36 protein-coding genes (1 of these 36 only partly in view) are annotated in these 45,272 nt (G+C 43.4%); 26 read left to right on the plus strand and 10 right to left on the minus strand.

The window, feature by feature from the left end; translation table 11 throughout:
* Positions 1–629, plus strand: the end of a protein-coding gene (locus I3257_RS05095; RefSeq protein ID WP_238049025.1) for a carboxy terminal-processing peptidase. 1,582 nt of this gene lie to the left of the window's left edge; the window shows 629 of its 2,211 coding nt (coding positions 1,583–2,211); its start codon lies off the left edge, out of view; its stop codon occupies positions 627–629.
* 552 nt (positions 630–1,181) lie between these two features.
* Here I3257_RS05095 and I3257_RS05100 read toward each other — a convergent pair.
* Positions 1,182–1,667: a peptidylprolyl isomerase gene (locus I3257_RS05100; RefSeq protein ID WP_045443514.1), complete on the minus strand. Its 486-nt coding sequence runs from the start codon at positions 1,665–1,667 to the stop codon at positions 1,182–1,184.
* A gap of 333 nt (positions 1,668–2,000) precedes the next feature.
* Here I3257_RS05100 and I3257_RS05105 point away from each other — a divergent pair, with 333 nt between their 5' ends.
* Positions 2,001–3,965 (plus strand): M61 family peptidase, encoded by a 1,965-nt coding sequence (locus I3257_RS05105; protein ID WP_238049026.1) that lies wholly within the window; start codon positions 2,001–2,003, stop codon positions 3,963–3,965.
* A 216-nt stretch (positions 3,966–4,181) separates the two neighbouring features.
* Here I3257_RS05105 and I3257_RS05110 read toward each other — a convergent pair whose 3' ends face one another.
* Both I3257_RS05110 and I3257_RS05115 read right to left on the minus strand, forming a co-directional pair.
* Positions 4,182–5,003, minus strand: coding sequence for a DUF305 domain-containing protein (locus I3257_RS05110; RefSeq protein WP_238049027.1), 822 nt, complete (start codon positions 5,001–5,003; stop codon positions 4,182–4,184).
* A 264-nt stretch (positions 5,004–5,267) separates the two neighbouring features.
* Positions 5,268–5,894, minus strand: coding sequence for a pseudouridine synthase (locus I3257_RS05115; protein ID WP_238049028.1), 627 nt, complete (start codon positions 5,892–5,894; stop codon positions 5,268–5,270).
* Between the two features lie 500 nt (positions 5,895–6,394).
* Here I3257_RS05115 and icd point away from each other — a divergent pair, with 500 nt between their 5' ends.
* Positions 6,395–7,654: an NADP-dependent isocitrate dehydrogenase gene (icd, locus tag I3257_RS05120; protein ID WP_055123470.1), complete on the plus strand. Its 1,260-nt coding sequence runs from the start codon at positions 6,395–6,397 to the stop codon at positions 7,652–7,654.
* Positions 7,655–7,979: 325 nt separating this feature from the next.
* Here the strand turns inward: icd and I3257_RS05125 are convergent, their stop codons facing one another.
* A complete protein-coding gene (locus I3257_RS05125; RefSeq protein WP_109592386.1) occupies positions 7,980–10,199 on the minus strand; it encodes an NADP-dependent isocitrate dehydrogenase in 2,220 nt (739 codons plus the stop codon).
* Between the two features lie 734 nt (positions 10,200–10,933).
* Between I3257_RS05125 and I3257_RS05130 the strand changes: the two genes are divergently transcribed.
* The 4 genes from I3257_RS05130 (at position 10,934) to I3257_RS05145 (ending at position 16,204) form a co-directional block, all read left to right on the plus strand.
* On the plus strand, positions 10,934–12,304 hold the full coding sequence (locus I3257_RS05130; protein ID WP_238049029.1) for a GNAT family N-acetyltransferase: 1,371 nt from the start codon (positions 10,934–10,936) through the stop codon (positions 12,302–12,304).
* A 65-nt stretch (positions 12,305–12,369) separates the two neighbouring features.
* On the plus strand, positions 12,370–12,873 hold the full coding sequence (locus tag I3257_RS05135; protein ID WP_238049030.1) for a chorismate lyase: 504 nt from the start codon (positions 12,370–12,372) through the stop codon (positions 12,871–12,873).
* A 458-nt stretch (positions 12,874–13,331) separates the two neighbouring features.
* Positions 13,332–14,588: a serine hydroxymethyltransferase gene (gene glyA / locus I3257_RS05140; protein WP_055123466.1), complete on the plus strand. Its 1,257-nt coding sequence runs from the start codon at positions 13,332–13,334 to the stop codon at positions 14,586–14,588.
* 233 nt (positions 14,589–14,821) lie between these two features.
* Positions 14,822–16,204: a hypothetical protein gene (locus I3257_RS05145; RefSeq protein ID WP_238049031.1), complete on the plus strand. Its 1,383-nt coding sequence runs from the start codon at positions 14,822–14,824 to the stop codon at positions 16,202–16,204.
* Positions 16,205–16,359: 155 nt separating this feature from the next.
* Here I3257_RS05145 and I3257_RS05150 read toward each other — a convergent pair whose 3' ends face one another.
* From I3257_RS05150 to I3257_RS05170, 5 genes are all read right to left on the minus strand, one after another.
* Positions 16,360–16,608 carry a DUF2164 domain-containing protein gene (locus I3257_RS05150; RefSeq protein WP_238049032.1) on the minus strand — a complete coding sequence of 83 codons (249 nt, stop codon included), beginning with the start codon at positions 16,606–16,608 and terminating at the stop codon, positions 16,360–16,362.
* Positions 16,609–16,749: 141 nt separating this feature from the next.
* Positions 16,750–18,024, minus strand: a complete 1,275-nt coding sequence (gltS, locus tag I3257_RS05155) for a sodium/glutamate symporter (protein WP_045453577.1) — start codon at positions 18,022–18,024, stop codon at positions 16,750–16,752.
* 96 nt (positions 18,025–18,120) lie between these two features.
* A complete protein-coding gene (locus I3257_RS05160) occupies positions 18,121–18,483 on the minus strand; it encodes a barstar family protein (RefSeq protein WP_238049033.1) in 363 nt (120 codons plus the stop codon).
* Position 18,484: 1 nt separating this feature from the next.
* Positions 18,485–19,255 carry a ribonuclease domain-containing protein gene (locus tag I3257_RS05165; protein WP_238049034.1) on the minus strand — a complete coding sequence of 257 codons (771 nt, stop codon included), beginning with the start codon at positions 19,253–19,255 and terminating at the stop codon, positions 18,485–18,487.
* A 181-nt stretch (positions 19,256–19,436) separates the two neighbouring features.
* Entirely contained in the window at positions 19,437–20,738 is a 1,302-nt protein-coding gene (locus tag I3257_RS05170; RefSeq protein WP_238049035.1) for a glutamate-5-semialdehyde dehydrogenase, read from the minus strand.
* Between the two features lie 448 nt (positions 20,739–21,186).
* Between I3257_RS05170 and I3257_RS05175 the strand changes: the two genes are divergently transcribed.
* The 10 genes from I3257_RS05175 (at position 21,187) to I3257_RS05220 (ending at position 32,763) form a co-directional block, all read left to right on the plus strand.
* A complete protein-coding gene (locus tag I3257_RS05175; protein WP_238049036.1) occupies positions 21,187–21,507 on the plus strand; it encodes a hypothetical protein in 321 nt (106 codons plus the stop codon).
* 383 nt (positions 21,508–21,890) lie between these two features.
* Positions 21,891–22,688: an ATP-binding cassette domain-containing protein gene (locus I3257_RS05180; RefSeq protein ID WP_045443533.1), complete on the plus strand. Its 798-nt coding sequence runs from the start codon at positions 21,891–21,893 to the stop codon at positions 22,686–22,688.
* A gap of 311 nt (positions 22,689–22,999) precedes the next feature.
* Positions 23,000–23,800: a transporter substrate-binding domain-containing protein gene (locus I3257_RS05185; protein WP_173936682.1), complete on the plus strand. Its 801-nt coding sequence runs from the start codon at positions 23,000–23,002 to the stop codon at positions 23,798–23,800.
* A 32-nt stretch (positions 23,801–23,832) separates the two neighbouring features.
* Complete coding sequence (locus I3257_RS05190; RefSeq protein ID WP_238049037.1) at positions 23,833–24,753, plus strand: transporter substrate-binding domain-containing protein; 921 nt, start codon at positions 23,833–23,835, stop codon at positions 24,751–24,753.
* 102 nt (positions 24,754–24,855) lie between these two features.
* The gene (locus I3257_RS05195) at positions 24,856–25,767 is read left to right on the plus strand and encodes an ABC transporter substrate-binding protein (protein WP_238049038.1); all 912 of its coding nucleotides are present in this window, start codon (positions 24,856–24,858) and stop codon (positions 25,765–25,767) included.
* A gap of 457 nt (positions 25,768–26,224) precedes the next feature.
* Positions 26,225–26,959 (plus strand): ABC transporter permease, encoded by a 735-nt coding sequence (locus tag I3257_RS05200; RefSeq protein ID WP_045453595.1) that lies wholly within the window; start codon positions 26,225–26,227, stop codon positions 26,957–26,959.
* Between the two features lie 12 nt (positions 26,960–26,971).
* The gene (locus I3257_RS05205) at positions 26,972–27,697 is read left to right on the plus strand and encodes an ABC transporter permease (RefSeq protein ID WP_045443544.1); all 726 of its coding nucleotides are present in this window, start codon (positions 26,972–26,974) and stop codon (positions 27,695–27,697) included.
* A 272-nt stretch (positions 27,698–27,969) separates the two neighbouring features.
* Positions 27,970–28,614, plus strand: coding sequence for a fumarylacetoacetate hydrolase family protein (locus I3257_RS05210; RefSeq protein ID WP_238049049.1), 645 nt, complete (start codon positions 27,970–27,972; stop codon positions 28,612–28,614).
* A gap of 249 nt (positions 28,615–28,863) precedes the next feature.
* Positions 28,864–31,065, plus strand: a complete 2,202-nt coding sequence (locus I3257_RS05215) for a PhoX family phosphatase (protein ID WP_238049039.1) — start codon at positions 28,864–28,866, stop codon at positions 31,063–31,065.
* A 228-nt stretch (positions 31,066–31,293) separates the two neighbouring features.
* Entirely contained in the window at positions 31,294–32,763 is a 1,470-nt protein-coding gene (locus I3257_RS05220; RefSeq protein WP_238049040.1) for a GPI inositol-deacylase, read from the plus strand.
* A gap of 116 nt (positions 32,764–32,879) precedes the next feature.
* Here I3257_RS05220 and I3257_RS05225 read toward each other — a convergent pair whose 3' ends face one another.
* Complete coding sequence (locus I3257_RS05225; RefSeq protein ID WP_193216829.1) at positions 32,880–33,860, minus strand: Hsp33 family molecular chaperone HslO; 981 nt, start codon at positions 33,858–33,860, stop codon at positions 32,880–32,882.
* Between the two features lie 324 nt (positions 33,861–34,184).
* Between I3257_RS05225 and I3257_RS05230 the strand changes: the two genes are divergently transcribed.
* The 9 genes from I3257_RS05230 to I3257_RS05270 all read left to right on the plus strand — a co-directional run.
* The gene (locus I3257_RS05230) at positions 34,185–35,171 is read left to right on the plus strand and encodes a glutamate/aspartate ABC transporter substrate-binding protein (RefSeq protein WP_045453598.1); all 987 of its coding nucleotides are present in this window, start codon (positions 34,185–34,187) and stop codon (positions 35,169–35,171) included.
* A 96-nt stretch (positions 35,172–35,267) separates the two neighbouring features.
* The gene (locus I3257_RS05235) at positions 35,268–36,014 is read left to right on the plus strand and encodes an amino acid ABC transporter permease (protein WP_055123453.1); all 747 of its coding nucleotides are present in this window, start codon (positions 35,268–35,270) and stop codon (positions 36,012–36,014) included.
* Entirely contained in the window at positions 36,011–36,682 is a 672-nt protein-coding gene (locus tag I3257_RS05240; RefSeq protein WP_238049041.1) for an ABC transporter permease subunit, read from the plus strand. Before I3257_RS05235 ends, I3257_RS05240 begins: the two co-directional genes overlap by 4 nt.
* 182 nt (positions 36,683–36,864) lie before the next feature.
* Positions 36,865–37,596 (plus strand): amino acid ABC transporter ATP-binding protein, encoded by a 732-nt coding sequence (locus I3257_RS05245; protein WP_045443837.1) that lies wholly within the window; start codon positions 36,865–36,867, stop codon positions 37,594–37,596.
* Between the two features lie 357 nt (positions 37,597–37,953).
* A complete protein-coding gene (locus tag I3257_RS05250; RefSeq protein ID WP_238049042.1) occupies positions 37,954–38,553 on the plus strand; it encodes a DJ-1/PfpI family protein in 600 nt (199 codons plus the stop codon).
* Between the two features lie 194 nt (positions 38,554–38,747).
* On the plus strand, positions 38,748–39,971 hold the full coding sequence (locus I3257_RS05255; RefSeq protein ID WP_238049043.1) for an FAD-dependent oxidoreductase: 1,224 nt from the start codon (positions 38,748–38,750) through the stop codon (positions 39,969–39,971).
* Positions 39,972–40,271: 300 nt separating this feature from the next.
* Complete coding sequence (locus I3257_RS05260; RefSeq protein ID WP_238049044.1) at positions 40,272–42,059, plus strand: AMP-binding protein; 1,788 nt, start codon at positions 40,272–40,274, stop codon at positions 42,057–42,059.
* Positions 42,060–42,336: 277 nt separating this feature from the next.
* Positions 42,337–44,112 (plus strand): AMP-binding protein, encoded by a 1,776-nt coding sequence (locus I3257_RS05265; RefSeq protein ID WP_238049045.1) that lies wholly within the window; start codon positions 42,337–42,339, stop codon positions 44,110–44,112.
* A 135-nt stretch (positions 44,113–44,247) separates the two neighbouring features.
* Positions 44,248–45,272: carboxyl transferase domain-containing protein (locus tag I3257_RS05270; protein ID WP_275950084.1), on the plus strand; the 1,025-nt coding region annotated here is incomplete at its 3' end.

Raw genomic sequence — 45,272 nt, forward strand, 5'->3', positions numbered from 1 at the left:
GTAAAGGTTCAGCGCAGATTCAACTCGATAATTTGGCATTGGGTTCAGCCACTTTAACACAGCGCAAATTCTATCGCATCACTGGTGGTAGTACGCAGAATAAAGGTGTGGTACCTGATGTAGAGTTGGTCAATATCTACGATGATGCCACTTTTGGTGAACGTGCGCAGAAAAAAGCGTTACCTTGGGATACCATCAAAACGGCGCCTTACAAGCCTGAAGGTAAGTTCACTGATACGACGCTAGCGACACTTAACCAGCAGTCTAAAATTCGTCAAGAGCAAAACCCACAGTTTGTTTATCTCTCAGCGCTAAACAACATTCGTGATATGGAAGATGAGAAAAAACCAATTCCACTTGATATCAATAGCCGCCGCGCTAAGATGCAGTTGATTGAAAAGCGTTCATTAGAAGCTGAAAACAAACGTCTTATTGCAACGGGTGAGCGCCCTTATGCCAATTGGAACACCTATCAAGCAGCAATGGATGCAAAATTTGAAGAACGCAGTCGCATGAAAGCCAAGGAGCGCCCAGAGCTACCTGAAGACGAAGCCTTCATCAATGAAGCTGCCTATATTATGCTAAGCGCTGAACCTAAAGCATTGTTAAGCCCTGAAGAGAAGCTATAAACGGTCAGTATTGTCAGCCAAAAAGGCTGTGATTAAAATCCATGTAAGCATATGCTTACATGGATTGACGTTTATACCTCTTACTAACCATGAGGCAATCTGCGATTATAACTGTACGGCACGATTGAACGAAAAGGTTCATTGATACTAGGGATTGGTATCTCAAAGGTCGCATCAGGGATAGGTGGTTTGCTGATTAAGGATGATAAGGCTAGATGCCTGTCAGTTATAGGATACTCCGGGATTAGGTATCATATAACGATAACATGGATGGTTAGTGATAAAAGCCGCATAACGCTTGTCGTTATGCGGCTTTGTTACGTCTGGACATTAGTAATTTTTATGGTAGATTTTTTAGAGAGATATTGCTCAAGTTTAATATCACTGTAGACGTGAATAGCGCTCAGCTTATAGATAAGTATATTAATATTGAACTTATCATAGAATAAGCATAAAAAAGGCCAGTAACCTTATCAGCCACTGACCTTTTTTGACCAAATGGCAATCTTAATAAAGACTACCATTTAACATCTCACTATACTCTAGAAGAGATTAGTGCTCAACGCCACCAGCGCCATGGACATGACCATGGTTTAGTTCATCTTCAGTCGCTGCACGCACTTCTTGGATTTCAACATCAAACGTCAAACGCTTACCAGCCAATGGATGGTTTGCATCAACGGTCACTTCTTTGTCATTTACTTCAGTAACGGTAACTAGCATTACTTGTCCGCCAGCTTCTGACTGAAACTGCATACCCGGCTGGATATCTTCAACGCCTTGGAAGTTATCACGTGGTACATGTTGCACCGCTTGCTCTTGATATTCGCCGTAGCCATCAGCAGGTTCAACAACAGCATTAACTTGTTCGCCAGCAGATTTACCTTCTAGCTGTTGCTCAAGGCCTGGAATGATGTTGCTGTGGCCATGCAAGTACGCAAGTGGTTGACCTTCTGGTGATTGGTCAAGAATGTTGCCTTCGTCGTCTTTTAGTGTGTAATTGAATTTGACGGCAGTGTCTTTTGCAATAATAGTCATAAGTTATCCTAAATATATCTATGTAAAAAATTAAATACGGTTGCAATAAACCTAAAAAATCCAATCAGCAAGCCAAATAGCCACGTCATTAGTCAATTATCATCAGTTTATTAAAGTAACTTTAGCAGTTAGCATCTTTAATTGAGATGGCTCATATAACTTTCAAGGTAAAAACAATAAAAAATGCTATTTTATACTGATAAATGGCATTTTTTATGAAAATAAACACAGTTTTTTGTGGTTTTAAGACCGTAAATGGATATTCGGGGTTTGCCAGTTGCGTTTTTGGACAATGGCTTTTACCATAATGATATAAATAAGGATAAAAAAACAATGACTTCATTTGCCAATGATTCACGCAATCAGCTATCAGATGCCAATACAATCAGCGATCACCATAAAGCTAATATCAATTATCGACTCAATTTCGAGCGGTTTTCTGAGCACTTGGTTGATGTGTCGCTCCATTTTACGGCAGTAAATGATGTGCCTCAACTTTGGTTGCCAGCGTGGATACCAGGCAGTTATCTGATGCGTGAGTTTGCGCGCAACATTACCGCGGTGCATTATCAGGTGTTAGACAGCCAAATCATGGATGACGATACTCACGAGACTTATCGCGCGCACAAAATAGATAAAAACACGTGGCAATTACCAAAAGCCAAGGCAGGGCAAGCCATCAGTGTCCATTATGAAGTGTACTGCTATGATTTATCGGTACGTACTGCCTATGTCGATCAGCAACGTTTGTATGGGAATTTTACCTCACTGGCATTGGCTGTAGAGGGGCAGGAGCATCGAGCTGTACAAGTCAGTTTAGCAGTGCCAGCAGCATTTTTAGCAGGTAAAGACGAGAGTCGGCTGCTATTGGCATGTGGGTTAGAGTCTACGCATCTACGTCTTGATGGGCAGCATAGCTATGGACTACAAGCAGGCAGTTATCACGACCTTATTGATTACCCGTTTGAGATTGCAGAACAAGATAAGTTTGACTTTATTATTCAAGACAGTACGCATCAGACGCTACATCATCGCTTTTATCTCTCAGGTAAGCACAGCGCCAATATGGGCAGGCTACAGCAGGATGTCACTCAGATATGTCAGTGCTATTTAGATTGGTTGGGTGATGCGCCATTTAATGATTATACGTTTATGACCTTTGCCAGTGGTCAGGATTATGGTGGACTTGAGCATATCAATTCGACCAGTCTCATTACGCCGCGCCGAGACTTACCAACTCTTGATGAGCCAAAAATACCAAGCACCGATTATCAGCGATTTTTGGGCTTATGCAGCCATGAGTATTTTCATTCGTGGTGGGTCAAAACGGTACGCCCAGATGTTATGTTGGATGTCGATTTGCGCCGCGAGGCATTTACACCACTGCTATGGGTATTTGAGGGATTTACTTCGTATATCGATGATTTTATGTTACAAGCGTCAGGTGTGATTGACAAAACAAGCTATCTCAAGCTATTGGCGGAACAAATTAATCGCTACTATCAAACCGATGGGCGTGCGTATCAAAGTGTTGCCGAGTCGAGCTTTGATGCGTGGATTAAGTTATACCGTAATGACGAAAATACGGGTAATGCAGGTATCAGCTACTACAACAAAGGGGCACTGGTTGCATTATGTTTGGATTTGACGCTACTCCAAAAGAGTGCTGATCGCTATCGTCTGTTTGATGTGGTCAAGGCTTTTTATACTCAGGCCAAGCAAAACGATAACAAACGTGTCGGCATTAGCAGTGCTGATATGGGTGCAGTCATTGGACAGTTTATGCCATTAGCAGATTGGGAGGATTTTGAGCATCGTTATGTCAACGGTGTTGAAGAGTTGCCAATTGAAGCGCTGCTGGCGGCAAACGATATTAGCATGCATAGTAATAGCAAAGAGACGGCTGACAAGCATATGCCTTGGGGCATACGCTGTACTGAAACACCTGCTGGACTCAAGGTTAATCGCGTGACACGTGCTAGTGTCGCTGCTAGAGCGGGTATTTCAGCGAACGATGTCATTGTGGCGCTTGACGGTATCAAAGCTGATAGTAAACAATTGGCGTTGCTAAGTAATGTGGAGCGCGACATTGAGTGTCACCTGTTTCGCCGTGATGAGTTGATGCGTATTAATGTGCTGCCTAAGGCGGCTGATGAAGCCATCGACAAAGCATCTCCGCATAAAGTGAGCTTGCACTTGGCAAAAGCAAATCAATCGTCAGGAGTCAGTGATAATTCTTCTCCAGTCGATGCAGGCTGGCAAGCATGGCTTAATGCTATAGAGCGTTATCAAAGTTAAATACATTGCTAAATGTATTAATGTGAATGTATTTGTTCTCACTATTCTGTCCAATAATTGGTTAAAAGTAAAAGCCCCTGCCAAATAATATTATTTGGCAGGGGCAGGGGCAGGGGCAGGGGCAGGGGCAGGGGCAGGGGCTTTGTGTAGTGACTGGCAGTCTTTTTCAAGCGTGCTAAAAATTAACAGCTAAGTCAGCGTTTAGTAATTCAGCACCTAAGAAGCAGATTGCTCAGATTGCTGATGATTATCCGCTTCACTTGTGCCCTGTATCTCTTTAGTATTTTTATCGGTACTAGCATTAGCATCTGCAATCCATTGTTGCATATGCTCAATCTCAGTCTGCTGACCATCGATGATATCTTGTGCCAATTGACGCATCTCTTCGTCAGTACCATATTTCAGCTGAATGTTTGCCATCTCTACCGCGCCAATGTGATGCGGCAGCATACCACGTGCAAATGCCATGTCAGGCACAGGATCGGCGATACCCAATACCATCTCGCCATTTAAGACATCCATGCTTCTGGCATACGCTTGCTGCATCGCTTCAGTATTGGGTTTAGGTTTGGCTGTATCAGGGTGGCTAGCAAGCCATTTATTCAAAATATCGATTTCAACTTGCTGAGTGGCGATAATCTCTTGTGCCAATTGACGCATCTCTTCGTCAGTACCATATTTCAGCTGAATTTTTGCCATTTCTACGGCACCGCGGTGGTGGCCAAGCATCGCTTTAGCAAAGGCTGTATCAGGATCGTTATAACCCATACCGATCATCATCTCATCATGCATTCTAGTCATCGACCTTGTATAGTCTCTGAGTATGTCGGTCATTTGGCTCTCGTCTGCGCTGTTTTCGCCAGCTACTAGGTCGTTATCAGCGTCGACGTCATTTGGAGCATCAACGATATCAGTCACAGGTGGGGTCGCTGCATTAGGATCTGTGTCATCGTTGTCTTTTGTCGGCTGACAGGCGCTCATTATAAGCGCTGTAGAAACGCTAGTGGCCAACAAGATCCAACGACGAGAAGCAAACATAACATATCCCTATAATAAAAAATCAAATGATAAGTGGATGAGACTTATGATACCTAAATAATGGTGTTCTGAAGCTTAGCAGATAAACCTTGCTCGTTCGAGACGCGATGTTTAGCAAGTCGTAATTGGTTTTAATGGATATCAAAGCCAATGACTAAGACGTATTCTTATCTAAAAAACTGATATAAATGAGGATATGTCTTAATAAGCAGATGCCAGTCACGAGCGATCAGCAATGAGATACCAGTAGATTGATAGTAACAATTAATTAAGAATGCCTAATTGCTGACAGCGTTCGCTAGTGAGATGAATGCGCACAAACTCACCAACGGCTAAATCACCCAATTCAAACCCTGCCACCGACCAACGTATCAAACGCAGACAAGGCAGTCCAACCTGCGCTGTCATACGTCTGACTTGGCGATTCTTACCTTCATAAATCGTCAGCATGAGCCATGAAGTCGGTACATTCTTACGCTCACGAATAGGCGGCTCACGTTGCCATAAATCAATGGGTAAGTTTGTCTCTTCTACCATGAGAGCCGTCGCCGGTAGTGTCTTGCCATCTTTTAAATGTACGCCAGAGGCAAGCTCATTTAACTGTGCTGGCGTTGCTGTGCCTTCAACTTGAACCAAGTAAGTTTTGCCCTGCTTATGACGATTTTTTGCAAAATTAGCAGCAGAAGGTGGCTGGGTAATGGCTTTATTGACTCGACCATCATTCGTTAAAATCAGCAAGCCCTCTGAGGTGGCATCAAGCCTACCAGCAATCCGTAAAGACTTATCGGTAAAATACTGTGATAGGGTGGTGTGATCATTGTTGCTGTCATCACGAAATTGACTTTGCACCCCATAAGGTTTGTTGAATAAAATCAGACTAGAGGTCGACATGTTTTGGGATTTCCTAAATTTGAATCATTATTTTGTGCGTATTTTGAGGTTAGAGCGTGTCCTCAATTTACGATTTTTAAAACGAGGACACACCCTAATAAAACGTTATTTTTTTAAATCAACGCTATAAGCTGCAAATTTGTTGATTTTATATAAAGTATCTTTGTTATTTTGCGCGTTATTATAACAGTCTGTGTGGATGCTATTTTACTAAAGGGATTTTTACAGTATCGTTAAGTCAATAAATCGTTAAGTCAATAAATGATTATTCAGTGCATCGCTATTTCACTTATTCATTTTTTAAACCATTTATCAGCATATCGCAACTTACCTATTGCTCAGACCTATTGCTCAGACCTATTGCTCAGACCTATTGCTCAAGGTTTTTAGTTTGGCTAACCCGCATTTAAAGCGTTATAAATAATCACAATAGAGTGGCTAGCATAACAGAGTGCTAAGGATGCTTGCGATATCTAACATACAACCAAGGAGTTTTATCCATGTCTTATGAGAAGGTTATCGTCCCAAGAGACGGCGAAAAAATTACCGTAAATGCTGATCTGTCGCTAAATGTACCCAATCATCCTATCATCCCGTTCGTTGAAGGGGATGGTATCGGGATCGATATCACGCCGGTCATGATAAAAGTGGTCAATGCGGCCGTGGAGAAAGCTTATCATGGCAAACAGTCCATCATTTGGATGGAGGCTTATCTTGGCGAAAAAGCCGCTAAAATATACGATGGTGACTATCTGCCAAGCGAGACGCTAGAGATTTTAAAAGACTATGTTATCAGTATCAAAGGTCCATTGACCACGCCAGTTGGCGGTGGTTTTCGCTCATTGAACGTAGCGGTACGTCAAGAGCTTGACCTCTATGTGTGTCAGCGCCCAGTTCGTTGGTTTGAAGGTGTACCAAGTCCTGTTCAACATCCTGAGCTGACAGATATGGTCATTTTCCGTGAAAACTCAGAAGATATCTATGCAGGTATCGAATGGAAAGCGGGCAGTGAGGATGCTAAGAAAATCATCAAATTCTTAAAAGAAGAGATGGGCGTTACGAAGATCCGCTTCGATGATGATTGCGGTATCGGCATCAAGCCAGTATCCAAAGAAGGCTCGCAGCGTCTGGTGCGTAAAGCCATTCAACATGCTATCGATAATGATTTGCCCAGTGTGACTTTAGTGCACAAAGGCAATATTATGAAGTATACCGAAGGCGCATTTAAGGAATGGGGCTATGAGCTGGCCGCAGAACGCTTTGATGCAGAATTATTAGATGGTGGTCCTTGGATGACAATGAAAAATCCAAAAACAGGCAATGATATTATTATCAAGGATGTTATTGCTGATGCCTTTTTGCAGCAAATCTTGATGCGTCCGGCGGATTATTCAGTCGTTGCGACGCTAAATTTAAACGGTGATTATATCTCAGATGCCCTAGCAGCCGAGGTGGGCGGTATTGGTATCGCACCGGGCGCTAACAAAGGCGGCGCAATTGCGGTTTATGAGGCAACTCATGGCACAGCACCTAAATACGCGGGTCAGAATAAAGTAAATCCTGGCTCATTGATTTTATCAGCTGAGATGATGTTACGAGACATGGGCTGGACAGAAGCCGCTGATCTCATTATCAGTGGTATCCAAGGTGCTATCGCTAACAAAACAGTCACTTATGACTTTGAGCGCCTCATGCCAGATGCTATCTTACTCAGTACTTCTGAGTTTGGTAAAGCGGTTATCAAGCACATGGATGTTTAAAAAGTATATAGAGCTGAGTCAGCTGTTATCAGAATTTTATAGTATTGATAAAAGTATCAATATTCACAAAAGTATTGATAAACATATCAATGTTAAAAAGCCACCTACAGTTATGTAGGTGGCTTTTTTATTAGCAGTTTTTTGCTGTTTATAAGTGATATTTTAAAAGTAACGTTTTAAACGTACTGTCTTATGTTCAAGCATAAAAAACACCGCTTAAGTCTGAGACCTAAGCGGTGTTTTTATTTTGCCTAACTGGGTTCAAAAGTCTTTATAAGTAAAGAAAATTAAGCCCAATTGTTTGCTGTATTAGCACATGACTCAATTACAATGAGGCGATTGCTGCATTGAATAACGTGCTTGGACGCATCGCTTGTTCAGCCAATGCTTCGTCTGCCAAGTAGTAACCTTTCAGGTCCACAGGCTTGCCTTGAGCTTCATTTAGCTCCTTGACGATAGCAGCTTCGTTGCTCTCAAGTTTTTCTGCCAGCGGTGCAAATTTTGCTTTAAGATCAGCATCTTTATCTTGTGCCGCAAGCTCTTGTGCCCAGTACATCGCCAGATAGAAATGACTACCACGATTATCGATTTCACCTGTTTTACGTGAAGGACCTTTGTTGTTTAACAACAGTTTTTCTGTCGCCGTATCTAGCGTATCCGCCAAGATTTGCGCTTTAGCATTGTTATCGTGACTGGCCAAATGCTCCAAAGACACGGTCAAGGCTAAGAACTCACCCAATGAATCCCAACGTAAATGGTTTTCCTCTAACAACTGTTGAACGTGCTTAGGTGCAGAACCACCAGCGCCCGTTTCAAACAAACCGCCGCCTTTCATGAGTGGTACGACTGACAGCATTTTTGCACTTGTGCCAAGCTCTAGGATTGGGAACAAGTCAGTCAAGTAATCACGTAAAATATTACCGGTCGCAGAGATAGTATCCAGACCACGGGCAACGCGCTCTAGCGTATAACGCATCGCACGAACCTGTGACATGATTTCAATATGCAGGCCTGTAGTATCATGATCTTTTAAGTAAGTTTGAACTTTTTTGATCAGCTCGTTTTCGTGCGGACGGTAAGGGTCTAGCCAAAAGATAACTGGTGTATCTGATTCGCGGGCACGGCGTACCGCAAGTTTTACCCAATCTTGGATAGGCTCATCTTTAACCTGACACATGCGCCAAATATCGCCGTTTTCAACCTGCTGCTCAAGCAATACCTCATCAGTATCTTCATCGACAATACGAGCCAATCCTGAACCACTCGCCTCAAAAGTCTTGTCATGCGAGCCATACTCTTCGGCTTTTTGCGCCATCAAACCAACGTTAGGAACCGTACCCATCGTCGTTGGATCAAAATTGCCATGCCATTTACAGAAGTTAATCATTTCTTGATAGATACGAGCAAAAGTAGACTCAGGCATGACCGCCTTACAGTCATACATTTTGCCATCAGCGCCCCACATTTTACCGCCTGAACGAATCATCGCTGGCATAGAAGCATCAACAATCACATCACTTGGTGAATGGAAGTTGGTGATGCCTTTTGATGAATCAACCATCGCTAGGCGTGGACGATGCACTTGGCAAGCATGTAAATCGCGTTCGATTTCTTCACGCTTACTGGCTGGTAGCTCAGCGATTTTTTCGTACAAACTTGCCATGCCGTTATTGACGTTGATACCTAGCTCGTCAAAGAAAGCGCCATGCTTATTAAATGCATCTTTATAATAAGTTTTGACCGCATGACCAAACACGATAGGATGCGATACTTTCATCATAGTGGCTTTTACGTGCAGTGAAAACAAGATACCAGCTTCACGGCAATCTTCCATTTCGCGCTCATAAAACTCAAGTAATGATTTTTTGCTCATAAACATCAAGTCGATGACTTCTTTATCCAGCAAGGCAATGCCTGTTTTGAAGACATGAATAGTGCCATCTTCAGCGACACGTTCCATACGTACGCTACGTGCTTTATCCAAAGTGATAGATTGCTCACCAGCATAGAAATCGCCACTGTGCATGTGCGACACGTGGGTCTGTGACCATTGCTTCCATTCACCCATAGAGTGTGGATGCTTGCGTGCATAGTTTTTAACCGCTTTTGGTGCACGGCGATCTGAGTTGCCTTCACGTAATACTGGGTTGACAGAACTGCCCAAGCTTTTGCCGTAACGCTTACGGATCTCTTCTTCTTCTTCTGTCTTAGGATCATCTGGAAAATCAGGAATAGCGTAGCCTTTGCTTTGCAATTCTTTGATACAAGCTTTTAGCTGTCCAACAGAAGCACTGATATTAGGTAGTTTAATGATATTGGTGTCTGGATCTTGAGTCAGACGACCCAGCTCAGCCAGATTATCAGGAACGCGCTGCTCTTCCGTTAAGTACTCTGGGAACTCAGCTAACACACGGGCAGCAACAGAGATATCACTGGTTTCAACTTCGATGCCTGCTGTTTGAGTAAAAGCTTTTACAATTGGCAAAAATGATAAGGTTGCTAGCGCTGGTGCTTCGTCAGTTTTTGTATAAATAATTTTAGACATTAGTTGGGCATTCCTTTTAGTTGTAATTAATAATAAGGCTCAAATATAAGTTAATAATTCCATACAGCTCTGATGTAATAATGGATCATGCAACGATACTAAATAATGTGTCGCGAGCTTTTTGTACACAGTTTCTTGGAGACCATCGAGTCTGCTTAGAATTTTTCTTCGTTAAGCGGCAGTTTGACTGTCTTGTCTGAACGACCTGCTCATATGAATGACTTAAAAATAGAGTGCGGACGCTACATCATAGTTAACTGATTATAAATCTGATACGATGTCAATATCGCATAATGAACTAAGTGTAGTGTTTTCGGTTGTTTCTAATATGTCTTAATTACATTAAGCTGTTAAGAGCCTTATTCTACCAGTCATCGATAAAAATTTCATCCTTTCTATACAAACACTGCCTGCTAATATTCGTCATAAAACGATGAATAATACAATCACTATTCAAAAAACTGCCAGTCATATCATAGATATGAGTCGTGACTAAGTGATTCTTACTCTTCTGTCAGAAATGAGCTGACAAACCAAATCATCTATGTTTTTAGAGATGACTGTATTGGGATAGCTTTTATTATCGAGAGTGCATTGTTATCTATTTTATCCATAATATCTGAAAATGATGAGAGCATAATTGTGACAGAGTTTGAGTAGAATTTTGCTAGGCTAGTCATATACGAAACAAGGTATAAAAAACTACGCCCATATAAAAATAAATAGTGAGTATTATGAGTTTACAATATGCATTACTCAATGACAGTAGCTGGCAGAGTCAAACAGACTGGCAAACCCCCGATACCCCTTTTATGTCGTTTGCTTTTTGGCAAGCGTTAGCTGACACTGGCGCGATTGGTGAGCAGGCAGGCTGGTTGCCGATATTTGTGTTGGTACATCGTGTCGCAGATAGTCAAAGCGACAGCTCGATAGACCACGCTGATCATAGTGAAAACCATAGCGAAAACCATTCTGCGATTAACGAAGCTGCGCAAACAGTCACGCATCCTGTGGCAGTGTTGCCAGTATTCCTAAAAGGTCATCATCGTGGCGAATTTGTGTTTGACCATTCATGGGCAGAAGCCTACGCGCGTTATGGGGTGGATTATTATCCAAGGCTGGTTACTAGCGTGCCCTATACACCGATTACGGGTCAGCGGCTTTGGTTGGCAACAGGCGAGACGTTAACCTCCGATATTATAAAGACAGCTATCGCAGGCGTCGATGATATTGCTCAGCAAGTAGGCGCCTCAAGCTGGCATGGATTATTCATTACGCCTGAGCTGGCAAAGATTGCGACGGCATCTATGCCTACTGATATTGATATAGCGCATTTGCTCGCCGCTCAAGATAATGGTTTAGAATCAACCGCAATTGACGTGCCGATACTGGAACGTCAAGGCTGTCAGTTCTTATGGCAAAATAAAGACTTGCTACAAGACTGCCAACCGTTTGCTGATTTTGAAGCATTCTTAGCGACGCTAAAAGCCAAAAAGCGCAAAACCATCCGCGCTGAGCGTCGTAAGGTCGCCGAGCAAGGCATCATCTGCCAACGTAAATGCGGTGATGCTATTACTGACGAGGACTGGAAAGCCTTTTATCATTGTTATGTGATGACCTATGCAGTACGTGGACAACAGCCTTATTTGACGATAGATTTTTTTATGGCACTGGCAGCGACTATGTCTGAGCACTTAATGCTCGCACAAGCGTTAGATGCCTCTGGAGAAATTATCGCCAGTAGCTTGTTTTTATACGATAATCACCATAGCGAAAATGCCACTCTTTATGGTCGCTATTGGGGAGCACTGGGTGAGTACGACAGCTTACACTTTGAGCTGTGTTATTATCAAGGTATTGAGTTTGCCATCGAGCAAGGGCTTAAGTATTTTGATCCGGGTACGCAAGGGGAGCATAAGCTGGTTCGTGGTTTTATTCCAACGACGACACACTCTATCCACCGTATTTATGACCCACGTTTTGTGCCAGCTATCGCCAATTTTTGCGCCCAAGACCGTGAGCATATGGCGCAGTATCGTCAGCAAGCGTTTGAGGCATTGCCCTTTAATGCGGATAATATGCCAGCCTTTGATACCAATCAATAGGCTTTGCTTAATACGCCTAACGCTCGCTTTCTTTTTTATTATTATGTCACTATTAGCCGTTAACTATGCCCAGTACTCCTTTTATTTGTCCTACCCATTTGTCTCCTCCTAGTGAGCTACTCTCGTGGCTCAATGTCGCAGGCTCTCTCACGGCGGTGTTGGAGGTGAAAGCAGGGCAGCCCTTGCGCGTGGAGCGTAGCTTTGAGGGCTACCGATTGCTGTCATTGGCACAAAAAAAACAATTGAATGTCACAGGTGCCATGCTGAATCGTCCCATGCTAGCATGGGTGCGTGAAGCGCAACTATATGGCAATGACGCGCGCCCGTGGGTGGCCGCGCAAAGTATCTTTCCGTTACCCAGTCTCAAAGGTCACGCCCGCCGTCTACAGCAGCTCAAAGGCACACCCATCGGTTATGTGTTATTTAAACGCAGTCGAACCTTACCCAATCAGCGTTTTATCCAGCAGACTGCTGAAGGTTGGCAACGGCAAACACGTTATGATTGGTATGGTCGCCAGCTGCTGATCAGCGAAACTTTCTTGCCAGCATTTGTCACTACTGACAGTTAAATATCCGTTAAGTAGCCAGTCAATAGATAAATATTGCTACTACTCTGCTGACCAACAACAGGCTAGAAGCAATATGATAGCGGTAAACCATTTATTTTATTGGCTATTTATCTGCGTTATATCACCATTTAATTCACTCAGCTTACAGTGAGGTTTTTTTGCGCTCACCGCACAAATTTTCATGTTACACTTAATGTTTAGCGATGATTTTGATGCCAGCGCGTATCGAGTTTATTGCCGAATTGGACAAGTTAATGACAGGCCTATTGCCTCTGCTTACTCCTACTTATCTTTGCTAATAGACTCAATTCACAATAATGGTCATACCATAAAACTGAGCGTAAAAGTACCGCTGGTACTTTGAGCGATGTTGACACAGTAATTGTTTTATTGTGGGCAGCCTATAAGCTTCTTTTCAACGACATTTTTCAATGACAGTCACTACCTAGGACATCACTATGTTTAAAGATATTTCTATCAAAGATTTTGATCCAGTACTTGCTGAAGCGATGGCTGCAGAAAGCGTTCGTCAAGAAAACCATATCGAATTGATTGCGTCTGAAAACTACTGCTCGCAAGCAGTGATGGAAGCGCAAGGCACAGATCTAACCAACAAATACGCTGAAGGCTATCCTGGCAAGCGTTACTATGGTGGTTGTGAGCATGTAGACGTTGTAGAGCAATTGGCGATTGATCGTGCAAAAGAGTTGTTCGGTGCTGAGTACGTCAACGTCCAGCCACATTCTGGTAGCCAAGCAAACTCTGCCGTATTTTTAGCGTTACTTGAAGCAAATGACACCGTACTAGGCATGAGCTTAGACGCAGGTGGTCACTTGACTCACGGCGCACACATTAACTTTTCAGGTCTGAACTACAATGCCGTACAGTACGGCTTGGTCGAAGGCACTGGTCTTATCGATTATGACCAAGTTGAAAGTTTGGCAAAAGAGCATAAGCCTAAAATGATTATTGCTGGTTTTTCAGCGTATTCACAGGTAGTCGATTGGGCACGTTTCCGTGAAATCGCTGATGAAGTTGGTGCTTATTTGCTAGTAGATATGGCGCACGTTGCTGGTCTAGTTGCTGGTGGTGTTTATCCAAACCCAGTACCGTTCGCTGATGTGGTTACAACGACCACGCACAAAACCCTACGTGGCCCACGTTCAGGTATGATTTTGGCGCGTGATGAAGTACTTGCTAAAAAGCTCAATTCTGCCGTATTCCCAGGTAACCAAGGCGGTCCGTTGATGCATGTCATCGCGGCAAAAGCGGTTTGCTTTAAAGAAGCGTTAGAAGATAATTTTTCTACTTATCAGCAGCAAGTGGTTAAAAACGCTAAAGCGATGGCAAAAGTGGTTCAAGACCGCGGCTATGAAATCATCTCTGGCGGTACTGAAAACCATCTCATGCTGATCAGCCTCGTTAAGCAAGAAATGACGGGTAAAGAGGCGGACAAATGGCTTGGCGATGCGCATATTACTGTGAATAAAAACGCCGTACCAAATGATCCAAAATCTCCGTTCGTGACGTCTGGTATCCGTATCGGTACGCCAGCAATCACTACTCGCGGCTTCAACGAAGCGCAAGCAGGTGATTTGGCAGGTTGGATTTGTGATGTACTAGATAGTCGCGGTGATGAAGCCGTCGCTACTGAAGTACGCGGTAAAGTAGAAGCGATCTGCAAAGAGTTACCAGTTTACGAAAAAAATCAGTAAGTCTTAACTGACTCTTTTTGAGAGCTGTATAACAAAAACCGCTTAGCTTTTGCTAGGCGGTTTTTTATTCAAAAAATATTTTGACTTTTTTATTTTAATAGTATTTAATGAATTACCTTTTGGATGAAAGGTTCACTACTGGATAGTAGTATTTTAAATTCTCGGATGAGGATTGGCCAAAGAAGTTAATATTATTACCCAATCCTCTCCTAATTCTATTTAGGAGATATAAATTGTTAAAAAACTCAAACCCTATCATCAAACTTTCTAGTTTTAGTCATACTGATACCTCGAAGTCTGAATATGTAGATTCAGTTAGAGGATTCATTAAAGCTAGTGATCTTCCAAGAATATCAAATGTTCTTAAAATTGATTCTAACCCTAGAAAACCAAGAGAAAGTAAAGTAACTAAAGACATCATTGCTTCTTTAGAAGAAAGCCCGCAAATATTCCACTTAATGACAAAAGGTTTATTAATTTCATGTTCTAAATGTGAAGTTCTAGATCGTGGTCGTATACGGATAGAGTCCTATGACAATCAGTATGCACAATCTGGAATATTAGATGGTGGCCATAACACATTTGCAATTCTCAAATTTATTCTGCAAACACTAAATTTTGATGTTCAGAAATTGAGAGAGTGGGATGATGTTATTAAAATATGGAGAGATAATCTTGATCAAATAGTCTCAATGACTGGCGATACAAGTGATGAATTAATTGTAAAAGCATTAGACTTTTTAATACCTATCGAGTTCATATATCCGAAGAAAGGCGATGATAAAGATTCTTTAAATGGATGGGGTATAACGCACAGCAATATTACTCATGCTCGTAACAACAATGTTGAGTTAGTACAGGCTGCAAAGGATAATCATCAAGGATATTATGACTACCTAAAGGCTGTATTACCGCAAAGTGTTTCAAAGGCAATACAGTGGAAAACTAATGATGAAGGTAATATTCGGGTAGCAGATGTTTTAGCATTGACATTAATACCTTTGAGTGTTTTGCCATCTAGCATTGTTGGAACTAATTTGGAAAGTAATCTTTCTAAAATTTATAACAGTAAATCTTATTGTGTAGATACTTTCAAAGATATTTTAGATCAGCATGGTGAAAGAATCGGAAGTAATAAGTTTGAATTGAAAAATGCTTCTATTGAAAGCGCCTTAAATTTAATGCCAGAAATTTTAGAGCTTTATGATTTAATTTATTCAGAGTTCCCAACAGCATATAACACTAATGAAGGTAGTTTTGGTCGTATGGAAGTGGTAAAAAAATATGATCCGAAAAAAGCTGAAAATGGGAATGCTAAGTATTTAAATAAACAACCTAAAACTAAGTATTTTGGTCTTGATTGTGACTATAATTATGCTGATGGTTTAATAATTCCGCTTGTAGTAGCATTAAGAAAATTAATTGAATTTGATGAGCATAATGAAACTTTAAAATGGCGAGTAAAAAATCCTATTCAATTTATTAAAAATAATTTAGGTGATATTACTAAGATTTATGGCTTAGTTATCAAAATGTCTGATTATAATCCTCAGCGTATAGGTAAAACATCTAATAGTTACGATCTAGCTGCTACTGCTATAAAGAGTAAGCTGTAACTAAATTTTAAATGCTATTAAAAAAACCGCTTAGCGTTTGCTAGGCGGTTTTTTTGTGATTAAAATTGGTAGTAGTTTTTGAGATTTGGGTTGAGCTTATGTTTTAATCTAGCTTTCATTTTTTGTAAAATGACAATGTTTTGACGCAACACAAACTAATCTTTCTTCAGCGCATGACTGTATTCTAATATGCCCATAAACCTCTCATATAACCAAGGCTCAGCATCATCGATGGCTTGGTTATATATTTTAGAGCCGATCAAGTCCACCATAAAATCGAATAAGAACTTGGCAGGCAAATTACCGATATCCAAATCAAACTCTTCGCTCATATAATCTCTCAAATTATCTAACAGCGCTTCTTCCTCTTCCTTCGATAACTTGATAAGTTTGTCTTTACTCATATCATTCTCTCAATACTAGGTAATGATCTAGCTTAGTTCAATCATATCTTTATAGGAAGGTTGAATAACCAATAAAAAGGCTGGGTTACGATAGCGTAGCCCAGCCTTATTCAGGTTAATTTGACTTTATTGCTTATAAAATTACATAAACGGCAGTTTAGTAAATATCTGCAAGATCGTCGCGTTGACGATATCGACAAAGAATGCACCAACCATTGGCACAATCAAAAACGCCTTAGGCGAAGGCAGATAGCGATCCGTGACCGCCTGCATATTGGCAATCGCCGTTGGCGTCGCACCCATACCGAAACCACAATGTCCAGCTGACAAGACCGCTGCATCATAGTCTTTACCCATCACCTTAAAGGTTATGAAATAGACATAAACAACCATAATGACCGTCTGTACCAGTAAGATAATCAACACAGGCCCTGCCAAATCAGTCAGCTGCCATAGCTTCAATGACAGCAGCGCCATGGCTAAGAACAGACTCAAAGAAGCGTTACCAAATACGTCGATAGAGCGATCAAACATATCAAAATTAAAGATAGTGGTTAAGACATTACGAATAATCACACCACCTGCCAACGCCCAAACGAAGGTAGGTAGCTCAAACCACGTGCCTTGCGCAACAAGCGTCATGACATCGGCGAAAGCCAACGCTGCGGCAAACAATGCCAATGTTTCGATAGTAGATGAGGCGGTGATAAAGCGCATGCTATCAGGTCTTTCGAAAATTTCTTTATTGCTACTCGCCGAATCTTCATCATGTTTGGTGCTATAAAGCGACTGCGCGCCAGCGACTTTTTCGATGTCACTAGGATTGGGATTGGCGGGTGTTGGTTTTAACCCCAGCTTTTGAATCAGGCGACGGGCAACAGGACCACCAATGATACCACCAGCGACTAAGCCATAGGTAGCAACGGCGATACCAAGTGTCGTTGCACCGACCACACCATAATCTTGCTCCAAGGTGATACCCCAAGCACCTGCCGTACCGTGACCACCAGTCAGGGCGATAGAACCTGTCACTAATCCAAGTAGTGGATCAAGTCCCAATGCGCTTGCCATGGCCACACCAACGACATCTTGCAAGACGATAAAAACGGACACAACGATGGTAAAAATCAACAATGGCGTACCACCAGCTTTGAGTCTACTAAAATCAGCACTCAAACCAATAGAGGCAAAGAACATCAGCATGGTAGCCGTCTGTAATCCTTGATGAAAGTTAAAACTATATCCCCAAATGATATTTAGAATATAGACCACTATTGCCGCGACCAAACCACCAGCAACAGGCTCTGGAATGTTAAAATCTTCTAAGAATTTAATTTTCTTGACCAAAAAGCGCCCAAGCAGCAGCACTAGAGTGGCTAGTATCAGCGTGTAATAGCCGTTTAGGGTAATTTCCATATATTAATCCTTTCTATAAAAATAAATTAACCTGAATTCGGGATAAATATGGTTTTATCTCGAATTCAGGTTTGTGTGGTGATTGGCGACTAGGCATCATTCCACGGACGGCATAATAACCCATAATTGCGGCTTGCCAAAATCTCTGTAGGCATCTTCAATGATGCTTTTGAAAACATTAAAATCTTCGGTGTTTATTTTTTTCACCGCTGTTAGATCCAGCATCAGGTGAGTCACTTCGCTGTCCGTTAAACAGTCCCATGCGCTATCCCAGTTATGTGAAAAATAGCTGGGAAAATCACAGGCATTGGCTAAGTTTGTTAATAATGTGGTTTTATTAAGTATCTCGTTTATAGGTATGTTAACAGTCTGAGCGGGCATGCTAGCATTTAGTGCTGTAGTTTTTTGGTTAATATCTTGGTCAAAACCCAGATTAATATAGTGGATGGCTTTACTCATATTATTTTACGTCCAGTCTGCGAAAGCTGTCATAGTGATCAACGGTTAAGTAATATACGGTCGGTGGATGACCACCTGTGACGATACGCCGTGCACCGCGATGTGACACGCCAGGGGTAGGCACGGTATATTCGCGGTAGTAGCCTTGTGACTGCGTGGGCAATACTCCCTCACGATTATAAAATGTCGTGCCATCTTTATGAGGATAAGGAAAAGGCCCGCCTCGTTGAATAAGGGCAATGGTATTGTCTATCTGAGCATCGCCCGTGACGCCGCTTGTCTTTGCTGGCTGGGTCTCGGATGAGGTTTGTGATACCGCTGTTAGGTCAATACTATCGGTCAAAAACCCAGACGACAAATCACCAAAAAAATAAACAGCAACGGCAATAAGGGCAATCAAACTAAATAGGGTAGAGCCGAAGCTTCTCTTGTTTTGATTGCCACGCTGACTATGGCGATTGTCACGGGTAGTGTGTCGCGGGTTTTTGTTATTATCAGTAGGGTTGTTTCGGCTGCCAGTATTTGAATAGTGATTGGTTATATTTGAGTCTGGAGTGGCTAAAATACTCAATTCGTTGGAAGTGACTTCAGTGGCTCGTAGTTGGTTTTTATCATTACGCTCACTATTAAAATAGACGCTTTGACCAACGGTTATCGGCTGTGATAATCGCACTTTACTCACATGGAAAAACACGTCTTCACTTTGGTTGTCTACATCGATAAAGCCATAGCCTTTATCTGAATTCCAGTGCTTGATTTTACCACTCTGCATAAGCCCACTTTCCTATCGCCTGTTTTATTATCGTGCCGCATGATTTCTACCATATACATGGTTTTAATACCGCATATATAACATATTTGACACTACTAAAAAACGCCAGCAATTGAGCTGGCGTTTTTTTGTGGATTATACGTTAAATGAGAGAGTGGATGATAGGCTAAGCGATAAGACGTTAGGCGCGAGTCTCACCATGACCATACACGATCCATTTTTGTGAGGTGAGACCTTCAAGTCCTACTGGACCACGAGCATGGATTTTATCGGTCGAGATGCCAATCTCGGCACCCAATCCATACTCAAAACCATCGGCAAAACGGCTAGAGGCGTTAATCATGACGCTCGCTGAGTCGACTTCACGGATGAAACGTTGCGACTTGGTATAGTTGTCGGTAATGATAACGTCGGTATGATGGCTGCCATGAGTGTTGATGTGTTCGATGGCTTCGTCAATACCTGACAATACTTTTACCGCTAAGATAGGCGCTAAATATTCGGTATCCCAATCCTCAGCAGTGGCCGCAGACAGATGTCCAGCAAGCTTAGCATTGTCATTTAAGATGGCTTGCGACTTGTCATCAAGGCGCAATTGCATCGCATCATCAGCGGCGATGATGGCTTCGGCAATCTTAGGTAATAGCTCACCCGCGACTGATTCGTCGATCAATAGCGTCTCCATGGTATTACACGTACCGTAGCGATGGGTTTTTGCATTGACGCTGACCTTGATGGCGATTTCGGCATCCGCATCACTATCGATAAAGGTATGGCAGTTGCCATCTAAATGCTTAATAACAGGAACGCGAGCATCGCGGCTGATACGCTCAATCAATCCTTTGCCACCGCGTGGGACAATGACATCGACATAATCTGTCATGGTGATCAGCTCGCCGACAGCAGCACGATCTGTCGTTTGTAATACTTGCACACTGTGCTCAGACAGCCCGACTTTTTGTAGTCCTTCCAAGATACACTTGGCAATCGCTTGATTGGATTCAAACGCTTCAGAGCCGCCGCGTAAGATAATAGCGTTACCTGATTTTAGCGCCAATGAAGCCGCTTCTAAGGTCACGTTAGGGCGCGACTCATAAATCATACCGACCACGCCGAGCGGCACCCGCATTTTACCCAAATGAATCCCTGATGGCTGATAGGTCATGTCAGTGACTTCGCCGATAGGGTCTGGTAATGAGGCGACATCTTTTAACCCTTGGAGCATGCCGTCAAAGCGGGCATCATTTAGCTCTAAGCGATCCAGTAAGGCTGCCTCTAAATCGTTGCTCTGTCCATTATCCATATCGATTTTATTGGCGGCCAAAATATCTGATTTGGCCTCTTTTAACACATCATGAATCGCCATTAATGCTGAGTTTTTGTCACCAGTGTTTGCCGCAGCCAGCACACGAGAAGCCGCTCGTGCTTGCTTGCCGACAGCTTGCATATACGCAGTAACGTCTGTGGTATTCGATTGACTCATAAATTATTTTCCTTATGTTATAAATGTTTTAAGCAAATGAAAGCGCCCAAAAAGGCGAAAATGTGGCAAAAGGTGATTTTGATACCTGTGAGGTATTATGCTATTTAACATAGAGGAGATTGAGGCGATAGTAAAGATGATTTTGTGAACAGTGCCTGCTTTACATAGCGTTTATGAGCATAGTCGTCGCGTCATTTTACTGACTTTACCATTACTGAGTCCTTGCCACTTCATGATACAAACATCATTTCAGAGAAAGCAAAAACGCAAACTTTCGGTTACGTGGTTTTAACAGAACTGCGTTGTAACTACTAAGGTAGCTAGCATTAATCATACGTATAGTAGAGCTTAACGGTGCATCAAAAAGCAATTAAAGGGCAGACATTCATGTACGAATGGTTGCTCGTCAAATACAATTCAATAAATGAAATAATGATGGAGAATAAAAATGGCTATTAGAAGTGACACTATCGACAACACCACGCGTAAAAGCTTGCTGACAGTTGGTTTGGTTGCCGCGACATTGACATTGGGCGCTTGCGGTAAGAAAGAAGAAGCGCCTATGGAAACTGCTCCAGCCGTTGATGCACAAACAGCAGTAGAGGATGAAGCTACTGGTGTTGCTAGCGCCGATGGCGATGATATTGCAGTTGCTAGCGCCGATGATGGCATGGCAGTGGGTAGTAATGATGATGTGGCGGTGGCAACAGCAGATGACGCCGAAGTGCTGGACGGCACTGAGAGCGAAGAACATGTCTCAACGTATTAAATCGCTACTTTGATTAACTGGTTATCATTAGTTGATGATATAAGCGAATAAAACTAGATAATCAGATAAAACTACGCCCAGTACACGAAAGTGATAAAATAAGGCTCAGCGCTGTAAATACAGTCTGGGCTTTTTTGTGTTAGCTATTTAGTGTCTTATTAATATTTATTTACCACTGATTGAGCATCTGGTTCAATACAGGATTTGCCTTTTTGCTGTGTAATAAGAGACAATATGACATTTTTTCTATTTGTGTCACGAATCATAGCCTTATCACAATAATGCTATGATTGATGCTGATACTATTTATGCTGCCTATGCCGCTATTTTTTATTTATTTTTATTCGTGTTTTCACTCATATTTATTGGAAGTCTGCTGAACCATGCTTGATATTGCAAAAGATCCGACTCGGCCTATCGCCTTAGATTTACAAGACGTCCATAAAAGCTATGGCTCATTGGCAGTGCTAAAAGGAGTGTCCCTTACCGCATATGACGGTGATGTCATCTCTATTTTGGGCTCATCAGGCTCAGGTAAATCTACCTTGCTGCGCTGCATTAATTTGCTTGAAAAGCCCAATCAAGGTCGTATTATTATCGGTAATGATGAGCTGATGCTCAAGCCTGCCAAGTCAGGTGAGCTGCAAGCGGTCGATATTAAGCAATTGGAAAACTTGCGCGCGCGCGTGGGTTTTGTCTTCCAAAACTTTAACTTGTGGCCGCACAAAACGATTTTGCAAAACATCATCGAAGGACCAACGCAGGTTTTAAAGATTAAAAAAGATCAAGCCATTAGCGATGCTGAAAAACTGCTCGATAAAGTCGGTTTGCTTGATAAAAAAGACGCCTATCCAGCGAATTTATCTGGTGGTCAGCGTCAGCGTGTGGCAATTGCCCGTGCGCTTGCCATGCAGCCACAAGTGCTGCTATTCGATGAGCCAACCTCAGCCTTAGATCCTGAGCTGGTCAATGAAGTGCTCGCCGTCATGCGTGAGTTGGCAGAAGAGGGGCGTACTATGCTTATCGTCACCCATGAGATGCGTTTTGCGAGAGAAGTATCAAGCAAAGTGGTGTTCTTGCATCAAGGCGTGATTGAAGAGATTGGCACGCCCGAGCAAGTTTTTGATAATCCTACCTCTGAGCGTGTCAAAGACTTTATGGCATCGCATCGTCAGAACTAGCCTCGTATTTAGTATCCGTTTTATATGCAAAAATGGGGTAGTAATATTCTTACCACCCTATCGTCATTTTATTTTAAGCATAAAATTACTGCTTAGTAAGCAGCGTTGACCGTTTATTACTCGTTAATAACAGTCGGTATGTAAAACGTTTGTTTTTGATATTTTACTCAGGTATTATCAAAAGGTTTACAGGTGGTCGATAATGACGGCTGCTTGTGTATTCTGCTATCTATATTGCTTGTCTGGCAGGGACGTCAGAGAACAAAATATCAGAACCCTACATTAAAAACCCATCAGAATTTAAGGAATGTATGATGTCGAATTCTCGCCTATTGTGGTCATCGATGACCGTTACCGCCGCATTGATGCTGAGCGCCTGTAGTCAACCGGCTAATGAAACTACTGATAGCAACACTGACGCCACTGCAGCAGAAACGGCTGGCAAGACCATTCGTATCGCGACTGAAGGTGCTTACCCTCCTTTTAACTACACCAATGCTGATGGCAGCTTGGCAGGCTACGATATTGACGTTGCCAATGCCTTATGTAAACAGATGCAAGCCAAATGTGAAATCGTCGCTCAAGATTGGGATGGTATTATTCCGGGTCTTTTAGCACAAAAATATGATGCAGTGATTGCGGGTATGTCTATTACACCTGAGCGTCAAGAAAAAGTCGACTTTACCGAGCCTTACTTTGCCAATACGATGGTTTGGCTGACCGATACCAAAGGCAGTTTTGATCCTATGGCGATCAAAAATTTGACACTTGGTGGTCAACGTTCAACCACGCCTGGCGCTTATTTACAAGATAACTATGAAGGCAAAGACGGCAATACTGTGCAGTTGTATGACAATTATGACAATGCTTATCTGGATCTAAAGTCTGGTCGTAGCGATGCAGTATTGGCGGAAAAAGTCTCTGCCAAATCATGGTTGGCAGACAACCCTGAAGGCTTTGGTATCGTTGGTGACGAAATTGACAATGACGACAATATTGCCATTGCTGTTCGTAAAGGTGACGCACTCAGAGACGACTTTAATAAAGCACTCAGCGAAATCCGTAGTAACGGTGAGCTGGCACGTCTTGAGCAAGCGAACTTTGGTCAATAATCTTCTGATTGAAAAATGAAGGAATAGCAAACATGACAATATCAATATTAAAAACCAAGGCGTTTTGGCTTGCGCCATTAAGTGCCGCGATGCTTATGCTGGCTGGTTGTAATAATAGCGCCACGCCTGAAGATGGTGCGGCAGCTGACACCACAGCCGATGCACCTATGAACATAAAAATTGCCACCGAATCAAGCTATAAGCCGTTCAGTTATACCGATGCTGATGGCAAGTTAATTGGTTATGAGATTGAGCTGGTCGACGCTCTGTGTGCACAAATGAAAGCAAAATGTGAAGTCATCTCACAAGATTGGGATGGTCTCATTCCTGGTCTAAATGCCCAAAAATTCGATGCAATTATCGCAGGTATGTCGATCACGCCTGAGCGTAAAGAAGTGGTTGAATTCACTGACCCGTACTTTCACACCGGCATTATCTTAATTGGTAAAAAAGGTGATGACATTCGCGTCGATGCATTAAAAGGTCAGCCCATTGCCTCACAGCGCTCAACCGTCGCTTCACAGTACTTGCAGGATGAACATGCAGATGCTGATATCAAGCTTTATGATACCCAAGACAATGCATATCTGGATCTGACTTCAGGTCGCGTACGGGCAATGATGTCCGATAAAGTCACTGGCATCGATTGGCTAAAAACGGATGCTGGTAAAGACTATGAAGTGAAAGGACAAGAAATCAGCACCGACGAAGATGCCATGGGTATCGCACTTCGTAAAGGCGATCCATTGGTCGCTAAGTTCAATAAAGCGTTGGCTGAATTAAAAGAAAACGGTACTTATGACCAAATCACAGGCAGCTATTTTGGCACCAGCTCTACCGCTGCTGCGCAAAAAGCCGTGGCAACCACCGACGACGTAAAAGAAGTGATGGTGGTTGAAGGTGATGATGCTGTTGAAGTGAAAGAAGAATCAGCTGAAGCGGCGACTAACTAATATCATAGCTCATCTCTGTGCTCGGCTGATATGGCTGTCACGTATGACGATATTCACTCATAGAGATGAGTGTTATTTTACTCACAAACCCCAAGGATGATCATGAACAACCATTTTGACCAACACCGTGCAATCACGAACGCATCCGTTATCAATGGCATCAAGGCGCGACGTTTTTCAGCGCCCTTGCTTGCGATGGCGGCGCTTTTAACCTTAGCAGGGTGTAGCAATGGTCAAAATGATGCAAATAATGATGTCAGCCCAGACGCCGCTGAGACCGCAGCGACGGGTGATGTGTTACGTATTGGTACCGAAGGCGCTTATGCCCCCTTCAACTATACCAATGCGGATGGCACCCTTGGTGGTTTTGATGTTGATATTGCCAACGCTATCTGTGCCGATATGAAGGTAACGTGTGAAATCACGGCGCAAGATTGGGACGGTATCATCCCGGGTCTAAAAGCGGGTAAGTATGATGCGATTGTGGCCGCTATGTCGGTGACGCCTGAGCGTGAGCAACAAGTCAGCTTTACAGAGCCGTACTTTAGCAATACCTTGGTGTTTTTGGCAAAAAAAGACAGCAGCTTCGATCCCAGTAATAGCGATGATATCAATGCGCATTCTATTGCCGCTCAGCGCTCGACCATTTCTTCGCAGTGGTTAGAAAAGGTTTATCCAAATGCTGACATGAAGCTTTATGACACGCTAAGTAATGCGTTTTTGGATTTGGGCTCGAATCGTGTTGATGCGATGGTGTCTGATAAGCTGCCAGCGCTAGAATGGCTTGGCTCCACCTCAGGCAGTCAGTATGCGCTCAAAGGTCAAGAGATTGACATCAATGATAATTTTGCCATCGCGGTGCGCCCAGGCGATGCATTGCAAGCAAAAATTAATAAGTCATTGGTCAATATTAAAGCGGATGGCACTTACGATAAAATCAATCAAAAATATTTTGCGATTCCAGCGTCAAGCTCAACGGTCACTACTGAGCCGACAGAAAAACCTGCTGAATAAGTCTTCAAATACATTTAGCACTGTTGCATCGTAACCGTGAGAGTAGTGATTTTCATAGGTTAATTTGAATTCCATTCCATAGGAAGGGTATTGCTTCAATAGCGATATCCTTTTTTTGTTTTTTATAAAAAATAGTTCGGTCTTGTGATATTGACTGTTCGGTTTGTAAAAATATGACTAATCTAATGTGTTTTTAAGAAGATAAGCGTCTATTTAAGCACTGCTTTTACGTGTGAGTATTAACATAGCTGGCAGCGAATATGATAAAATCAGCGCTCATTTCTACTGTGTCAATTTCCGCCGCAATAATCGTATTGATTTGACGTCGATCTATGACGCAAAGCACCAAGGTCTATTTGGTATAAAATACGCTTATCAGCAGCGCTCAGCGATTGATGCTGATTCTTTTAACTCATATTTTGCAAATTGCTAATATAAAGAGACTGAGTGGATAATTGTGTTTGATTTACAAGGATTTGGCGCGCTACTACTGAGCGGCGCTACCGTCACTATCAAGCTTGCCATGACCAGTTTAGTCATCGGCATGGCTTTAGGGCTGCTCGGTGCCACAGCTAAGCTGTCCAACGTCTGGCTGCTGCGTAAAATTGCGACTGTATATACAGCGACAATGCGCGGTATTCCAGAGTTGCTATTGGTACTGTTTATCTATTACGGTGGCTCTATGCTGCTGATGACGATTCTCAAAAAATTCGGCTATAACGAATATGTTGAGATCAGTGCCTTTTGGGGCGGCGTGATGGCGTTATCTATCGCGTTTGGCGCTTATGCGACTGAAATTTTTCGCATGTCGATCCAAGAGATTCCGATAGGGCAGAAGGAGGCGGCGCAAGCGATTGGTATGCGTCCTTTTCAGACGTTTTATCGCATTACCTTGCCACAAGTTTGGCAGATTGCGTTACCAGGATTGGGCAATTTGTTTTTGGTGTTGCTCAAAGATACCGCATTGGTATCGGTCGTGGGTCTCAAAGACATTATGTATCAGGCATCACGTGCCGCCCAATCAACGCAGCAGCCATTTACTTTTTATATGGCAGCGGCGATTATTTATCTGGGTTTAACCATGTTGATTACTGGTTTTATGATGTGGCTCGAATGGCGCGCCAATCCAGCGGCACGCTACGCTAAAAAGCTGAGCCGTCAGTCAACCCACCGTCAATCGACCATAGGATAGAGGAGAGATACTATGGATTGGAATTGGCAGGTTATTTTTGATAGTATTCCTGATTTATTAAACGGGGCAGTATTGACCGTACAGCTGGTGGTTATCTCAGGTATTATCGGTCTATTTTTTGGTTTGGTTTTAGCCCAGTTGCGCTTGTCAAAAAACTGGCTGGTACAGATACTACCCTTTTCTTATATCTTTTTCTTCCGTGGCACGCCGCTGCTGGTACAGATATTTTTGATTTATTATGGTCTAGGACAGTTTGAGGCTATACGGAATTCGTTCTTATGGGAACCTGTGCTCAGTCAAGCGTATTGGTGTGCCATCATTGCCTTTACCATGAATACCAGTGCTTATTTGGCAGAGATCATTCGCGGTGCGATTCAGACCATTCCTGTTGGTGAGCTCGAAGCAGCTGACGCTATCGGTATGTCGAAATGGCAGAAGCTTACGCGTATTACCTTACCCCGTGCCTTTGGCATTGTCATTCCAGCCTACAGCAATGAAGTGATCTTTATGCTAAAAGGCAGTGCGCTAGCGTCAACCATCGCTTTGATGGATATCACGGGTGTCGCTCGAACCATTAGTGCGCGAACTTATACCTTAATGGAGCTGTTCTTCGCTGCTGGTATTATTTACCTTTTATTATCATGGGTGATTTTGTTTAGCTTTAGGTTGTTTGAAAAAAGAATGAACCGCCACACAAGCTATGTACCGCCTGATGTAATGACCAACACCATACCTTAATGGTTTGGCTCAAAATAATGCTAAAAAATCAATGAAATAGCGGGTTAACATCTTAATATTAACCCGCTATTATTTTGTTTAACTGCGATTTATCTCATTTTTATGACTATTTTTAAAATGAAGATAAGCCCTAGAAAAATAACGACAGATAGTGCAGTATGTATGACCAAACTATCAATAATCTGCTGTGAGTGCCTAGTATGAGCCAATCACCCCATATGTCTTTAATCAATGCGATTGCTGTCAGCGTCAATGATGACGCGAGCATCGCAATGGTTAACGATAGCGTACGTGCATCCATCGGCAAGGTGGTCTGTGTCGGCCGTAACTATGCGGAACACGCCCGCGAGCTTGGCAATGAGATACCAAAATCACCCATCTTATTTATGAAACCAGCATCGTCAGTGGTCAGTGTGCGTCATGATATCGTCCGTCCCAATCCAGCGATATATGGTGAGACCCATTATGAAGCTGAGCTGTGTGTGCAATTAGCAGCAGACTTATCGGCAGCCACGCTTGAACAAGCACAGCAAGCGATAGGTGGCGTGACCTTGGGGCTGGATTTGACCTTACGTGACTTGCAAAGTAAGCTCAAAGAAAAAGGTCATCCATGGGAGCGTGCTAAGTGTTTCGATGGTGCCTGTGTGCTTGCTGATTGGATTGATCCGCAAGCGTTTGGTGATTTTAGCCATGTCGAATATCAGCTTTATATCAATAATGAGCTGAAGCAAGATGGTGATAGTGCCTTGATGCTATTTCCAGTTTATGAATTACTGGCAGAGATTAGCCATGCCTTTAGCTTACAAGCAGGTGATGTGATTATGACTGGAACGCCGAGCGGCGTTGGCATATTACAAGCAGGCGATGCGTTAAAATTGAAGCTCGGTGCCCATGAATGGCAGGCGCAGGTTCAATAAGTTTTTATAGCAGTACTATTTTATCAGTCGTCAAATGCAGCGACGCTATCATCAAATCCCAAGTTAACGCTTGGGATTTTTTCGTTTTATGAGGTGCTCACAAAGTGCTGTCATGAGAATGTCATCTATGTTTCAACGTTCTGTCATAAACTCTCGGTAGACTTAGGCGTAATTCGTATTTTTGTGGTGATAATTGTAAAGCCGCGACCAACTCTCCGCCAATCCAGCCTAACAGCAAGGTGACTGATAATGACATTATTGAATAATAAACAACCACTTGCCCATGAAGTCGTTGAAGATTCTAATCCGACTGACAATATCGATTTTCAAACCATTATTAGTCGTCGTTTAAATCGTCGTAGTATCCTAAAAGGTGGCACAGGATTGACGGCGGCGGCTTTTTTTGGGGCGCTACCTTTGGTTGGCTGTAGCGATGATGATGACAGCAGTCCTATCAAGAATACTGATAATAACGCGGCTATCCCTGCACAGGGCGATCTCAAACGTCCCGAAACTTTGAAGTTTACGGCAGTGGCGCATTCAACTGCCGAAACGATGAGCGTGGCAGCAGGCTATAAAGCCGAGATGATATTACCACTTGGTACGCCGCTGATATCTAGTATCGATGATTGGAAAGACAACCGAGAGCAGTCGGCAGAGTCATTCGAATGGCGCATGGGTGATAACCATGATGGCATGTGGTTCTTTGGTAAAAAGGGCGGCGCTTATGATGCCAAAGCGGCAGAGAATGGGCTGCTAGTGATGAATCATGAATATGTAAACAGTAATGAGCTGAGTCCGTTTGGCTATCATGTGATCCAAGATAACAACGCCGCGCCCATCTTTAAAAATCGTCGACTTGCTAGTGATGTGCGCCGTGAGGTTAATTGCCATGGGGTAGCAGTGGTTGAGATGAAACGCCGCGCTGATGGCATGGGCTATGAGATGGTAGCTGATTCGAAATATAATCGCCGTCTCACGAGTAGTAGTACGGCGCAGTTGACAGGGCCCGTTGCTGGCTCTGATTTGGTCAAGACTAAGTTTGATCCGACAGGCTTTCAGACGCGCGGCATCAATAATAATTGCGGTGCAGGTTTGTCACCTTGGGGTACCTATCTGACCACCGAAGAGAACTTTTTAGGGGTATTCGCCCGTGGGCAAGATGCTAGCCAATTAAGTGATGGGCAAAACTATGGCCGCGAGCGCTACGGTGCAACAGAGGATTTCCCAGGCTGGGAGTATCTGTGGCACACACCTGAAGCCAAAGATGCCAAGATAGCCGATGAGTTTTCGCGCTGGGATATGACGGCCGTCGGTACCAGTGCTGCTGACGATTATCGTAATGGCTTTAATACCTTTGGCTATATCACCGAAATTGATCCGTTTAACCAAAACTCTATGCCGCAAAAACGTACGGCACTGGGACGTTTTGCCCATGAGAATTGCGCCTATGCGCCCGTTGAACAAGGCAAACCGGTGGTCTTTTATATGGGCGATGATGCTCGCGGCGAATATATTTATAAGTTTGTCTCCAAAGCCACATGGTCAAATAGTGATATCGGTGGTGGCTTAAAAGCGGGCGATAAGTATTTGAATGACGGTACGCTCTATGTTGCTATCTTTAATGAAGATGGCAGCGGTGAGTGGAAAGCACTCGTCCATAGTCAAAACGGACTGGATGCTTCCAATACGGTATTGCCTTTTAATGGACAAGATGAGGTGCTGGTTTTTGCTCGTGCCGCAGCAGATGTGGTCGGTGCAACCAAAATGGATCGACCAGAGTGGGTGTCGGTTAGCCCTATGACGGGTGAGGTGTACGTCACATTGACCAATAATAAATATCGCGGCGTACGTGAAGACCAACCTGTGTCAGCCTCTAATCCGCGTAGCTATCAGGCAGGTGAAAAAGCGGCAGGTAATGACAACGGTCATATCATTCGCTGGGCAGAAGCAGGTGGCGATCATGCGGCCATGAGTTTTGAGTGGGACATTTATTTATTTGCCACGCCTTATGATCTGGCCGCAGAAAATTTGTCACAGTTAAATGATAGCAATGATTTGTCTTCTCCCGATGGTTTGTACTTCGATCCGCGTGGCGTATTATGGATTCAGACCGATGATGGCGCTTATACCGATACCAGCAGCTGTATGTTACTGGCGGCGCTGCCGGGTAAAGTCAGTGATGGGACAGCCATAACGACCTCAGCAGGACAACAAACACGAGTTGGGATGCCTGCTAGTAATGACAATATCAAACGTTTTTTTGTCGGTCCAGAAGGCTGTGAAGTCACAGGTATTACTATGACTCCTGACTTTAAAACCTTATTTATCAATATTCAGCATCCGGGTAATACTTGGGGCGCTATTGCTGGAGGCAGTACGCCGCGCTCAGCGACCGTGATGATTACGCGTGAAGATGGCGACGTCATACTGGCAGAGTCGTTTGTCTAGTTAGACATTTGCATGAGTAATGATGTGTCTTACTCAACACATAAATCCCAAGTCATGGCTTGGGATTTTGTATTTTGGAGGATAGTTATTAATATGCAAGCATTGGTATTAAGGGATAGCGCCTTTCTTTGACAATAAAGATACTTGATAGTTAAATCATTCTCTTCTGTTTATGACAATTACAGGATAGTATGGAAAATCCTTTCAACTGCTTGATATGTTAACACTATGACCAGTCCAAAACCTTTAGAAACCATTCATGATTTATTTGCCACCACTCGGCGTCCAACTGCTGTTGAGTCGTATACTCGTGAAGGTTCTCAGGGCGATGTCTATGAAGAGCTGGCGAAACTCGAATATATTTATGTCGATGAGCTGACCGCAGAAACGGTAGATAACAGCTATAGTAAACCGCATCAGCCTATTACGTTGGTTGATTTTTTTGAAGGCTTGGCTCAGTTGGCAACGATGGGCGTGGTGGAAGTCACTGATATTGTAGAGGCTATCCATCGTGAGATTCTGCTGCGTCCTTTAGGACGGTTTAATAAAGGCAATATTGAGCACTGGCAGCGCGGTATCACGGGGCGGATTTATGGCACGGTGCGTTATACGATGCAATTGGTGGGCAATAATCTTGCCTCAGGGCTGCGTCTTTATAACACTGTTTCTAAACCCAAAAAAATACAACCTTTACCCAAAAACTTACGTCGCTTGGTCAATATTCTAAATGGCGTCATGGGCGATCACCTTATCACTCATCACAATCCATTGGCAGTATCGATGGTGCTATACGATGAATACAATCGTGTACAAAGTGGCGCGCTGTCCGGGCGTATTATTATTTTATGCCATGGGCTTTGTATGAGTCACTTGAGCTGGCAGGTATCTGGAGAAGGCAATTTGGGTGAAGCGTTGGTCAAGCACTTGCCAAAAGCGACGGTTCTGTATTTAAACTATAATACGGGTCGGCGTATTTCTAGCAACGGACGTAGCTTTGCAAAAGTCTTGCAAGATTTGGTTGAAAGTAATCCCGACGTCACTCAAATAGATTTAATCGGTCATAGTATGGGCGGTTTGTTGAGCCGTAGTGCGCTATTTTATGGTAAAGAGCAAGGCTTTAGCTGGGTCAAACGCGTGGGCAATCTTGTCACCTTAGGCTCACCGCATCATGGCGCAAGCTTGGAGCAGATTGGACATTTTGTTCAAGATAAAATCGCTAAGCTACCTTTTGCAGGATCATTGGCTAAATTGGGCGACTTGCGTAGCGCCGGTATTATAGATTTACGTTACGGCAGTATTCGCGATGCTGATTGGAAGTCTACCGAAGGGCGCAGCGTGCTGCCAGCAGAGTTTCGTCATCCCACGCGTTTGCCCCTGCATGTGAATACCTATTTAGTGGCGGCAGCTTTGATTGAAACTCATTATGAATCTAAGACCACAAGTTTGCTTGGGGACGGGTTGGTCTCAGTAGAATCAGCGCTCGGCGAATATACCGAAGAGCATACGCTAGCAGTACCAGAGGGACATAAGGCGATTTTTTATGGAGTCAATCACATGAATTTAATCTACAGCGATAGAGTACATGAGCAAGTTATTGCTTGGTTGTTGGATAATAGGCTAGGCGATGCCCATGATGCAAAGTATGGGCTTGATAGTCGTATCTATTCTTATCCAGAAGTGGATGAAGTAGCCAATTAAGCGTGCTCGAAACCAGTTATATCGTCAGTCATAAATTTCAAGCCATGACATTAAAAACCCCCAAGCATGATACTTGAGGGTTTTTTTATTACTAAGCGAGCTGCACTAAATCCTAATTACTCAGAAAATATCGTGGTCACATCGTCTTTATTAAATTTATACATCTCGCCACAAAATCCGCAATCCATCTCAAAGTTACCGCCTTGCTCATCAATGATGTCTAAGACTTCTGCTTCACCGATTTGCTCAATGGCCATCTCACATTTCTCACGTGAGCAGGTGCAACCAAATGATAAGGCAACAGGGTCGGGCGCGACGACATTTTCTTCATGATACAAGCGATAAAGGATTTCGTTGGCATCAAGCGTGGTCAACTCTTCAGCTTTCACTGTCCGTGTCAAAACGCTCAGACGTGTCCATAAGTCATCGTCGATACCCGCATCTTGGTTTTGCTCGACTTCATAGGTTTCTTCAGCAGTACGAGGAAGCATCTGTACCAACATTCCACCCGCTTGCAGACCATCAGATGCCAAATTAATCAAGGTTGGAATCTGCGCCGATTGCTTTTGGTAGTGCGCTAAGCAGTCTGCCAAATTGTCATGGCTGCGCTCGACGATGCCTTGATAGGCTTCGCCGCCTTCAGGCTGAATGTTAATAAACAACACGCCTTGACCCATCGCACCCAATTCAGCAAATGCCTCTTTGGCATGAGTCATATTTTCCCAAGCCTGTACTTGCTCATCAGTTTCACCCTTCCAGCTAGCAAGGGCACGGATGATACCGTCTTGATTGCATTCTGCCATTGCCCAGTTTAGCAAGCTATCGCTGTCTGATGATTGCAATTGAATGGACAGATGACCATTGATTTTGACCGTGCCGATAAGCAAACTCGCTGCTGTCAGCATCTCACCCAATAAGCGCTTGATCGCTTCAGGATAAGGCTTTTGAGCTATCGTACTGGCATAGCTGCGTGATAGGCGCACCACATCACCGCGCACTGGCGAATCTTCAATAAAGAAACGTTGACGTACGTCATTGTCACTATGGTTGCCAGCGTTCTGGCTGTCCGTATTAGGGACTTGAGTATCTTGTGTCATAGGTCATTTATAGTATTAAGAAGTTGTTAGCTTTATGGGGATTCATCGTGATTTATCAATTGCCTGTTAGATATTGTTTAACAGATTAAAGGCGTTTATTGGATAGTTATGGTGATACTAAACCCGATACCCTTAAAAAATAAACCTCATTAAAAAAATTTTACCCACACCCGCTAATTTGTTGTACAGTAACATTAAGTTGCATTGTGATAAATAACAGCAACAACAACCGCATGGATGCGTGGCAATAAGGTCAATAAATAAGACCTATGTCGTCCAAGCACTCATTCAATCTTGTGATAATGTGATAAAAGGATGTATCTCATGAGCTATCTATCTTCTAGGTCTTTCTCTAAACCTTTAACTCTCGCTGCTTTTATGGCGCTAGGTCTTGCAGGGTGTAATAACAGTAGCCAAACCAGCACTGATGCGCCAGCAGATGATGCAACAGCGACAGAAACCACTACCAACGGTACTCTACAAAAAATCAAAGACTCGGGTACTATCGTAGTCGGTCACCGTGACTCTTCTATTCCATTTTCTTATATCGCTGACGACCCAAATCAGCCGATTGGTTATGCGCACGATTTAGAGATGAAAGTCGTCGAAGCGGTTAAGCAAAAGCTAAACATGCCAGACCTCAACGTCCGTTATAACCTTATCACCTCACAAACCCGTATTCCCTTGGTACAAAACGGCACGGTCGACTTTGAATGTGGTTCGACCACCAACAACGAAGAGCGTCAAAAACAAGTGGCATTCTCCAACGGTTTCTTTGAAATCGGTACGCGTCTATTGACCAAAAAAGACTCAGGTATTCAAGATTTCGAAGACCTAAAAGGTAAGACCTTAGTCACCACCGCAGGCACAACTTCAGAGCGTTATATTCGTCAGTATAACGATGACAACAAAATGGACATGAATATCATCTCAGCAAAAGACCACGGCGAAGGCTTCCTTATGCTAGAAAATGGTCGCGCGGATGCCTTTATGATGGATGATGTACTACTTGCTGGCGAAAAAGCCAAAGCAAAAAATCCTGATGAATGGGTCATCGTCGGCACGCCGCAATCGTTTGAGATTTATGGTTGTATGATGCGTAAGGATGATCCTGAGTTCAAAGCAGTGGTCGATGAAGCGTTAGCGAATGTCTTTAAATCAGGGGAAATCAACAGCATTTATGACAAGTGGTTCTTAAACCCAATCCCACCAAAGAACGTCAATCTCAACTTTGAGATGTCTGACAACTTAAAAGCCTTGATTGCCAGTCCGCATGACAGCGCTCAGCCGAAAGTTGCGACGGCACAGTAATTATTGTCCTGCAACATAGCTTGCTTACGTGTTCAGACTGATGTTGATGTCAATCTGAACACGTAGGATTTTCAGTCGCTGCTCGGAGAGACAACCATGAATTATAGCTGGAACTGGGGTGTGCTCTTTGAGCAGACTGGTATCGGTAATGAGCTTTATATCCATTGGATGATTACTGGTCTTGGCTGGCTACTATTGATTGGTAGTATCGCATGGGCCATTGCTATGGTCGTAGGTACTATCTTTGGCATCATGCGTACTTTGCCTAATAAGACCGCTCGTGCCATTGGCACCGCTTATGTGACATTTTTTCGTAATATTCCACTGCTTGTCCAGTTGTTCTTTTGGTTTTATATTGCACCTGGCTGGCTTACACCCACGATACAAGAGTGGTGGTATAAGGATTTATCTCCTAACACTTCAGCCATGCTTTCAGCGAGTATCGGTCTTGGCTTATTTACCGCCGCTCGTATCGTTGAACAAGTACGTACAGGTATTGAGTCGTTGCCCGAAGGTCAGATCAATGCTGCTTATGCACTAGGCTTTAGTATTCCGCAAGTCTACAAAGAAGTACTGCTACCGCAGGCCTTTCGTATTATTTTGCCACCGCTCAGCTCTGAGCTGACCAACTGCTTCAAAAACGCCTCCGTCGCCTCATTAGTGGGGGTAATGGAGCTGATTAGTCAAACCAAAACTATTAGCGAATACACCCAAAACAGCATCGAGATTTATACCTACGCGACGATTATTTATTTAGTATTTAACTTATCGTTGATTGCTATTATGGGGTTAATTGAGCGCAAACTGCGTGTACCTGGGCTCATTGCAGGAGGTCAGAAATGAACATGATGACCGAATTGGCAACAGCCTATCCTGGTTTGATGGGCGGCATGATTACCACCTTAAAAGTGCTGTTTTTGGCGATTATTGGTGGTATTAGCTTAGGAACGGTATTGGCGTTGATGCGCTTGTCTGGTATCAAAGCGCTTGAGATTCCAGCAAAGCTATACGTCAATTATTTTCGTTCTGTACCGCTACTACTGGTGCTACTGTGGTTTTACTTTGCCGTACCGATGATTTATTTTTGGATAGCGGGTAAGTACTTACAACTTGATGCTGCTTTTGCCTCTTGTGTAGTCGCGTTTATGATGTTTGAAGCGGCTTACTTTTCAGAGGTGGTGCGTGCTGGTATTCAATCGATTGGTAGTGGGCAGGTCAATGCCGCCAAAGCGCTGGGCATGACTTATGGGCAGACCATGCGTCTGGTTGTTTTGCCACAAGCCTTTCGCAAAATGCTGCCGCTAATCTTGCAGCAGTGTATTATTTTATTCCAAGATACGACGTTGGTTTTCGCTATTGGTTTGACAGACTTTTTCCGTGCCGCCTATGTACGCGGTGAGCTGATGGGTTTGCTGACGCCTTACATTTTGGGTGCTGGTGCGGTGTATTTTATCATCAGTGTCAGTGCCTCCGTGGGTGTACAACAATTGCAAAAGCGTTTGCGATTTTGATAGATATTTATCTTGGCTTGCGCTTTTTGAGTGTTGAGGCTTTGGTTGAGTAGTTGATTTAACTTTTTTTAAATGACGATTATTAAAAACAATGTGGTTAGGAGCCAGTGATGAGCAAAGCTGATACATACTTAAATGCCTTTGGCGGACTGGTCACCAATAATGGTCATGCTAGTGATGAGATGGTCATTCAAATGTCCGATGTCAGCAAATGGTATGGGGATTTTCAAGTATTGAGTGATTGTACGGCGCATGTACATAAAGGTGATGTCGTCGTCGTGTGCGGGCCATCAGGTAGTGGTAAATCAACCTTGATTAAAACGGTCAATGGACTGGAGCCTTTTCAAGAAGGTGGGATCATGGTGAATGGTATCTCAGTTGGTGCGGCAAAAACCAATCTGCCAAAATTACGCAGCCGTGTCGGCATGGTCTTTCAGCATTTTGAGCTGTTTCCGCATTTGACTATCATTGATAATTTGACAGTGGCGCAAATAAAAGTATTGGGTCGCAAAGAGAGCGAGGCCAAGCAAAAAGCTATGGCGTATTTAGATCGTGTTGGACTAACGGTACAGGCCGCGAAGTATCCCGCGGAGCTATCGGGTGGTCAGCAGCAGCGTGTTGCAATTGCACGCGCGCTGGCAATGGATCCTGTAGCGATGCTCTTTGATGAGCCGACCTCTGCGCTTGACCCTGAGATGATTCAAGAAGTACTTGATGTCATGGTCGAGTTGACTCGTGATGGCATGACCATGATGTGTGTGACCCATGAAATGGGCTTTGCCAGTCAGGTAGCCAACCGTATTATCTTTATGGACGAAGGTCATATTGTCGAGAACTGTAGTAAGGATGAGTTTTTTGAAGGGGCAAAAAGTGATCGCGCGCAACTGTTCTTATCGAAGATTTTGAATCATTAAAACTCTCTACTGCGTTATTCGAATTATTTATAAATAGCAGATCTAAAAAGCACCTACTAAATAGGCGCTTTTTTTGTGCCCGCAGATTATTAGTAGATTTATATATTCAAGGATATTATTGGTATAAGTAAATGATATAGTTGGTTTAATATAACGCGGGTACGAAAAGGGCAACTGACAGTATTATAAATAGTAGACTGAATAAGCCTGACAACGTATTTCATTTATATAGGATCAACTATAGTGACAGGTTAGCTGTCTTTATCGTTTTTTAAGGCACGCTTTTGTGACTCTATTCTAGTATTTATACGCTTGTAATAAGTTGCATTTTATCTAACACTCATTCGAGGACAAAGAATGACATCAATGCGAACCGTTGGAATATTACTATTTAACGAAGTCGAAGTGTTGGACTTCGCAGGACCTTTTGAGGTGTTTTCATTGGCTGCCAATGCTACTAGTGATAAATACTTCAAAGTTATTACCATTGCTGAGCATCACGCGCCGATATCTGCTAGAAACGGTCTACGTGTTGTTCCTGATTACAGTTTTTCCAACCATCCAGACATTGATGTTTTAGTAGTTCCTGGTGGTTATGGTGCCGAAAAAATAGAGATAAACAATCCAGTGGTTATCGATTGGATTGTCACTCAAGCTAAGCTCGTTGATTTGACACTTTCAGTTTGCACGGGTGCTTTGTTGCTCGCTAAGGCTGGGTTATTGGCTGGCAAGTCTGCAACCACTCATTGGATGGACTTAGATAATCTAGCATCCTATGCTGATATTGATGTGATCTCTCATACTCGTTTTGTCGACGCTAGTGATGAAAGTGCTAAGCTGATAACTTCGGCAGGAATAAGCGCAGGTATTCATGCCAGTCTATATTGCTTGGAGACGTTAATAGATACTAAAACCATGCAAGCAACGGCAAAACGTATGGAGTTTGATCTGGATTAAAATATTTTTTTAGAGCACCTATTAATAGGTGCTTTTTCTGTGCCAATAGAATATTAGTAGATTGATGCATTCAATCGCGACGTTGGTACGATTCACTACATAAGTGAAAAGGTGAGTGAATACCTGTTTACTGATACAATAGCGGTCAATATTTTTGATAATTAAAATAATTCATAAACCGTATTGGAGTTCATATGAGTGTAGAAAATTCATTAGTAGAGTCATCTAAAGGTATCGTCATTATCGGTGCAGGATTGGCTGGCTGGCATGTCATCGATGCCATTCGTGCAAAAGACAAAGGTATCCCGATTACCTTAATTACTGCCGACAGTGGCGATCGTTATCACAAGCCAATGCTGACCATGGCGATTAGCCAAAAGAAAAGTGCAGCAGATTTGGTCAGAGCAACGGGCATTGATGCCGCAGAAGCTGCAAATGTTAAGCTACTTGCCAACACGCAAGTGACGGATGTTGATACGACCACTCAACAGTTGCAGCTTATCTCTGCGCTGCGCTCAGATCCCGTTTATACCAATTACGCTACGATCGGCTATGACAAGCTGGTACTAGCGATGGGTGCGCATCCTATCTTCCCAAAAAGCTTGCCAGAGGAACTAGTCTGGCATGTCAATCATATTGAGCGCTTTGGACAGTTGCAAGAAAAGCTAGCAACTGGCAGTCAGCACGTTGCTATTGTCGGCGCGGGTATGGTTGGGACGGAGATTGCAGAAGACTTATTAAAAGCAGGTCATCAAGTGACGCTCATTGATCTAAACGATGCGCCACTATCACAAATGCTACCGCCAAAAGCAACTTCTCGTATCGCCCAAGCGGTCAATTCGCAAGGGATTAACTTTTTAGGAGGGTATCAGGTATCTGCTATTACTCGTCTCAGTGATGGAAAACTGCAGGTCAGTTATGAGGCGCTAGCATCAGCGACAGACAGCAGTACTGCTGAGCCAATCGAACCGCTCATCGTGGATCATGTGATTGCCAGTACAGGTCTGACGGTCGATGACAAACTGCCTACCGCAGCTGGTGTCGAGTTTGACCGTCGCACTGGTATCGTGGTGGATGCGCCGACCTTGCGTACCAGTACAGCCAATATTTATGCGATTGGTGACTGTATGTCTATCGATGGCGTGCCGTGTCGTTACGTCGCACCGTTGCGCGCGCAGGCTGCTACCATTGCTGATGATGTATTAGGTCTAGAGCATAATGGCTACGATCATAAGCCGCCAATGATTCGCCTGAAAAATAAAGCAATCTCCGTCATGGTGACAGGTGTGCCAAAAGCGACTGGCAATTGGCAGGTCAAAATAGAAAGTGATGAAGAGTTGGTCATGGACTTGCTAAATGATAGTGATGAAGTCAGCGCAACGGTAACGATTAAATCGCCTGTAGTGCCTAAAGTATAATTGTAAAAGTATTATAAATTATAGCCAGTGTTGCCATCTTTATGCAGCACTGGCTTTTTTATGTCTATCGTATCTTTTATATAAATAATCAACTTAATAAGATGGCGCAGCAATAGTAATCGATACGTCCTGTATCAATATTATTGACAGGCTTTCATTTAAGAGGCTATATTGGTTAGGGCTTGATTTAATTATAGTCTATGGTGACAGAGAATATTCAAGGAAGAATATGACATTTACCTTTGTAGTCTATTACCGCTCTGATAACAAACACCAAACAGCAAAACGAAAGGACTCGTGATGACTCAGATTACCGATTTTGACAGCATTATTAATGAAAGTACGCCTAATAACATTATTCTCAATAATATCCCCAAAGTTAATGTAGGCGTGCGTTCAGCAAATGCGCCACTCACCCAAAGCCATGATAAAGGTATTGATGTGCCGCTGATTGAAGCGACAATCGGTGATTTTTTTGATGCTATTGTCAATAAATATCCTGATCGTGAAGCTTTGGTTTCTCGCCATCAAAATATCCGTTGGATCTATCGTGAGCTACAAGAGAAAGTTAATCAGTTAGCGAGTGCCATGATTGAAATGGGGCTAGAAATCGGTGATCGCATCGGTATCTGGTCACACAATAATGCTGAATGGCTGCTGATGCAATTGGCAACCGCGAAAGTCGGCGTTATCCTCGTCAATATCAATCCTGCTTACCGTACCTTTGAGCTGCAATATGCACTGAATAAGCTGGGCTGTTCGGCATTGGTATTAATGCGTCATTTCAAAAGCAGCGACTATACGCAAATGATTCGTGAGCTTTGTCCTGAGATTTATCATAAGAACTATCAGCAATTGGACTTGGTGGAGATTCCAACGATTGAGCGCATCATTTGGATTGACGAGCCAGCATCTGATGAAAATTTCAATTTTATGCAGAAATTCTCTGCTTGGATGGCAGAGGGTAATGCAAACGACCCTCGTTTAGCTGCGCGCCAAGCCCAGCTAAAGAATACCGATGCTATTAGTGTGCAGTTTACTAGTGGGACAACGGGTACACCAAAAGGCGCTACTTTAACGCATCGAAATATCTTGAATAATGGCTACTTCCTTGGCGAAGGTATGAGGCTGACAGAGGAGGATAGGCTATGCATTCCATTACCGCTTTATCACTGCTTTGGCATGGTAGGTGGTAATTTAGCTATTTTGACCCATGGTGGCTGCGCGGTGTATCCCAACGATGGTTTTGATCCGCTAACGGTATTGCAAACGGTGGAAGAGGAAAAATGTACCGCCTTGCTTGGGGTACCGACGATGTTTATCGCAGAGCTCGATCATCCAGAATTCGACAGCTTTGATTTGTCCAGCTTGCGTACTGGTATCATGGGCGGCTCTAGCTGTCCGATTGAGGTCATGCGCCGCGTCATGGATAAAATGCACATGAGCGAGGTGACGATTGCTTATGGCATGACCGAGACCAGTCCAGCTTCTTGTCAAACCAGCTCGCAAACACCCCTTGAAAAAAGAGTTTCTACCGTAGGGATGGTGCTGCCCGCGCTTGAGGTCAAAATCGTGGATACCGAAACGGGTGATGTCGTCCCGATTGGAGAGACGGGCGAATTACTCACTTATGGCTACGCGGTGATGAAAGGCTATTGGGGCAGCCGCTTTAAAACACGCGCGGCGATTACGGATGGCTGGATGCATACGGGTGATTTGGCAGTGATGGACGAAGATGGCTACATCACTGTGGTGGGTCGTAGCAAGGACATGGTCATTCGCGGCGGCGAAAACATCTATCCAGTAGAAGTCGAAAACTATCTCTATCGTCATCCGAAGATTCGCGATGTACAAATCGTCGGTGTTCCTGATAAAAAGTATGGTGAGGTACTCGCGGCGTGGATTATTACAAAAGAGCCAAATAGCTTAAGCGAAGAAGAGGTAAGGCAGTTTTGTTGTGACCATATTGCTCATTATAAAGTGCCGACCTACTTTCGTTTCGTTGATGAATATCCAATGACCATCACTGGTAAAATTCAGAAATTCAAAATCGTTGAGCAAATGATAAAAGAATTGGGTCTGGAGTGATTTGAGACTATTAATCACTGGAAAAGCCAGCTTTTTTCTATATGTGATAAGGCTGGCTTTTTTGATTTAAGTCATTCAAGAAATTCGTCATTTAATTATGACTGATGAATTTATCGTATATTATCATTTTAAATGATACATATTGTATTACTATTATTGACAGTCTTCGATTTAAGACGGTATAGTAGCTAACGATAGTCAAGACCTGTTCAAGGAAGAATGAATTGATGATAGGCGACTAATAAGTACCATAAAAAGTAAAACGAAAGGACTCGTTATGACGCAAAATTCTGATTTCGATGCGACTCAAATTGATTTTGATACTATTCTAAATAGCATTCCTAGTATTAATATGGGCGCACGCTCAGCAAATGCACCGCTTACCCAAAGCTATGATAAAGGCCCTGATGTACCGCTCATTGAAGCGACTATCGGTGACTTTTTTGATGCAATTGTATCTAAGTATCCAGAGCGCGAAGCTTTGGTTTCTCGCCATCAAAATATCCGCTGGACTTACCGCGAGCTACAACAGCAAGTCAATCAGCTGGCCAGTAGTATGATTGAGATGGGGCTGGAAATCGGTGATCGCATCGGTATCTGGTCGCACAATAATGTTGAATGGCTGCTCATGCAATTAGCGACGGCAAAAGTCGGTGTCATCCTTGTCAATATCAATCCTGCCTATCGTACTTTTGAGCTGCAATATGCCTTGAATAAATTGGGCTGCTCAGCGCTCGTACTTATGCGCCATTTCAAAACCAGCGATTACGCCAGTCTCATCAGTGAACTGTGTCCTGAAATTTATCATAAAGACTACACTCAGCTTGATTTGGTCGAGATTCCGACGATTGAGCGTATCATCTGGATTGATGAGCCAGCATCTGAAGAAACCTTTGGCTTTATGCAGAAATTCTCTGCATGGATGGCGGAAGGTGATGCCAATGATCCACGGGTTGCAGAGCGCCAAGCCCAGCTCAAAAATACTGACGCTATCAATGTACAGTTCACCAGTGGCACGACTGGTACGCCAAAAGGTGCAACTTTAAGCCATCGTAATATTCTTAACAACGGTTACTTCATCGGTGAGGCCATGAACCTTACTGAAGAAGATAAACTGTGTATTCCGGTGCCACTTTATCACTGCTTTGGTATGGTACTCGGTAACCTAGCGATTCTCACGCATGGTGGCTGTATCGTTTATCCGAACGATGGTTTTGAGCCACTGACGGTATTACAAGCGGTGGAAGAAGAAAAATGTACGGGTCTACATGGCGTGCCAACGATGTTTATCGCTGAGCTTGACCATCCGGAATTTAAAAACTTTGATCTATCGACTTTGCGTACTGGCATCATGGCAGGCTCTAGTTGTCCGATTGAAGTCATGCGCCGCGTCATTGATGAGATGCACATGAGCGAAGTCACCATTGCCTATGGCATGACAGAGACCAGTCCAGTATCTTGCCAGACTAATGAACATACGCCGCTTGATAAGCAAGTATCGACCGTTGGTTTAGTGCAGCCTGCGCTTGAGGTCAAAGTCGTCAATACTGAAACGGGTGAGATTGTCGCATTGGGCGAGACCGGGGAGTTATTGACACGCGGTTATTCAGTGATGAAAGGCTATTGGGGCAGTCGCTTTAAAACCCGCGCGGCTATCCAAGATGGTTGGATGCATACGGGTGATTTGGCTACGATGGATGAAGATGGTTATGTCAAAATCGTTGGTCGTAGTAAAGATATGGTCATTCGCGGCGGCGAGAATATTTATCCGGTCGAAATCGAAAACTATCTCTATCGTCATCCAAAGATTCGGGATGTGCAAATCGTCGGTATTCCTGATAAAAAATATGGCGAAGTACTCGCGGCATGGATTATTCCTAAAGAAGCAGACAGCTTGACAGAAGAGGAAGTTCGCGAGTTCTGTAGCGAGCATATTGCCCATTATAAAGTACCGACTTATTATCGTTTCGTGACTGAATATCCAATGACCATCACTGGGAAAATTCAGAAATATAAAATTATTGAACAAATGAAAGAAGAGCTGGGTTTGTAATCAGATGATGACTTAATCTGTAATACTAAAGACTATTTCAGATCTGTTATATTAAAAATTATTATTATGAGTCAAGACTAAAAGAAAAAAGCCACTCGCATTTACGTATCTACGTATTAAAGAAAAAGGGATATCATGAGCGCTATCATAACCAGTAAACTGAGTCCAAATGCCGCTGAATTTCAGCAAAACAGTGCCGCCATGCAAGCGGTGGTCGATGACTTATATGGTCACTTACGTAAAGTCGTGCAAGGCGGTTCAGAGCGTGCCCGCGCCAAGCATTTAGCCCGTGGCAAACTCTTGCCTCGTGAGCGCGTCGAGCGTTTGCTCGATGTAGGTACGCCATTTTTAGAAGTGGCACCGATGGCAGCGCATGATATGTATGGCGAAGAGATTCCAGCGGCGGGCGTGATTGCGGGTATCGGTCGTATCAATGGCATTGAGTGTATGATTGTCTGTAATGATGCCACGGTAAAGGGTGGCACTTACTACCCAATGACGGTCAAAAAACATCTGCGTGCGCAAGAAATCGCGCAAGAAAACAATTTGCCTTGTGTCTATTTGGTGGATTCAGGTGGAGCCAATTTACCCAATCAAGATGACGTATTTCCCGATAAAGAACACTTTGGTCGCATTTTCTTTAATCAGGCCAATATGAGTGCCGCCGGTATTCCACAGATTGCCGTGGTCATGGGCAGCTGTACGGCTGGAGGGGCTTATGTACCAGCGATGAGTGACGAGTCTATTATCGTGAAAGACCAAGGCACCATCTTTTTGGGTGGTCCACCACTGGTAAAAGCGGCGACAGGTGAAGAAGTCACAGCCGAAGATTTGGGCGGTGGCGATGTGCATACCCGTCTGTCAGGGGTTGTCGATCACTTAGCACAAAGCGACACTCATGCATTGTCGATTGCGCGCAACATCGTTAGCCATCTAAATCGTCCTGCGAAGCAAGTGCCCAATCAAATCAAACCACATCAGCCACGCTATGACGCCAAAGAGCTATATGGCGTCATTCCAACGGATAAACGTAAGCCGTTTGATATCAAAGAAATCATTGCTCGTATCGTCGATGACAGTGCTTTTGATGAATTCAAATCACGCTTTGGCACGACGCTGGTTTGTGGATTCGCTCATATCGAAGGGATGCCAGTCGGTAT

It is taken from the genome of Psychrobacter sp. Ps7 (assembly GCF_022129225.1).
Taxonomy (GTDB): domain Bacteria; phylum Pseudomonadota; class Gammaproteobacteria; order Pseudomonadales; family Moraxellaceae; genus Psychrobacter; species Psychrobacter immobilis_A.

Coding starts and splice junctions, on each gene's coding strand:
- I3257_RS05110 (WP_238049027.1), bottom strand. CDS start 5,003: ATGTTTGCTTCTCGTCGTTGGATCTTGTTGGCCACTAGCGTTTCTACA.
- I3257_RS05245 (WP_045443837.1), top strand. CDS start 36,865: ATGGTCATTCAAATGTCCGATGTCAGCAAATGGTATGGGGATTTTCAA.
- I3257_RS05160 (WP_238049033.1), bottom strand. CDS start 18,483: ATGAGTAAAGCCATCCACTATATTAATCTGGGTTTTGACCAAGATATT.
- I3257_RS05215 (WP_238049039.1), top strand. CDS start 28,864: ATGACATTATTGAATAATAAACAACCACTTGCCCATGAAGTCGTTGAA.
- I3257_RS05150 (WP_238049032.1), bottom strand. CDS start 16,608: ATGAGTAAAGACAAACTTATCAAGTTATCGAAGGAAGAGGAAGAAGCG.
- I3257_RS05115 (WP_238049028.1), bottom strand. CDS start 5,894: ATGTCGACCTCTAGTCTGATTTTATTCAACAAACCTTATGGGGTGCAA.
- I3257_RS05230 (WP_045453598.1), top strand. CDS start 34,185: ATGAGCTATCTATCTTCTAGGTCTTTCTCTAAACCTTTAACTCTCGCT.
- I3257_RS05235 (WP_055123453.1), top strand. CDS start 35,268: ATGAATTATAGCTGGAACTGGGGTGTGCTCTTTGAGCAGACTGGTATC.
- I3257_RS05125 (WP_109592386.1), bottom strand. CDS start 10,199: ATGTCTAAAATTATTTATACAAAAACTGACGAAGCACCAGCGCTAGCA.
- I3257_RS05210 (WP_238049049.1), top strand. CDS start 27,970: ATGGTTAACGATAGCGTACGTGCATCCATCGGCAAGGTGGTCTGTGTC.
- I3257_RS05195 (WP_238049038.1), top strand. CDS start 24,856: ATGAACAACCATTTTGACCAACACCGTGCAATCACGAACGCATCCGTT.
- I3257_RS05260 (WP_238049044.1), top strand. CDS start 40,272: ATGACTCAGATTACCGATTTTGACAGCATTATTAATGAAAGTACGCCT.
- glyA (WP_055123466.1), top strand. CDS start 13,332: ATGTTTAAAGATATTTCTATCAAAGATTTTGATCCAGTACTTGCTGAA.
- icd (WP_055123470.1), top strand. CDS start 6,395: ATGTCTTATGAGAAGGTTATCGTCCCAAGAGACGGCGAAAAAATTACC.
- I3257_RS05220 (WP_238049040.1), top strand. CDS start 31,294: ATGACCAGTCCAAAACCTTTAGAAACCATTCATGATTTATTTGCCACC.
- I3257_RS05185 (WP_173936682.1), top strand. CDS start 23,000: ATGATGTCGAATTCTCGCCTATTGTGGTCATCGATGACCGTTACCGCC.
- I3257_RS05250 (WP_238049042.1), top strand. CDS start 37,954: ATGACATCAATGCGAACCGTTGGAATATTACTATTTAACGAAGTCGAA.
- I3257_RS05190 (WP_238049037.1), top strand. CDS start 23,833: ATGACAATATCAATATTAAAAACCAAGGCGTTTTGGCTTGCGCCATTA.
- I3257_RS05225 (WP_193216829.1), bottom strand. CDS start 33,860: ATGACACAAGATACTCAAGTCCCTAATACGGACAGCCAGAACGCTGGC.
- I3257_RS05255 (WP_238049043.1), top strand. CDS start 38,748: ATGAGTGTAGAAAATTCATTAGTAGAGTCATCTAAAGGTATCGTCATT.
- I3257_RS05180 (WP_045443533.1), top strand. CDS start 21,891: ATGCTTGATATTGCAAAAGATCCGACTCGGCCTATCGCCTTAGATTTA.
- I3257_RS05240 (WP_238049041.1), top strand. CDS start 36,011: ATGAACATGATGACCGAATTGGCAACAGCCTATCCTGGTTTGATGGGC.
- I3257_RS05165 (WP_238049034.1), bottom strand. CDS start 19,255: ATGCAGAGTGGTAAAATCAAGCACTGGAATTCAGATAAAGGCTATGGC.
- I3257_RS05265 (WP_238049045.1), top strand. CDS start 42,337: ATGACGCAAAATTCTGATTTCGATGCGACTCAAATTGATTTTGATACT.
- I3257_RS05175 (WP_238049036.1), top strand. CDS start 21,187: ATGGCTATTAGAAGTGACACTATCGACAACACCACGCGTAAAAGCTTG.
- I3257_RS05205 (WP_045443544.1), top strand. CDS start 26,972: ATGGATTGGAATTGGCAGGTTATTTTTGATAGTATTCCTGATTTATTA.
- I3257_RS05105 (WP_238049026.1), top strand. CDS start 2,001: ATGACTTCATTTGCCAATGATTCACGCAATCAGCTATCAGATGCCAAT.
- I3257_RS05170 (WP_238049035.1), bottom strand. CDS start 20,738: ATGAGTCAATCGAATACCACAGACGTTACTGCGTATATGCAAGCTGTC.
- gltS (WP_045453577.1), bottom strand. CDS start 18,024: ATGGAAATTACCCTAAACGGCTATTACACGCTGATACTAGCCACTCTA.
- I3257_RS05130 (WP_238049029.1), top strand. CDS start 10,934: ATGAGTTTACAATATGCATTACTCAATGACAGTAGCTGGCAGAGTCAA.
- I3257_RS05100 (WP_045443514.1), bottom strand. CDS start 1,667: ATGACTATTATTGCAAAAGACACTGCCGTCAAATTCAATTACACACTA.
- I3257_RS05135 (WP_238049030.1), top strand. CDS start 12,370: ATGCCCAGTACTCCTTTTATTTGTCCTACCCATTTGTCTCCTCCTAGT.